The sequence below is a fragment of the Haloferax gibbonsii ATCC 33959 genome (assembly GCF_000336775.1).
Classification (GTDB): domain Archaea; phylum Halobacteriota; class Halobacteria; order Halobacteriales; family Haloferacaceae; genus Haloferax; species Haloferax gibbonsii.
Map to the genome: position 1 here is coordinate 229849 of NZ_AOLJ01000018.1, position 56780 is coordinate 286628.

Sequence of the window (56780 nt, forward strand, 5' to 3'; positions counted from 1 at the left end):
TCGGCGCGACCCACGGGACCGTCCGCGCGGCCCACGTCACGCTCGCCGTCTTCGGCGTCGTCGTGACGACCGTCGTCGGCGCGCTCTACCAACTCGCGACGATGTTCACCCAGACGAAACTCCGCGGCGTCGACGTGTGGCTCCGCCGCGTCGAGGAGGTCGGCTACCCGCTGGGCGTCGTCGCGCTCGCCGGCGGGCGACTCGTCTCCGAGCCGACGCTCGCGCGGGTCGGCGGCGCGCTCGTCGCCCTCTCGCTTCTCGGCGTCGCGGCGATTCTCGCCCGCCGCCTCGTCGAGTCGTCGGTCGACTGGACGCCCATGCTCACCCGGTACGCCGTCGCGGCCGTCGCGCTCGCCGCCTGGGCCGTCCTGACGGTCCCCGCGTGGGTCGCGGCCCCGCTGGCCGGCGACCGCCTGTTCGGCACGCCGGGGGTCGACTCGCTGTTCCTCCTCGGGTTCGTCGGCTTCGTCGTGCTCGGGACGCTCTACCACGTCGTCCCCTTCATCGTCTGGGTCCACCGCTACAGCGACCGCCTCGGCCTCGAACCCGTACCGATGCTCGACGACCTCTACAGCGACCGCCTCGCCCGCCTCGACTTCGCCCTCGTCCTCTCGGGGGTCGCCGTCGTCGTCACGAACGACCTCGCCGGACTCTCTCCGGCCGCCGAGACGGCGGGCTGGACGCTCGTGTTCGTCGGCGTCGCGGCGTTCGCCGCGAACCTTTTGCGGGTCATCTGGCTCCACAGCCCGCAGTCGCTGGTCGGCGGCGCAGTCGCGTCGGCCGCCGATGCGGACGACGGCGCGGACTGAGTCGATTCGTCAGCGACGCGTCTCGGACTCCTTCATTCCATGAGCAGTTCGGGCGCGAGGAAGAGCATCGCGAGCAGACACGTCAGGACGAGAACCGCCGCGAGACGCAGGACCCCGGCTTCTCGCCGTCGATCGTTCGGAAGCGACTCGGCGACGCCGGACAGCGCGGTCCCCGCTATCATGAACAGGAGCCACCCGCCAGACAGGGACTGGTCCACGACGGCGTACTGCCAGTACAGACCCGACATGACGAGCGCGCCGCAGAGCTGGACGACCGGGAAGACGCCGCCAGAGGGCTCGCTGAACACGGTTTCGTCGACGATGGAGGGCATCGAACAGGCCATCGCCCGCGGAGAACAAAATAGCACCTGCTGTCGCTCACCTCGCCGGCCGTGCGCTCGTTCGCTCCCGGTCGTGTCTCCCCCGAACGCGTTCGGCCGCAGGCTTACCGACCGCGCGGCCGACAGTCCAGCCGTGATGCCAGAACACGCCGCGCTCGCCGACCTCCCGCCGCAGATGCACGCGCCCGTCTTCGAGACCGACCGTCCGAAAACCGTCAGGCTCCGCCTCGAAGCCGGCGACGAGGTGCCGGCGCACTCTCACCCCGGCTTCGACATCGTCTTCCACGTCGTCGACGGCCGGATGGAACTCGCGCTCGACGGCGAGACCCACGAGGTCGCGGCGGGGGAGCTGCTGCGGTTCGGCGGCGACCGCGACATCTCGCCGCGCGCGCCAGTCGATAGTACCGCAGTGCTCGTGTTCGCGCCGGCCGGTGACGACTGAGCTGCGGGGTCACGACGGACGAAAAACGGACGCCTACTGCTTTTCGCCCGACAGCCGGTTCAGCGCCGCCTCGAACTCCTCGGACAGCGAAACCGCTCCCGGTTCGGCCTCGTCGTCGCGCTCGCCCGCTGGCGCTCCAGCGACGCGGGTCGAGTCGTTCGTCTCCGCCTGCGCCTGGGCGTCGCCCGCGTCCATCGCGTCGAGCTCCGCGTTGATGGCGTCGGCCTGCTGGTGCATCGGCGCGACGCGGACCCGGACGCGGTCGTAGTCGTGGCGGTCGGCGAGGCCGTTCCACGCCCGAAACGCGCCGACGGTGAGCGTCTTCGACTGCGGGCAAAACGGCGTCGTCGGCGTGAACTCCGCGCGGAGAATCGACGGGTCGTCGCGGTCCTCCGCGTAGCGAAAGCCCGCCTCGGGGTGTCGCCGGTCGAGGTTCAGCCGCGCGAGGTTGTAGCCGAACGTCACGTCGTAGACGCCGCGGTCTTCGAACAGGTCGCGCGCGACCCGGTGGACGGCGACGTGGTCGTCGCCGTCGAGGACGCGGTGACCGTCGAGAAAGGCGTCCGGGCCGGGCAGGTGTTCCGGGACGAACTGGTCGATATCGTCGAAGCGGTCGGCTCGCGACCCGCCGAACAGGGATGGGATGTCTGGCATGGTCCGAAATGGGGTCGCCACGGGCGTAGGCCCACCCCCGAACACGTTCAACGCACCGTTCGGTGCCGGCGCCCGTCGCGGTCGTGGCACGAGTCGATGGTGCTCGGTGCTGTCAAAATTCGTCGTCGCGGGACGGGAGCTACGTATGGACGGGCCAAAGAGTGGCACAGACGGACCGGACACGGCTCGGAGCGTAGGTTACCGAAATATCGCCACGACAGAGACGGCTTCGGACGCACTCATCTCCGATTTATCAATCGCTGAATCCGGTCGCGAACCTCGTCCGCGGAGTCGTATAGCTCGTTGTCAACCGGAGCGAGCACCTCGTCGACGGGTTTCAACCCTCCTTGCGTTTCGACCTCGTAGTCGCCGTAGTTCTCGACGAGTTGCTCCGTCGTGGTCGGGTAGTCCTGAATCTCAAGCGCATCGTCGAGGTCCCCAAGCTGCTCCCCGGGGGCGGGTTCGTCGGCGCGGTCACGCGCCTCTTGGAGCGCTCGTTCGCGCTGGCGCTGTTCTTCGTTGGCCGCTTGCTTGTTTCGGCCCTGTTTGTCGTCTGGCATCCTTGGCACTTCGAAAGCGAACGGGATAATGCTGTGGCCGATTCTCGGTAGTCACTTCCGACATGCGGGTTCTGTCAGGTCCGGCGGGGGTCAACAGCGTCAGGTAGAAAACCGGTCAGTCCGGGGACGACCGGTTGGTGCCGGCGCTCCGTTGCGGTCGGAACGGTCGAGGTACACGATGAATGCCAACCGGCCTCAGAGTGGCTTTATTTTCGGCCCGCATATACGGTACACCACTTGCGGAACGATGCGTGCTCACCAATCGCTCGAAATCCTCGCCGTGGCTATCCTCTACATCTGCGTGTTTGTGATAGTCGTCGGATCTGCGCTTGATTCGATAGCCGGCTTGGAAACGCTCTCGATGGATGCTACGAGGGGTGTTGAACGCACATGGGACTTAGTCTCGAAGCCACAGGGCTGGATTCTCTGTCTCGGCTACGTCCCAGTTCATTTCGCGTACCTGTTCGTCCGCGCACGACTCGCCGGTGAATCGGTTGATTCCTACTGGGACTGACAACCGCCACGATGTGTAATACGCCTCGCTGAACACAGAGTGCGAGTCGGCCACTAGCGACTCGCTGGCGAAATATATTACACGTCCAATCAGTACTCGTTCACGTATGCGTTGCAACCAGCATCGGCCCTCTATCGATGACTGACATCAACGACGAGTTCGGTGGTGTGTGGGGTGGCGTGAGTACGCTGCTAGTCGCAGTACTCGCCATCGGCGTCTTCGTATTCTTGACGAACCCGATCAATACTGGTGGAGTTATCGCCGGAATCGTTTTGGCCCTTATTGGTCTTGTACAGGTTCTTGCCCCTCGCATCTCGCCGTGGTTCAAACGCCTTAGCCGTCACTGGATTGGCCTGTGTTGGATACTCATCGGTGGCGGGATAGCGACTCTCGGGCTTGTTGCCTCGTCAACAACCGGAACGCTCGTTGGTGGAGTTGTACTCGGGGCACTGTTCATACTCTTTGGAAGTGCTGTTGTATTCGGTCGTTGACATCGCCCTCTAAGCGTTGCACGCGTGTTCTCTCAACACCGAGAGGTTTCGACAGAGACGGGCGAAAAACAGCGATCAATGGTTGCCAGTCGGTGCGACGGCGCTACTGCGGGTCAGGGTCGGAGTCGAATATCTCGGGGTCCTCCGGCCCCTCGGCGCGGATGACCGCCATACAACCCTTGCGGGCGACGCGGGACAGCGAGTGGTCGACGAGTTTGAAGTCGCCGGGGACGGGCGAGCTCATCGTCGCGATAGTCGTGCTCCCCGGCGGGACGAGCCGCGTCTGGATGTGGCTCTGGGGCTCCGTCGTCAAAGAGCCGTCCGGGTAGAGCGTCTCCCAGACGCTCCCGATGGGGTGGAAGCTACTGGAGAGGTTCGGCCCCCCGTCGACGAAGTACACCCGGACCGTCTCGCCCGTGCCGACGGTCGCGGCCGGTCCCCGGCCGTTGGGCGTCCACGCGTACTTCTCGCCGTTCATGAGGACGTACGTTGGGTCCTCGTCCCGCATCGACGCGTAGTCGAAGTTGTGCTGGCCCTCCTCGCCGGCGGCCTTGTCGGTGTAGAGTTCGTGCTGGCCGATGTAGACCTCGTGGTCGACCTCGGGAAGACCCTCCGGTGGCTCGACGAGGATGAGCCCGAACATCCCGGCGCTGATGTGCATGTCCATGTTCGGCACGGCGCAGTGGTAGATGTACGCGCCGGGGTAGGTCGCCTTGAACCGCAGGTGCGCCGTCTCGCCGGGGTTCGTCATCGTCGCCTCCGCGCCGCCGCCGGGACCGGCGACCGCGTGGAAGTCGACGTTGTGCGGCATCGCGTTCTCCTCGGGGTTCTCGAACGTCAGGTTCACCGTGTCGCCCTGCCGGACGCGGATGAACGGACCGGGGACCTGCCCGTTGTAGGTCATGTAGGTGAACGTCACGCCGTCTTCGACCTCGGCGGTCACCTCCTCCGGCCGGAGCGTCACGTCGACCTCGGCGGGCTCGCTTCGGTCGATTGGTCCGGGGATATCAGTGGGGTCGGCCGCGACTTGGTCGACCAGATTCGTCGAACGCTGTTGTGTCGGTTCCTCCGTCCCGTCGAGCGACTGCGCGGCGGTCGGCGCTTTCGTCGCACAGCCGGCGAGCGATGCGGCGCCGCCGAGTCCGAGCCACTGGAGCGTCCGTCGCCGAGTCGTAGATAGCATCTGTGTCTCCCTCCGGTTGAATCGAGTGCCCGAACACGGGTATAAACGAACAATGGTTGTACGGTTGGGAGACGCGCTCCGAACATCTTCGCGAGTCGTACCACACCGCGAGACGCGAGCGGGCGCGGTCGCTCCCGAGTGCGCGAGTCCCGAGAAGACGAACGAGGGTTCAGTCGTCGCCGACGAACCGGTCGCGGCGGTACCGACACTGCTCGCAGAAGAACTGCGCGAGTCCCGCTGGCTGCGTGCCGGTGAAGGCCATCTCGGAGCCGCAGTCAGGGCACCATTCGGAGTGGGTGGTATTCGTGTGGTCTGAACTCATACCACGTACAAACGCGTGAGGAGTTATTACATTAACGATTATGCCAAATTAGGCTCGATTGATACGTTTCGGGACGCTAAGGGTGTCGACGACGACGTTAGCGAGGGGCACGCTGGAGGTGAGTCGGTGGTGGCGACGACTCAGGGGTCCCAAATCGCGGTGACGACGCCGTCCTCACGCTCGGCCGAGCAGTAGGCGAACCCCCGGTCGTCGAGCTTCGGGTAGAGGAACTTCGGCTCGCGGTCGTTGAGCTGGACGAACACGGTTTCGCCGTCGAGTGCGGCGAGGCGGTTCATCGTCTCCGTGAGCGGTTCCGGCGGCGGCAGCTCCCGCACGTCGAGGAAGCTCACCGCTCGTTCGCTCGGTGCGTCGAGTCCGTCGAGGTACGCTTCGTGCTCCATACCGGTGTCGTGGGGCCGCCGGAGCAGGAAGTTCACCCCGAACGTGTTCGTCCCGTCGCCGCCGGTCTTGCGGCCGAACGCGTTCGGGGTGTGGCTCACCTTTCACGCCCTCGAACCACCCGACCAGAGCCATGTCTCGACCGCCACACCTCGACACCGACACGGGAACGGGGAGCGACGCGGACGCGCCGCCGACGGCGACCGCCCCGCCTGACCCGTCGAGCATCGACACCTCGCGGCGGCCGTTCGTCCTCATCTGGGAGGTCACCCAGGCGTGCGGCCTCGCGTGCGACCACTGCCGGGCGGACGCGACGCCCGCACGGCACCCCGACGAACTGACGACGGCGGAGGGAACGCGCCTGCTCGGCCAGGCCCGCGAGTTCGGCCCCGGGCAGCTCGTCGTCCTCTCCGGCGGCGACCCGCTCGCCCGTTCGGACCTCGTGGACCTCGTCGAGTACGGGACCGACTTGGGCCTCCGGATGACGCTCACCCCGAGCGGGACGTCGTCGCTGACGCCCGAGACGGTCGCCGACCTCGCCGACGCGGGCGTCAAGCGCATGGCGCTCAGCCTCGACGGCGCGACCGCGGCGTCGCACGACGCCTTCCGAGGCGAAGACGGGAGTTTCGAGCAGACCGTCGCGGCCGCCCGCGCGGCCCGCGAGGCCGGCCTCCCGCTCCAGATAAACACGACCGTCTGCGCCGAAACGGTCGACGAACTCCCCGCGCTCTGCGACCTCGTGGCCGACCTCGGGGCGGTTCTCTGGTCCGTGTTCTTCCTCGTCCCCGTCGGGCGCGGGCGCGTCCTCGACCCGATTTCCCCCGAGCGGGCCGAGCGCGTCATGGAGTGGCTGGCCGAGGTGAGCGCAGAAGCGCCCTTCGGCGTCAAGACGACCGAAGCGCCCCACTACCGCCGAGTCGCCATCCAGCGCCGGCGGGACGCGAGCGACGCGCCCCCGACCGACGGCATCGGCCGCCGACTCGGCATCACCGCGGGCGACGGCTTCGCCTTCGTCAGCCACACCGGCGAGCTGTTCCCGTCGGGCTTTCTCCCCGCGTCCGCCGGCTCGGTCCGCGACGGCGGACTCGTCGAGCGGTACCGCGAGAGCGACCTCTTTCGGGCGCTCCGGGACCGCGACGCCCTCCGCGGGAAGTGCGGCGCGTGCGAGTTCCGCCACGTCTGCGGCGGCAGTCGGTCGCGGGCGTACGCCCACACCGGCGACCCGCTGGCAAGCGACCCGCTCTGTGGGTACGTACCCGCCGACTACGACGGACCGATGCCCGGGACTCGGTCGGCGGGCGACTGACGCCTCGGGAGTGGCGGCGCACGGGAAGAACCCCGAACACGTTCGGGATAACCGCTTGCATCCGTCGCCGCCGAGGTGTAGCTGATGACGCGCGACACAACCTTCACGAGACGGCGCTTTACGGCACTGACTGCGACGGCGGCGCTGTCGACGGCGCTCGCCGGCTGTTCCGGCTCCGGCGACGACGCCGCGAACGCGGCCGAAGCGGACGGGGGCGACGCGACGACCGCCGAATCGACCGCGGAGCCGACGACCGACTCCGGCGGCACGACCGGCGGCGACGACGGTTCCGGCGGCGGGAGCGCCCCGCAGTTCGACGGCTGGTTCGACAACGTCGACAACTACGACGGCGTCTCGGACGAGACCGGGAGTTCGACGGTGACGGTGACAGTGGGTTCGCAGGCGAACGGCGGGGCGTTCGGGTTCGGCCCGGCCGCCGTGCGGGTCTCGACGGGAACCACGGTCGTCTGGGAGTGGAACGGAAAAGGCGGGTCGCACAACGTCGCCGCCGCGGACGGCGGGTTCGAATCGGAGTTGGCGGGCAATAGCGGTCACACGTTCGAACACACCTTCGAGGAGGCCGGGACGTACAGATACGCCTGCACGCCGCACGAGACGCTCGGGATGAAGGGCGCGGTCGTCGTTGAGTAGCGTCCGGCCACGTCGTTTTTCGGTCTGTTTCCGCCCGCAGTCGGTCGGTTCTCGACTGCCGCGAACTTCTTCTTCCGGTGCGACGAATCTCTCGCATGGGCCGTCCACCACTCCTCGCCGCCGCGCGCCGCCGCCCCTCGATGACGTTCGCTCTCGCGGGCGGCGCGTTCGCGCTCTGGTACGTTCTCGCCGACCCGGTCGTCGCGTTGTTGACCGGCGGCGACCCGGCCGCCCCCGCCGCGCCGATGGCGGTGCTCATCGCCGGGGGGTTCCTCGGCGGCGGTCTGCTCGCCAGCCTGCTCTGGCGGCGACTCGGCGGGGCGAACTCCCGAGTCCGCGGCGCGCTCGTCGGTGGGCTCGTGGGATTGCTCGCGCTCCCGGTCCCGATGTATCTGCTCGAACTCGCGGTGGTCGTGATGGAGGGCAATCCGTTCGAAGCGCCGGTCGGGATGGGGGCGGTGGCGGCGCTTGTGAGGGGTGTCGTCCTGTTTCTCGTCGTCCCGCTGTTGCTCGGGGCGCTGGGCGTGATTGCGACGCTCGGCGGGACGGTCGTCGTCGGGGCCGTGACCGGGGTGGTGCTCGCGTGGGAGTGAGTCGGGAGTCCACCGGCGGCATAAATCGGAACACGTGACTCCGTCGAACTCCTCGGAACCCGACAGGAGTGGCGTGCTGAATATAGAGGGCGTATTCAGCGACCTGTAACCGAGGGCATCGGCACTGAACGTTATCGCTGTCCGTCGTGCTGCAAAAAGAGACTCAAAAGGCCCCGACTCTATTTCTGTACAAATAATATTTCAGCAGCATGTTGGTGTGGTTCATCTCCGGAATCGTCGTCGAAGACGACATTTTCTGACTGAAGGACCTCCCAATCTTCGTAATAGCTCAGGAGTTCACCCTGCGCATAGAAATATTCGTTCTCCGTCCAGTCAGGTGGTGTCGGCACGTCTGGATGATCGATGAACGCAAAGATTGCGTGTACCCCGCCCACCGCCGTGTTCTGTTTGAAGTGGTCGAACTGCTGCGAGCGATTCGTTGGATGAATGTACTGGACGGCCCCTGCCGAATACACTACATCGACCGGTTCCGGGAGAGAGACGTCATTTGCATCGGCCCGAATCGTCTGGAGAGGGACACCTCTCTGGTTAGCGAGTCGCTCGGCCTTCTGCAACCCTTTCGGGGAGACGTCCATCGCATAGACGTTCCACCCTTGTTGGGCGAAGAAGACAGCATCTCGCCCTTCGCCGGCACCAATATCGATCGCTGTTAGTTCGTTAGCATTCCCAGAGGTGAGTTCTACAACCGTTTCTGCCATTTGATTCGGTTCTGTTCCCCAGTAGTAGTCGTCTCGTCCGTAGACCTGTTCTCTGTCTTCGAAGTTCATGATATGACTGTGTTTTCAGACGCTAGATAAGATATACTCGGTTTCCTAGTCGACTTGATACCTGACCTCTACAGAATATCGCGAGATATGCGCGCTCTATTCAGCACGGCCTCAACAGGCGAGCACAAAAAAGCGGGTCGACAGAACCTCCCCCGTTAGTCGTCGCCCAGGATGCCCTCGGCGACCGCCATGTCCTCGACGCTCGGGTCGTCGGCGGACTGCCGGAGGACGAACCGCTTTCTGACGAGGTCGGCCGCGTAGATGACCGTCCCGAGGATGATGAGGGAGTCGCCGGGGAGCCGCGCCCAGAACAGCGTCTGAATCAGCGGCTGGTCGTAGAAGGCGACGCTCCGGGCGGCGGCGTAGCTCCCGGTAAACGCCGTCTCCAACTGGAGGAAGCCGACCGGGAGGACGGAGACGAACACCATCAACACGAGGCCGACGTTCCAACACCAGAAGGCGGCGTGCAGCCACGAGCCGTCCCAGCGCTCGGCGTCGATGGAGAGCTGGAGCATGTAGGTGACCATGCCGAGCGCGAGGAAGCCGAACGCGCCGAACATCGCGGCGTGGGCGTGACCGACCGTCAGGTACGTCCCGTGCTCGTAGTAGTTGATGAGCGGGAGGTTGATGAAGAAGCCGAGCACGCCCGCGCCGACGAAGTTCCAGACGCCGCTGGCGACGATGAACATGAACGGCAGGCGGTACGGGAACGACTCGCCCGACATCGCGCGGTACTGCCCGAGCGCCTCGTAGAGGATGAACACCAGCGGGATGAGTTCGAGCGTCGAGAAGACGCTCCCGATGGGCACCCACATGTCGGGCATGCCGACCCACCAGTAGTGGTGCGAGACGCCGATGATGCCCGTCCCCATGACGAGCAGCGCTTGGAGCATGACCGCCTTCTCGGCGCTCCGGCGCGACAGGAGGTTCATCGACACCAGCGTCAGGCCGACGATGGCGACGATGAAGAACTCGAAGGCCCCCTCGACCCACATGTGGACGACCCACCAGCGCCAGAACTCCGTGACGGCGATGTTCGTCTCGGGGGTAAAGAGGAAGCCCGCGGTGAACAGGAGGGCGATGGAGCCGCCGGCGTACAGAATCATGTGCGCCAGCCCGTACGGCGGTTCCTTATCGAGAAGCGGCTTCAGGCCGCGGACGGCCAGCCCCGCCCAGATGAGGAAGCCGGCGAGGATGCCGAACTGCCAGAGCTTCCCGACTTCGAGGTATTCGAGCCCCTCGTTGCCGAGAATCCACCACAGCGAGCCGTCGATGTAGCCGTTCGCGCCCAGCCAGATGCCCGACAGGCCGCCGACCACGACGACGACGATCGCGCCGAGGAGGACGTTGATGTACGTCGACTGCTTCGGCGGTTCGTAGCCGGTCAAAAGCGGCGGGAGGAACAGCCCCGCGCCGAGCCACGTCGCGGCGATCCAGAGGATGCCGAGGTCGATGTGCCACGTCTTGGCGATGGCGAACGGGAGCAGTTGCAGGATGGGCACGCCGAATATCGACTCGATGCCGAAGAACCCGGCGCGCTCGATGTAGAAGTGCGCGAGTAGGCCGCCCAACAGCACCTGCGCCAAGAACAATCCCGCGGCCACCGGGATGAACCGAAGCGCCGCCCGCTGGCTCGGGAAGACGCTCACGTCGCCCGGCTCGGGCACCGTGATGTCTTCGGCCGACGGCTCGGGGAGTTCGACCGACTTGTACAGCCAGATGCCGAGGCCCGCGCCCGCGACGAGAAGCACCATGGCGATGACGCTCCACGTCATCGAGGCGGCGGTGGCGTCGTTGCCCGCGCCGGGCTGGTACGGCCAGTCGTTCGTGTACGAGTGAGTGCCGTCAGGGCGGTCGGTGTGGGAGAACCAGGCCGTCCACATGGCGAAGTCCGCGAACGCCCGCGCCTCCTCCTCGGAGTCGATCATGTTCGCGGGGACGCCGCGCTCGTGGTCGCCTTCGTGGTAGCGCTCGACGTACTCCTGACGAACCTGCTCGTGGGCGTAGACTTCGGCCGCGGTGTACTGAATCGCGCCGCCCTCGTAGCTGTCGTCGAGGTCTGATTTCACCACGTCGGCGACGGCGGCCTGGTCGGCGGAGTCGAGTTCGTCGTAGGATTCACCGTACCGCTCTTGGGCGTAGTAGTTCCGCATGAACTGGACTTTCAAATCCAGCGCGTCGGCGGTGTAGTCCGCGCCGTAGTACGCGCCGTTGCCCAGTATCGACCCGTGGTTCATCAGGCCGTCTTTCTGGAACACCGTCTTGCCCTCTCGAATCACGTCGCCGCTGACGACGACGTCGCCGTCGGGTCCGACCACCTCGTCGGGGATGGGCGGAGCCTCCTGGTAGGCGAACCAGGCGCCCGCGCCCATCACGACGAGGTTGAAGACGAACACGACGACGATTGCCTTCGCGATGGTCTTGCGTTGAAGCTCCATACACGTCGTGGTTCACACGCCTGCTATAGGCTACACGCGGCGCTTCCCGGCCTCGCACAGCCCGGACGAACATGTTCGGATAGCCGCTCTTTGAGTCGGAAGCCCTCTCTCGAAGTGTGATGACGACCGACTCGCGACCCGCGGACCACGACCGCGAAACGCCCGACTCTGCGACCGACCGCGTCCACGACACGTCGTGGTCGGCGAACCTCGAACACCCGCGGCACGCCGCCGACCGCGACCTCGTGGTCTCGGAGGCGGTCGCCGCGGTCGAACACACGACCGCCGGCCACCACGTCAACCTCGTCACCCACGGCGACCACGGCCACCCGGAGACGTACCTCTACGACGCGCTGGCGGAGCGGTTCGACGGCGTGGCGTACGAGTACGTCGAGCAGTGCGGCTGCGGCGGGCACGTGACGCGGGTGTACGTGGAGTAGGCTCGACTCGGTCTCGAACAGTAGCCGCATCTCGGTCTCGAACGTCCAGACCGGTGCCTGCACTCGCGGCGAGCCGGTGTCTAGCTACCCCGACGAACTCGGGGTTCCAGCGGTTTCACCGTCGGCGTCCGGTTCGGCGAAGAAGTCGAATTCCAACTCCCCGTCGAGGACGTGCGTGTGCTCGAAAACCCCCGTCTCGACGAGTTCCACGGTACTGTCGACGGCGAGCCTGCGGGCCGATTCCGGCCATTCGGTGACCGCGAGGTTGAGAAACGCGGTCTCGTCGGCGAGCTCGCCGAACCGGTGAACTTCGACGACCGCGGCCGCCCCGTCTCGGAACAGCGACACGGACGGGTGAGGTCTGCGGCCACCCTCGAACGGCCCCCGTAGCGAGAGTCGTGGCGGGGACCCGTCACCGTCGGGTGCCGTAAAGCGCTGTGTGAGCGACCGCAGTTCGGTGTCGCGAGAGTGCGAAATCGAGACGGCGAGCGGTCTCGGGAGGGGCCCGGACGTGGGGTCGACGCCCACGGTGGCGAGGTCTCCGTCGTCTCCATCCCCGTCGAACTGGAGGTATTTTCCCCTGTCTCGGGGGTTGTCGTCGGGCTCGACCACCGGGTCCGTGTGTTCGGTCGGCGACCGGATGGAACCACATCCGGCGGTCAGGGTGGAGGCGGCGGTCAGGGCGGACGCGAGGAACGCGCGGCGGCGCATAGTTGTCAACACGTTGGCGGCAGTAACAATGTTCTGGACCGACGACAGCGCCGGGAGCCGTCGACACCGCCGCGATGGGTTGTCGCCGTCGTCTCGTGACGACCGCGTCGCAGTCGCCCAGTCTTCGAAAGCGCTGCCGGGCCGTGGGCGACTACTCCGACTTCTCTTTCGGATACGTCTCGCCCGCCGACTCGCCACCCTCGCCTTTGAGCCACATGAACGCGCCGAACAGCGCGGGCGACGCCAGCATCGCGCCGAACGTCCCGGCCAGCGCGATGCCGCCGAGGCGCTCCGTCTCGGGGTCGCCGAACGGTTCGGCGACCTGCTCGTTCGACCCGCCCTCGTCGTCGGTGACGACGACCGCGCCCTTCATCCCGAGCGTCTCGTGCGGCGTGCAGGCGTAGGTGTACGTCCCGGCCTCCTCGAAGGTGTGCTCGAATGTGTGGTCGCCGGCGCTGACGAGGTCGGACTCGAAGCTCCCGTCCTCGGCGACGACGTTGTGCGACCCGCCCTCGCCGGACCACGTCCACGCCACGGTCGTCCCCTTCGAGACGCGAATCGCCGCGGGACCGAACCCGAACGCCCCGCCGTTGGCCTGCGAACCGACCTCGACCGTCACGCGCCGGAGACCGGTCTGTCCCTCCACGCCGTCGAAGTTCGAGGTGTTCTCGAACCACGCGTCGAGGTCAACGTCGCCCTCACCGGCGCTCTCGGCAGACGCCTCTGAATCGCCCTCACCGGCCGAGTCGGCCGCCTCGGTCGCGGTCGCGCCGCCGGCGTCGCCGACGACGACTGCGCCCTTCATGCCGAGCGTCTCGTGCGGCGTACAGACGTAGGTGTAGACGCCCTCCGTGTCGAAGGTGTGCTCGAACGTGTGGCCGCTGTCGCCGACGAGGTCGGACTCGAAACTCCCGTCGCTGGCGGCGACGTTGTGCGAGCCGCCTTTCCCGTTCCACTCCCAGACGACGGTCGTTCCGGGGTCGACGCGAACCGCGGCCGGGCCAAAGCCGAACGCGCCGCCGTTTGCCTGCGACCCCACCGTCACCGTCACCGTCGAACTCCCCGTCTCGTCCACCACCCCCTCGTAGTTCGAGGTCTGTGCGAACCACGAGTCGAGGTCGGTCCCCGACTGCGCTCGCGCGGAGTCGGCGACGCCGCCCAGCGCGGTCGTGGAGACGGCCGCGCCGCCGAGGAGTCGAAGTACGGTTCGCCGGCCGAGCGTCGGAGATGTGGAATCGTTCGAACTCATGATTGAGGCGGCGAGGCGGTTGACCCGCCCCGCTCGACACTCGACGGTCGGGGTTCCGGTGAAAAGCCCGTCTCGGTGGTTCCCGAACCGCGGTCGATGGCCGAACATGTTCGGAACTATCTTTGTGCGGCGGGGACGAGTTCGTTTCACTACCGATGCCCCGGGCAACACTCTCCATCACGCTCCCCGAGCAGGTCTGGGTTTCCGACCTCTCGGGCCGCTATCCGGACGCCGAGTTCACCGTCCTCGCGGCGATGCCGGCCGACGAGACGGGCGTCGGCCTCGTCGAGATACGGGCGGCCGACATCGAGCCGGTCGTCACCACCATCGACGAGTACGAGTCGGTCGTCTCGGTGACGATTCTCGAAGCGCAGCCGGAGCGCGCGCTGGTGCAGTTCGAGACGACCGAGCCGCTGTTGATTCTCACGCTCAGCGAGGTGGGCATCCCGCTGGAACTGCCCATCACCATCGTCGACGGCGAGGTGACCGTCGAGGTGACCGCGCCGCGCGAGAACCTCTCGGAGCTGGGCGAACAGCTCACCCAGTTCGGTATCCCGTTCGACCTCGTCTCCATCCACCAGTCGATAGACACGGAGTCGCTTCTCACCGACGACCAGTACGCGCTCCTCGAGACGGCGGTCGCCGAGGGCTACTACGACACGCCACGGACGTGCACGCTCACCGGGCTCGCCGAGGCCGTCGGGCTGGCGAAGTCGACGACGAGCGAGAAGCTCCACCGGGCGGAAGGGAAAGTCATGAAGGCGTTTCTCGCGCGAGACGACGCGACGGTCTAACTCTCAGTCGTCGGTCTGGTCGCTGACGGCCGACCACAGCGTCGAGAGCTGGTCCGCGGCGGACCGCGACGGCGACGACACGGAAATCGAGAGGTCGCCCGGTTCGCGCGTGACGACCACCTCTTCGAAGCCGAGCGCGTAGCGGGCGGCCTCGCGGCCGCGGTCGCGTTTCTCCAACAGCCCCGCCTCGACCATCTGTTCGAGCTTTCGGTACACCGTCGAGCGCGGGAGGTCGCACGCGGCGGCGATGTCCGAGGCGGTCATCGGGCCGTCGAGCCGCTTGAGGACGGCGCGACACTGCGTGCTGGTGAGGGCGTCGAACACCGTCTCGAAGTCCGGTTCGAGCGCGTCTGAGAGTGGATTCGTCGACATCTGCGTAGGCTTGGGTTGCTCGGCGCGGCGCGCGCCGTCAGTTCGGGTTCCGATACGCCACCGGGTCGTATGAAAGGTGTGGGCACCAGCGTCGAGTCGGTCGAATCGATGGCCGTCGATTCGCACTGGGACGCCCGACTCGACCGTTGCCCCGCCCGGTACGTATCGACCGCGCCGAACATGTTCGGACACGTACTGAGAGACGGGAACCGGCGAGACGGTATTCCACTCCCCCGGGCCAACGACCGACTGTAATGAGCAACTACGTCGGTGCACCCGGTTCGACGGTGTCGCGTCGCGAATTCCTCGCCGCAACGGGGAGCGTCGGAGCGCTCGGCCTCGCGGGGTGCGCAGCGCCCACGAACGGCGACGGCAACGCCGCCGTCGGCGCGGACGAGACGACGGTCGCCCAGACGAGCGAGTCGGCGCTGCCGTACACCAGCCCGCCGGAGGTCGTGCAGGTCGACGAGCAAGGCGGGAAGGTCACCCTCAAGAGCGCGCCGGCGCGCCACGCGGCGCACCCCCTCGAAACGATGGGGGGGCCGGTCGAACTCCCGCAGGTGTGGGCGTTCAGCGCCGACGACGGTGCGCCGAGCGTCCCCGGGCCGATTCTCCGGACGACCGAGGGCAACGACATGGAGGTCACGCTGGACAACACCGACGGGATGCGCCCGCACACGGTCCACTTCCACGGCGTGCGCAAGGCCTGGAAGGACGACGGCGTGCCGACGACGACGGGCATCCGCGTCGACCCCGGCGAGAAACACACCTACACCATCCCGGCGAACGTCCCCGGGACGCACCTCTACCACTGTCACTACCAGACCCATCGGCACATCGAGATGGGGATGTACGGCATCCTCCGCGTCGACCCGAAGGGGTACGAACCGGCCGACAGGGAGTACTTCATGACCGTCCGCGACTGGGACTCGCGGCTCCCCCGGCAGATGGCCGGCGAGAACGTGGCTTACGACCCCCGGAACCGGAAGCCGGACGTGTTCACCGTCAACGGCAAGAGCGCGCCGCGGACGCTCCACCCCGAAGACGGCTCGCCCATCATCGTCGAACGGGGCGACACCGTCCGCATCCACTACGTCAACGCGGGCTACATGAGCCACCCGATGCACATCCACAACCACCGCTTCCAGGTCGTCGAAAAGGACGGCGGCGTCGTCCCCGAAGCCGCCCGCCACGACATGGACGTGACGAACATCGCGCCCGCGGAGCGCCACACCATCGAGTTCACGGCCGACGCCCAACCCGGCATCTACCTCATGCACTGCCACAAGGTCAACCACGTCATGAACGGGAACTTCTACCCCGGCGGCATGCTCGGCGGCGTCGTCTACAAGGAGGCGATGGACACCGACATCTTCGCGAAGCTGATGGAGTACGCCGGCTACGAGGGGTGAGCTGACGAGTCGGTAGCGCGGTTCACGCGCGCTTCCGGCGACGTTTCGGCGACTGTTTCTGTGTCAGTGACCCACGGCTGAAGCCGTTGGCTTCCCCCTTGCATCTCTGTGAATCGGTCACGGGCTCAGTCCCCAGTATGAGAGAATCGAATCGTTCAGAAGTGATAACATACTTACTAATGTCGGATGTAGTCGGACGTGTGCAACGCCGCCACGTCCTCCTCGGTGCGGCCACCACGTTGTTCGGGTTCTCCGGCTGTATCGCCCCGTTCACGTCCGACGGATCCCTTCAAGAGGTGAACGTCGAACTCCGGAATACGGACGACGGAGCGCAGACGTTCCACCTCGCGCTCGAAACCGAATCTGGCATGCTAGACTGGGAGTCGCATCGTGTCAACGCGGGCGCTGACGAGCCAGTAACGATAGCCCCAGACAAAGATGTCACCCCGGTCGCAGTACACGGAGTCGTCAAGGACTTCGCCGAGAGAGTCGACATCTTAGGTGTCGATGAGCTTGATGAGAACTACTGTCTCCAATTCCATTTCTGGGACTCCCATCCAATCGACGAACGACCGCAGTTGGCGCAGGTTGCCGACATCGAATGCTAACCGTGGACCCGTTCTGCCGATAGGTCCACAGGCGCTACTCGGCAGTTAGTTCAGCGTCGGTGGGGTGGAACAAACGGACCTGCGTGCCGGCATCTCTGCCCGCCCCGTATATACACCAGTCATAATCGAGGTCCGGTTTCTTTTGAACGGCGACGTGAGGCGTTACAGATGGAATTCGCTGAGATGGACTCGGCTGTGTTGTTCGGCCTGGTTACAATGGTGACGTGGGGGATTTGGATACTCTTAGGCAACGCCGCGTCGGAGTCCATGGACCCGCGGACTGCCGCCGCCATCTCGTATCTCGTCGCCGCGCTTCTCGCGTTCGGCTTCATCATCGTTTCAGACGCATCGCTTGCAGTCACCGCGAGAGGCGGACTACTTGCTGGCGTTGCCGGGTTGTTCACCGGAATCGGTCTCATCTCGATGTATATCGGGTTCACGCGTGGGTCGACGACAGTCGTCTCCACGCTCGGTGCGATGTACTTCGTCGTCGCGGCCGTCCTCGGAATACTCGTTCTCGGAGAGAACGTCACACTGACGAAAGTCACGGGTATCGCGTTCGCGGTCGTCGGCATCGTTTTGGTCACCCAGTAAGTCAGAGAACTGTCTCTCGGCGGAGTCGTGCGACCCGCGGCTGTCACAACTGTTATTACCTAGTTGTATCACTAGGTAATCAATGGCGTCAACGCAACTCCAACGCGCCCGAGAGGGACGCGTCACCCCTGCGATGGAACGCGTCGCGGAGCGCGAGAACCGCGACCCCGAGTTCGTCAGGAAGCAGGTCGCCGAGGGGCAGGCGGTCGTCCCCGCGAACCGCAACCACGACTCGCTCGACCCGATGATTATCGGCCGCGAGTTCGCCACGAAGGTCAACGCGAACATCGGCAACAGCGAGACGACGAGCGATCTCACCGAGGAGTTGGAGAAGCTCCACACCGCGGTCCACTACGGCGCGGACACGGTGATGGACCTCTCGACGGGGTCGAACCTCGACGAGATTCGCGAGGCGAACGTGGCGTACTCGCCGGTCCCCATCGGCACCGTCCCCATCTACGAGGCGGTCAAGCGCGTCGACAGCCCCGAGGACATCACCCGCGACCTGCTCCTCGAAATCATCGAGAAACAGGCCGAACAGGGCGTCGATTACATGACGATTCACGCGGGCGTGCTGATGGAGCACCTCCCCCTGACCGACGGCCGGAAGACGGGCATCGTCTCCCGCGGCGGCTCCATCCTCGCCCAGTGGATGGAGGAAAACGGCGAGCAGAACCCGCTTTTCGTCGCGTTCGAGGACATCTGCGACATCTTCGCCGAGCACGACGTGACGTTCTCGCTCGGCGACGGCCTCCGACCCGGCTGTCTGGCCGACGCCGGCGACGACGCGCAGTTCGCCGAACTCGACACACTGGGCGAACTCACGCAGACCGCGTGGGACTACGGCGTGCAGGTGATGGTCGAGGGACCCGGCCACGTTCCGATGGACCAAATCGCCGAGAACGTCGAGCGCCAACAGCAGGTCTGCGACGGCGCGCCGTTCTACGTCCTCGGCCCGCTCGTCACCGACGTGGCTCCGGGCTACGACCACATCACGAGCGCCATCGGCGCGACCGAGGCGGGCCGCGCCGGCGCGGCGATGCTGTGTTACGTCACGCCGAAAGAACACCTCGGGCTTCCCGACCGCGAGGACGTGCGCGAGGGGCTCGCGGCCTACCGAATCGCCGCCCACGCGGCCGACGTTGCGAACGACCTTCCCGGCGCACGCGACTGGGACGACGCGCTCTCGGAGGCCCGCTACGAGTTCGACTGGACGCGGCAGTTCGACCTCGCGCTCGACCCCGAGCGGGCGCGGTCGTACCACGACCAGACGCTCCCCGGCGACAACTACAAGGAGGCGCGCTTCTGCTCGATGTGCGGCGTCGAGTTCTGTTCGATGCGCATCGACCAGGACGCCCGCGAGGCCGACGGTGAGATGGAGACCATCGCGTCCGCCACCGACCTCGACGCGTCGCCCGCGGCCGACGCGAACCTCCCCCCGGTCGGCGCGCACGACACCGACCGCGTCCCCGACGAAATCGAAATCGGCGGCGTCACGTTCACGCCCGAATCGGCCCACGGCGACGACTGACGGCCGTCTGAGTCCGCGAACCATCGACCGAGTCCGCGAGCCACCCGCCGACCGGGCCCCCACCGCCGACCACCCCGTGTCGGTGGGTTCTTTTTCCGCGTCGCTGAAAGGGAGTACCAATGGTCCTCGGCAGTCTCGTCCCGTCGTCGCCGCTCGCGAACGTCGTCGTGATTCTCCTGACGACCGGCCTCATCTGGGTCGGCAGCGGGTGGCTCGAAGAGTCCGCCGACCACCTCGCGGCGTACTACGGCCTCCCCGCGGTCGTCCAGGGCTCCATCATCGTCGCCCTCGGGTCGAGCTTTCCCGAGTTCGCCAGCGTCGCCATCGCCGCCACCGCGGGCGTCTTCGACATGGGCGTCGGCGCAATCGTCGGCTCGGCCATCTTCAACATCCTCGTGATTCCGGCGCTATCGGGGCTCGCCACCGACGGCGACCTCGAAACGAGCCGGCTGGTCGTCTACAAGGAGGCGCAGTTCTACATGGTCGCCGTCGCCACGCTCGTCGTCACGTTCTCGCTGGCGGTCATCTACTTCCCCGTGCCCGACGGCCCGGCGCTGACCGGACAGCTCACCCGTCCGGTGGCGCTCATTCCGCTTTTCCTCTACGGCCTCTACCTGTTCATCCAGTGGCAGGACGTCTCGGAGTACGAAGCCGAGAACGCGGGCGTCGCCGACGGCATCGGTCGCGAGTGGGCGCGCCTCCTCGGCGGCCTCCTCGTCATCCTCGTCGGCGTCGAGCAACTGGTCGGGAGCGTCGAGTCGCTCAGCGGGACGTTCGGCGTCCCGACGTTCCTCGCGGGGGTCACCGTCGTCGCCGCCGCGACGAGCCTCCCCGACACGCTCGTCAGCGTCCGCTCGGCCGCCGACGGCAACAGCGCGACGAGCCTCGGCAACGTCCTCGGGTCGAACACGTTCGACCTGCTCGTCGCCATCCCCGTGGGCGTCCTCATCGTCGGGAGCGTCCCGGTCGACTTCGCCGTCGCCGTCCCCATGCTGGGCGTGCTGACGCTGGCGACCGTCCTGCTGTTCGGCCTGCTCCGGACGGACCTGTCGCTCTCGCGGGTGGAGTGCTACGCGCTCGGCGCGGCGTATCTCGTCTTCGTCGGGTGGGTCATCGCCGAGACCGCGGGCGTCACGAGCCTGCTTCGGAGCTGACGGGCGAAAGCGACCGGCGTCCGCCGACCGCGGGCCGACGCCCGACGACCCGACCTACTCGCCTCGCGGCTCTCTGACCGTCACCACCGGCACCGGCGAGGTTCGGACCAGTTTCTCTGCGACGCTCCCGAGCATGTAGCGGTCGAAGCCCGTGTGGCCGTGGGTTCCCATCACCACGAGGTCCACGTCGTGTTCGTCGATGTACGCGAGGATGCCGTGGTGAATCGACACGTCGCGGCCGACGGACTCCCTGACCGTCTCGACGCCCGCGGCGGCCGCCACGTCGCCCGCCTGTTCGACCGCGTCGCTCGCCCGCTCTTCGAGTTCGTCGATGAGGAGCGGCCCGCGGATGTCCGCGCCGAAGGCGGCGACGTTGACGACCGAGACCGCGTGGAGCGCGGCGTCGGTCGCCGCCGCCAACTCGCTGCCGAACGTGACCGCCGCGGTCGCGCAGGCGCTCCCGTCGGTGGGCGTCAGCACGTCTGCGTAGGGGTACGCGAGGTCGGTCGCCGCGTCCGGTCGGACGGTGAGCACGGGCACGTCGGACCGTCGGACGACGCGCTCGGTGGTGCTCCCGAGGAGCAGGCGGCTCAGCCCCGTCCGCCCGTGGGTCGGCATGACGACGAGGTCGACGTCCTGTTCGGCGGCGTACTCGGTGATGACCCGATACGGCTCGCCGCGCTCGATGCTCGTCACGACCGGCGCGTCGGACTGGGACGCCCGGGCCGCGGCGTCGCTCACGAATCGCTCGCCGTCGGTTCGGCGGCGCTCGCCCGCCGCTCCGTCGCCTTCGTCGCGCAGGTTCGGGCGTCGCTCGGGCTCCGGCGGGGCGACGTGCAGCAGGTGGAGGGTCGCGTCGTGGGCGGCGGCGATGTCGATGACGTGGTCGAGGACGGCGTCCGCGCCGTCGCTCCCGTCCGTCGGAAAGAGGAGTCGGTCGAACATAGTTCGATGTTCTCAACGAGTCCACATAACCGCTGAGGTGCGTTCGCTCGCGGTGGGAACGAGGCGGGGGGTTCGCGACTGACGCGGTGGCGGCGATTCCGCGGCACACAGCCTCGTTCGCGTGTGGTTTCGCACCCACGCAGAGGGGAACCACTATTACGGCGGTGTCGTATCGTCTACCATGGACGGGGTCGTGGACGAACTTCGGAGTCTCATCACCTCACCGAACCGGTTAGCGGCGCTCCGGGCGCTCGACGAGGGACCGGCGACCGCGAGCGAGTTGCAGGCGACGCTCGACACGTCACGGTCGACAGCCTGGCGGGTGATGAAGTCGCTCACCGAGCGGGAGTGGGTTTCGAAAACGGGCGAACACTACGAGATTACGCCGCTCGGTGTGGTCGTGGTCGAACAGCTCCAGACCGCCGTCTCGACCGTCGAGGCGGCGACGACGTTCGCGGAGGCCGACCTCTTGCAGTGGCTCCCGCTGGACGACCCCGGCTTCCGTCTCGGCGCGCTCGCGTCTGCGACCGTCGTGACGCCGACGCCGAGCGACCCGCAGGCCCCGCTTCGGCTCGCGGTGTCGCACGTCGAGTCGGCCGACCGAATTCGCATCCTGACGCACGCCGCCTCGCCCGACGTGTTGGCGACGGTTCATCGCCGCCGGAACGACGACGTCGACGTCGAAGTCATCATGACCGACGGGGCCTACGAGGCGATGGCGCGAAGCGAGAAGACCGCGGGGCAGTTGGCCGACCTCTTCGACGCCCCCAACGTCTCTCTGTACCGCTACGAGCGCGTGCCGTACGTCCTCTCGATTCTCGACGCCGACCGCGTCGGCATGGGCGTCGTCGACGACCACGGCCGCCCGCGCGCGGTGTTGGACGCCGAGGCCGACGCCGTGGTCGACTGGGCCCACTCGACGTACACGCGGTATCGCACCGAATCGACGCCGGCCGAACGCGACGCGTTCCTCTGAGGCGACGGACTCGCCGCCGCGGTCGAACAGCCGACAGCGGCGCGGCTCGGCGACCCACGATTCGCGGTTCGAAACGTCGTTTCAGGCCCTGAAACACCGCTGTATGGCCAGTAACACAGAATTATAGCCTCGCCATGATGACACACGATATCGTTCCGGATTTCGTGGCTATCGCGGGTTTCGGAGAGACGAAGGTGGGGCATGACAACACGTTATCGACACCAGGTAGGGGCAGCATCGCTCACGATTATCGTCCTCGTCTCGCTGGCGAGTCCGTTCGTCGCGCTCTCGGGGGCGGCCGCCGGGCAGTCGCTCGCGGGGTCGGTCGACCGCGCGACGGGCGCGCCCGCCGCAAGCGACGTCGTCTTCGCCGCGACCGACGGAAGTGAACCGAGCTACGACGAACTCTCGGCGCAGGGGGCGTACAACCTCACGGGCCTCCAATCGAACGCCACGTACGACGTGAGTTACCTCGCGGCCAACGGGTCGCAACCCGGCGCTCCCGGCGCGTTCCCCCGAGACGGGTCGCCCGACGTGTTCGCGCTTCGGCGGGCGTCGCCCGGCGCGACCGCCGACCTCGGGAACGCGGCGCTTCCGGGTGCGCACGTGGTGAACCTCTCGGTCGTCAACGAGACCGGCGCGCCCGTCTCGGGGGCGGCCGTGGCCTTCCAGCACACGAACGCGAACGGCGCGACGGTGAACACCTCGCAGTTCGGCGAGTGGTTCCTCACCGAGGCCGACGGCGACGTCCACCTCTCGAACGGGACGGCCGGAATCGAACTCACGGGCAACGTGACCGTCGCCGTCGCCCCGCCGAGACAACTCAGCTACGACGGCGGACTCGAAGGCGAGCCCGTCTCGTCGTCGAGCGGCTACGTCCAGCGCGTCTACACGACACAGCTCGACGTGACGGGCGACGAGACGGTGACGGTGACGCTCGAATCGGCCGAACAGCCGGGCGCGACGATGACGGCGAACGAGACGGCCCCGGCGCTCGGCGAGCCTGTCAACGTCTCGCTGTCGAACATCACGGGCGAGACGCCCTCGTTCTACACGTGGACGGTCGACGGCTCTTACGCGGGGTACACGACGCATCCGAACGCGAGCCTCGTCCTCCCCGGGTTCTCCGCCCCCGGCCCGCACACCGTCGCCGTCACGGCGCGGAGCGGGAGCGAGCAGTTCCTCTTCGAGGAGTCGCTCACGCTCGACGCGGTGACGGCCGGAGACGGCACGCTCACCGCCGCACCGACGCCCGCCCGCGCCAATCTCGATACGGTTCGGTTCGCCCTCGTGAACGTCTCCGGCGTCGGCGACGGCGACTTCTACACGTGGACGTTCGGCGACGGCGACCGCGCGTACACGAGACACCCGAACGCGACGGCGAATCACACCTACGCCGAGCCGGGCGCGTACAACGCGACCGTGCGGGTCCGCGACAACAGCACGGAGGCGCTCCTGGTCGAAGACACGCTCCGACTCGACGTGACGGCCGCCGGAAACGGCACGCTCGTCGCCACGCCCGACAGCCTCACCGAGGGCGAATCTGTCGCGTTCGAGGTTCGGAACGTCTCGCTCGCGGCCGGCCAGTCGGTCGGCGAGTACCGGTGGGACTTCGACGGCGACGGGACCGCCGACGCGACGACCGCGGCCAACGAGACCAGCCACGCCTACGCCGACCCCGGTACCTACGACGCCGCCGTGACCGTGGCGAACGCGAACGGAACGCCGCTGTTCACGGCGTCTGCGGCGGTCGAGGTCGCCGCCGAGGAGTTCGCCGCGCCGACCGACGGCTGGCCGCAGTTCGGCTACGACGACGCCAACACCGGCGCGAACGTCGCCGGCGTCGGCCCGGCGGGACCCGTCGAGGTCCGCTGGAACGAGACCACGTCCACGCTCTACTCGCGGCCGCCGACGTTCGCTGACGGGCGGGTGTTCGTCGCCAGCGGCTACGGAATCGTCGCCTACGACGCCGCGAACGGCTCGACGCTGTGGTCCGCCAGCGCCTACCCCGACGAGGTGACCGCGCCCCCGACCGTCGAGGGCGACTCGGTGTTCGTGAGCAGTCACAACGACGCCGCGAACAACGAGCGCGACACGCTCACCGTGTTCGACGCGGCCGACGGCTCCGAACGCTGGTCGGTGTCGGTGCCGGCCGACAGCGACGGTCTGTTCACCGACGGCGAGTGGCTCTCCGCGCCCACGGTGACGAGCGACGCGGTCTACGTCGTCTCGGAGGCCGAAGACGCGCTCTACGCCATCGACCGGGGGTCGCACTCGCTCCGCTGGCGGAAGAACCTGACCGAACTCGAAACGACCGGTGACGCGCAGGCCGTGCCCGCGGTGGCGAACGGCACCGTCTACGTGACGCAGGGGTGGGACGGCTCGCGCTTCACCGGCTTCGGCTCGCACCTCTACGCCTTCGACGCCGACACGGGCACCGAGCGGTGGAACCGGAGCCTCTCGAACCACCGCGGCGCGGCACCCACCGTCTCGGACGGCGTCCTCTACGTCTCGACGTACGGCTCGCTCGTCGCCTTCGACGCCGACACGGGCGCGCAACTGTGGTCCGTGGCCGCCGGCGAGACCGAGAGCCGCTCGTCGCCGGCCGTCGCCGACGGCATCGTCGTCGACACCCGCGGCGGCTTCTACGACGACGAGAAGGGCGTCGTCGCGGTCGCCACGAACGGCTCGCGCGCGTGGAGCTACGACACCGACAGCGCCGTCCTCGGCGCGCCGGCCGTCCTCGGCGACACGGTCTACGTCGCCGAGTTCGACGGCACCGTCCACGCGCTCGACCTGCAGACGGGCGCGCCGGTGTGGAACGACTCGCTTGACGCCCCCGGATTCGACACCACCGTCGCGAGCGCGGTCGTCGGCGGCGACGGCTGGCTCTACGTCCAGACCGGGTCGTCGTCGGACATCAACCTGTCTCTTATACACATCTCTNTCGGGGTCGCTCTCGGCGACGCCCGCGGACCCGCGGCGTACCGTCGAGAACGTCACCTTCGAGACGACCGTCTCGGGCGACGCCGACAGCGTCGAGACCTACCGCTGGTCGTTCGGCGACGGCGCGACCGCCGAGACGACGGCGCGGAACGTCTCGCACGCGTACGACCGGACCGGAACGTACACGGCCCGCGTCTCCGGCTTCGACAGCTACGACCGCAAGCTCTACACCGCGACGACGGCCGTGACCGTCCGCGACATCGGCTCTGCGGACCTCCGCGTCGCCCCGACGCCGGCCGACGTGAACGTGACGAACGTCTCCTTCGCCGTCACCAACCGCTCGCTCCCGGCGTCCGTGACGGACGTTCGCTACGGTTGGTCGTTCGGTGACGGCGAGACCGTCTTCACGAGCGCGAACCGGACGAACCACACCTACGCGGCGCTCGGGGACGCGCCCGTCTCGGTCGAGGTGCTCGACGGGACGACCGAACAGACGCTGGTGACGCTTTCGGCGACCGTTCCGGTGGTCGACCGCGTGCCGCCGACGGTCTCGGCGAGCGCGCCGTCGCCAGTCAGGACCGGCGGGAACTTCAGCGTCGCCGCGAGCGCGACCGACAACCACCGCGTCGCGAACTACACCTTCGAGACCGACGAGGGGCAGTCGGTGACGACGGCCGCGAACCGGACGAACCTCTCGTTGGCGACGGCGGGCGCACACACCGTCACCGTCACCGCGACCGACGCGTCCGGGAACAGCAACGCGACGACGCTCGTCGTGAACGCCTCGGCCGCGCCCGACCTCGAACCGCGCATCTCGGTCGAACCCGCCCAGACGCTCGGCAATGACCGCGTGACCGCGAACGTCACCGTCGTCAACGACGGCACCGCCGAGGCGACCGACGTCGACGTGCGACTGGTCGCGCGGTCCCGCGTCGGCTACTACGACGACGCCTCGACGACGTACACCCGCGCCGTCGGCACCGTCGCCGCCGGCGCGAACGAGACGGTGACGGTCGACCTCACCGACTGGCTCCGCGGCAACCTGAGTTCGGCGTATCCGGACGTGGAACTCGTCGCCGTCTCGGACCCCGACGGCGCGGTCGCCGAGGGCGACGAGACCGACAATCGAACCACGGCGACGACCGAGGTCAGCTACGCCGACCTCCGACTCACCGTCAACGCGCCGTGGCGGGTCATCCCGACCGAGGCCGCCGAGACGCGCGTCTACGTCAGGAACTACGGGAACGCCCCGAGCGACGCCCGCACCGCCGAGCTCGACTTCGGCGACGGGTCGTCGAACGAGACCCTCGCCGTGCCGGCGCTCGACCCACGCGAGACGGCCGTCTTCACGCGGAATCACACGTTCGCGACCGGGCGGCACACGCTCGTCGCCTCCGTCGCGGACCCCGACGCCCCGCGCGGCAACGCCGACCGCGACGTGACGACGAGCCAGCCGTACGAACTCCGCGGACGGCTGTCCGCCGCCGACCCGGTGCAGGTCGGCCGGAACGTCACCGTCTACGGCCGCGGCTACAGCAACTACGAGAGCAACGTGACCGCGAACCTGTCGCTCCCGGCGGGCCTCGAATTCGCGCCCGGCGAGACCGCGACCAAGTACGACACCGACGACCGAACGTACTTCGAGTGGACCGTGGTCGCCACCGCGAACCGCGACGCGACCTACGACCTCGAACTGAACCTCAGCGCCCGCGGTGAGAACGAGACGGCGACCGAACGCCTCACCGTCGAGCGCCCGAAGACCCGCGTGGTCGACACGGCGGCGGTGAACTTCACCGGCACGGGGAGCGACTCCGCGACGCTCACCCTCCGCAACGAGACGACCTACGAACACGGGGTGACCATCTCCACGCACCTCGGGACCGACGGGCGGACGCTCGCCGGGCTCGACTACCTCGTGGAGTACCCCCACGCCTGCGTCGAGCAGACGACCTCGCCGATGCTCGGAGCGCTGTACACCGGCCAGTACTACCGGCGCAACCCCGCACCCGGCGGATACGACACCGGCCAAATCAACGCCAGCGTGGACGCGGGCGTCGCCCGTCTGACGACCGGACAGGACGCGCAACACGAGAACGGTTCGTGGAGCATGTACGGCAACGACCCCGACGGCGACGTGTTCTACACGGCCTACGCGCTGTTCGGCACGAGCGCGGTCGGAAACGACCCCGTGCAGAGCGCTCGCGCGCCGGTCCGCGCCGACCTCGACCGGATAGACGCTAACGCGACCGTCGCGTGGCTCGCGGACGAACAGGCCGCCGACGGCCGCATCCGCAACGACAAGTTCTACTTCGACGATGACGCCGCCATGACCGGGTTCACCCTCGTCGCCCTCGACCAGGCCGGCCCGTACAACGCGACCGCCGCAGCGACCGCAGACCAACTCCGGGGCGACGCCGCGAGCTACCTCGTGACCGCCCAGCGCGCCGACGGCGCGTGGGGCGACGGTTCCACCCCGAACACGATGTCCACCGCGCTCGCCGTCTGGGGCCTCGAAGCCTCGGGCGTCGAGACGGCTCCCGTCCGGACGGCCATCGACGACGGCCGGGCGTGGCTGCTCGACAACCAAGCCGACAGCGGGGCGTGGTCGCAACGCCGCTCCGCCTCGTGGAGCGACGTCGGCACCACCTCCGAGACGACCGCGTACGCGCTCATGGCGCTCAACGCGACCGGACTGGAGAACACGAACGCCTCCGTGCAGGCCGGCCAGACCTACCTCGTCACCGTCTACGACGACCGCGGGTCGTGGGGCTACACCCGCGCGACCGCCCTCGCAATCAACACGCTGTTGACGCTCGGACAGGGCGGCTCGAACCCGACCCACGACGTGACCGTCACCTTCGGCACGGAGTCGACCCCGGCGCTCGTGACGAAGACCATCGACGTGGACTCGACCGACGCGCTCGACTCGGTCGAACTCACCGACAGCGAACTCCAGACGCTCCGGGACAACGCCGACGGGCCGATAACCGTGCAGGTCGATACGACCGGGACGGGCGTGCTCGTCGTCGGTCTCGAAAACGACCAACTCGTCGCCCGCGACGAGTACGCCGCGAACGAGGGAGGTGCCTGAGATGTCCGTCGCACGCGCCGTGACGGGACTCCTGCTCGTCGCGGTCGTCGTCGCCGGCGTCTCCGCGCCCACCGCGGCCGCGGCCGGCTACGGCGTCTCAATCGACGCGCCGGCCGACTTCCACGTCGGCGACAACCGACTCGAAGTGACCGTCGACAACACGGCGAGCGGCACGGACCTGTTCAGCCCCATCGTCGAGGTCCCCCTCGAAGCCGGGCTGTCGGCCCCGGCGGACCCGAATCCAGTGGTGAAATCGACCGACGGAACCCGGACGTGGGCCGTCCAGAACAGCACGATTACGAGCGGGGACTCGCTGTTCGTCTACGGCCGGAACGTCCCGGCGGGCGAGTCGCGGACCTACGTCTTCACCGTCACCGTCGAGTCGGCGGGCGAGCGCACCGTTCGGGCTGACGTGCGCCCCCTGTACAACGAGTCGAACAACGTCCGCGCGCAGACGACCGCGACCGCTGTCGCCACCGGCGCGCTCTCCGTGGACGTGCTCGACGAGGCGGGCGACCCGGCGTCGGGCGCGACCGTCACCGTCGACGGCACCGACCGCGCGGGGGCCACCGTCCGCGACGACGTGACCGCGGGCGACCACACCGTCTCCGTCAGCGTCGGCGGCGCGACCTACCCGGCGCTGAACGTCTCGGTCGTCGCCGGCGGCGAGACCAACGTGACCTACCGCCACGGCTCGCTGGACGACCCCGCGGTCGTCGTCGCCACCGACGCACAGTCGGCCGTCGCGAACGGCAGCGCCGAGAGCGCCGTCACCGAGGCCGGCAACGCCACCGCCCGCGCGCGGTTCGAAGTCGCGTTCCTCGCGGACGTGCCCGACGGCCGGGCGGTCGTCGGCGTCGCCGACCCCGCTGCCTTCCCGTCGGGCTACCACGACGTGACGGCCACCGTGGACGGCCAGCAGGTCGCGCCCGGCCGCAATGGTGGAACCACGACCGTCGCCCTCGACTCGCCCGGCCTGCTCGACGTGGCCATCGAGTTCGTCGGCTTCCCGGTCGGCGACGCGACCCGCGACGGGACCGTCGACGACGGCGACGCCGCGGATATCGCGGCCGCGGTCGCCGCGGTCGACGACGGCGACCCCTACGGCGACGTGGACGGCGACGGCGAGGTGACGGCGGTCGATGCGATGCTCGTCGCCCAGTACGACGCCGGCAACCGCACCGCCGACTACGGAGGTGCGCGATGAGCCGTCTCGCGTTCGCGCGGCGCGTCGTCGTCGCGGCGGTCGTCTGCGCGGTCGTCCTCGCGGGCGTCGCACCGTTCGCTGCGGTCTCCGCGGCCGGCGCGGCATCTTCGGCGACCGTCTCCGTCGCGGGCGTCGATTCGGTCGGCTTGGAGGAGACGGCGACGGCGACCCTGCGGGCCGCGGACGTTCCCGCCGGCGCGGGCGTCGGCGCGTTCGCAGTCAACGTCACCTACGACCCCTCGGTCGTCTCGGTGCGCGTCGCCGACAGCGACTTCGCGGTCGAGACGGCCGCGCCCGAATCGGGCGTCCTCAGAATCGTCGGCTACACCGACGCCCGGTCCGGCCCGACCGGCGACGTCGCGCTCGCGGCGCTCGACGTGACGGGCGAGTCGGCCGGCGACGCGACGCTCGGCGTCGAGGTCGACACCCTCGCCGACGCGGACGGGTCGGCGATTACGCGCACGACGGCCGACGCGTCCGTCGAGGTGACCGGCGGCTCCGACGGCGGCGAGACCGACGGCGGCGACACGACGGACAGCCCGGACGACCCGGGCGGCGAGAGCGACGACGACACCGGCGGCTCGTCGGGCGGTTCCAACTCCGGCGGCGCGCGGACGTCGGTTCGCACGTCGGCCAGTAACGGCGGCCTCGCGGTCGACATCCGAAACGCGAAGCCCGGCGCGCCGGTCGAGGTCGACCTCTCCGGCGTCGAGCGCGGCGGCGTCCGGGTCGACGGCCTCTCGCTCACGCTCGGCGCGAAGTCGGACGCGAAACTCACGGTGCGGGCGCTCGATTCCGTGCCGGACGGGACGCCGGCGCTCGACGGGGGGCCGCTTTCGTACCTCGACGTGGCCCACGACGTGGACGACAGCGCCATCTCCGGCGTGAACTTCACCGTCTCCGTCTCGAAGGCGACGCTGACGGACCGCGGCCTCGACCCGGCCGACCTCCGGCTCTACCGCTACAGCGACGGCGAGTGGCGGGCGCTCTCGACGAGCGTCGCCGGCGAGACCGACGACGAGGTCCGATTCACCGCCGTCTCGCCCGGCCTCTCGGTGTTCGCGCTCGCCCCCGCACCCGCCGGGGCGGCCTTCGCGGTGACGACCGGCTCCCTGCCGTCCTCGGTGGTCGTTGGCGACTCGGTCACCGTGACCGCGACGGTCGAAAACACCGGCCAGACCCGCGGCGAGACGACGGTCGACCTGACGGTCGACGGCGCGGTCAGCGAGTCGCGAACGCTCGACCTCGCCCCCGGCGAGACGCGGTCCGTCGAGTTCGTGGTCACAGCCGACGCCGTCGGGCGCTACGACGTCGCGGTGGACGGCGTCTCGGCCGGAACGCTCCGGGTCGACGCCGAGTCGACGCCGACGCCGACCGCGACGACCGAGTCGGAACCGGCGACGACCGGGACCAGTACCCCCGGCTTCGGTGCGGTGACCGCAGCGCTCGCGGCGGCGTTGGCGGCGCTCGTCGCACTCGCTCGGCGACGGACGTAGGTGCGGGGCGTCGCGAGCAGCGACTCGCAGGCGCGCGGTCTCGTCGACCCGCGTTCTCGGTTTACGCTCGTTCGAGAGTCTGCAGTACCCGGAGCGATAGCTCGTCCGCGCTGATGTCGCCGCGGTCGTAGGCGTCGAACCACGTGGACTCGGCGCGCCAGCGGGCGACGACCGCGCCCGAGTCGGCGGCGGCCGCGACGATGGTCGCTTCGAGCCGCGACGCGGTCCACCCCGCGGCGACCTCCCTGAAGAACCCGCCGGCGACGGTCCCGATTTCGTTGCTGAGGCGGTCCGTGCTGCGCGCGTCGCTCTCGTAAGTGAGCGAGACGACAGACGCCCGTTCGTCGGCGGTCAGTTCCGCGAGCGCCACCGACTCCGAGTCGAGGAACCGTCCGAACGAGGCGAGATGGGACTCGTAGGGGTCAGGGGACGACGTCGCCGTCGGCGACTCCGGCTCCGCTCGCGTCGTCGGCGAATCGGGCGTCGTCGGCGGCGACGGCGACGCGCTACAGCCGGCGAAAAGCGAGGCGAACGACCCGAGAACGAGGCGACGTGATGGCACGCGCGAACGTTCGAACGACGTCGATATAGCTGTTCTCCGCCCGCCGTCAGCGTCGGAGCAGCCAGACGGCCAGTCCGATGACCTCCCGAAGCGTCACGCCCGCCGCGAACACGTACACCGTCTGCAACGGCAGTTCGAGGAAATCGATGGCCGCCACCGCGAGCGACATCACGATGGCCATCCCGACCCACCCGAGTGCGAACCGGCGCTCCGACGCCGACGTGTGTGTACCCAACTCGACCATACACCCTGACTCGGCTGAACGTATTTAATTTCTCGTGCTGACACGACGGAGTGGCCGCCGCGGCCGGCCGAGGTGGCTCGACGCCGCTCGGAGCGCGTTACTCCTCTTGGGCGTCCACCACGGCGACACCGGCCAAGTTGACGATATCTTTCACTTCGTCGCCGCGCTGGAGGACGTGGACCGGCTTGTCCATGCCGACGAGCATCGGGCCGATAGCTTCCGCGCCGCCGAGACGCTGGAGCAGTTTGTAGCCGATGTTGCCCGCTTCGAGGTTCGGGAACACGAGGACGTTCGCGGGGTCGTCGAGCTCCGCGAAGTCGTAGGTATCGGTCAGCATCTCCTCGACGAGGGCGGTGTCGGCCTGCATCTCGCCGTCGACCGGGAAGTCAACGGCGGGGTCGGCGTGCAGTTGTTCGACCGCGTCGCGGGGCTTGCGCGTCCCCTCGTTCGTGACGCTCCCGAAGTCGGAGTACGAGAGCAGGGCCGCGCGGGGGTCGACGTTGAACCGCCGGGCGAGTTCGGCGGTGTGTTTCGTCACCTCGGCGAGCACGTTCTCGTCGGGGTCGAGGTTGACCGTCGCGTCGGCGCAGAAGATGACGCGGTTCCGGAAGGTCAACATGTAGACGCCGGCGGCGTAGTCGGCGTCGTCGGCCGTGCCGATAATCTGCAGCGGCGGGCGGAGCGCCGAGGGGTAGTGATGCGTGAGGCCGGTCAGCATCGCGTCCGCGTCGTCCATGGCGACCATCACGCTGGCGAAGTAGTTCGAATCGCTCCGCACGAGTTCGGCAGCCTCCGTCCGGGTGAGGCCCTTGCGCTGGCGGCGCTCGTAGAGGTGGTCCACGTAGTGGTTCCACTCGCCGCTTTCGGGGTCGGCGATGGTCGGGTCGAAATCGAGACCGAGGTCCTCGGCGGTGCGGAGAATCTCCTTCGTCCGGCCGACGAGGATGGGTTCGGCGATGCCCTCTTCGACCAACTGGCTCGCGGCGCGAATCATCTTCTCGTCTTCGCCCTCGGCGAGGACGACCCGCTTGGGGTTCGTCGCCGCCTTGTTGAGAACGACGCGCATCATCTCGCGGGACTTCCCGAGGCGGGCCTCCAACTCCTCGCGGTAGTCGTCGAGGTCGCGCTCGCGGCGGGCCGCGCCGCTCTCCATGGCCGCCTCGGCGACGGCGGGCGTCACCTCGTAGAGGACGCGCTGGTCGAGGGGCTTGGGGATGAGGTAGTCGGGGCCGAACTGCAGCGGGCCGTCACCGTAGGCTTTGACGACCGCGTCGGGCACGTCCTGTCGGGCGAGGTTCGCCAGCGCCTCGGCGGCCGCGCGCTTCATCTCCTCGTTGATTTCGGTCGCACGCACGTCGAGCGCGCCGCGGAAGATGAACGGGAACCCGAGGACGTTGTTCACCTGATTCGGGTAGTCGGAGCGCCCGGTCGCCATGATGACGGTGTCGTCGCGGGCGTCCTTCGCGTCCTCGTAGGCGATTTCGGGGTCCGGGTTGGCCATCGCGAAGATGATTGGGTTGTCGGCCATCGACCGCACCATCTCCTGGCTGACGATGCCGCCGACCGAGAGGCCGACGAGCACGTCAGCGCCCTCGATTGCGTCTTCGAGGTCGCCGTCGTCGACGCCGCGGGCGAACGGTTCGGCGTACTCGTCGAGTTCGCCGGCCTCGGCCCGCGACTCCGAGAGAACGCCGTCGATGTCGCACAGCGTGATGTTCTCGTGGGGGATGCCCAGCGAGACGTAGAACCGCGCCGTCGCGGTCGCGGCCGCGCCCGCCCCCGAGAAGGTGACGTTCAGCGACGACAGCTCCTTGTCCGCGATGTCGGCGGCGTTGAGTAGCGCCGCACCGGAGATGATGGCCGTGCCGTGCTGGTCGTCGTGGAACACGGGGATGTCCATCCGGTCGCGCAGGGACTCCTCGATTTCGAAGCACTCGGGCGCGCGGATGTCCTCCAAGTTGATGCCGCCGAACGTCGGCTCCATCGCGGCGACCGACTCCACGAACGCCTGGGGGTCGTCGTGGTCGAACTCGACGTCGAACACGTCGATGTCGGCGAAGCGCTTGAACAGCACGCCCTTGCCCTCCATCACCGGTTTCGACGCCTGCGCTCCGATATCGCCGAGGCCGAGCACCGCAGAACCGTTCGAGACGACGCCGACGAGGTTGCCCTTCGCCGTGTACTCGTAGGCCGCCGTCTCGTCCTCCGCGATGTCGAGACACGGCGCGGCCACGCCCGGCGAGTACGCCAGGCTCAGGTCGCGCTGCGTGTTCGTCGGCTTCGTCGTCGCTATCTCCACTTTTCCCGCGGGCGGCCGTCGATGGTAGTCCCGAGCGTCGTCTTCGAGCGTCATTGCTCGTGATGGGAACGCTGAGGTAGGTAGAGTCTTCGCTCCGACAGAGACGCGCGTAGAAATAATGATGTAGAATACGGAGATACAGAACCGGGATTTCACGACGAGGAGGCGAACGAGCGGAGCGAGGCGGGTCGCGGTCGACGCGGAGGCCGACTCGCGCGCCGCGCAGTCAGCGGAGCGACTCGTGCGGCATCGTGTACAACTGCACGTTCTCCGCGATGGTCACCTCCTCGAAGTGGCTCTCCGTCGCGAACAGGTCCGAAACGTCTTCGACCTGCTCGACCGGATAGATGTGCTTCGCGCTTCCGTAGCCGTGGTAGACCTCAACCGGAACGGCGAACGCAACCTCTCCCTCGTCGACTTCGACTGTCGCCCCGAACGTCAGGCCGTCTTCGTCGTCGGCGATTGTACAGATGGTCGACGGTACGGTTTCCCCTGCATCGTATCTCTCTTTGGCCATGCGTTGACAACCCACACGATTTTTCGATACTATAAGCAGTATCGCTCCCTACCCATACACCGGAAGGCGTACTGCTCAAGTTTCAGCCATATGTCCAACGAGAACCGTGATAATTATTACTCAACTCGCATAACTAACTGATAGATTGATACGTTTGACACGGGAGTTCTCCGACTGTCGACTCACCGTGCCACAGTCTGGGCACGGTCTCCGAGTTCTGACCACGGCCACTTGACGCGCCGCGTGAGCCGTCTGTACGCGAACGGTTCGGCATCGACACCCCACGACCGGTCCGAACCGATGCGGCCGTCGTCGCGCGGTCGCGCATAGCTGTCGCAGGTTTGTCTGGTCGGTTCGGTGGTACGTCCGCGAGTCTCTGACCGTTCGGTACATAGTCAGCTCTCGGATATTTCGGCCCCTGCGGACGGTCGTCGAACGCGACTCGGGTTCGCGACTCGGGCAGGACGCGGAGGCGAGCGAGCGTGCGACCACGACCCACTCAGCGGAGCGCGTCGTGGGGAATCGTGTAGAGCCGAACTTCGTCTTCGACCACCACCTCGTCGGTTTCGGTGTTCGTGACGAACAGGTCCCAGACGCGTTCGACTTGCTCTGTCGGATAGACGTGCTTGGCGCTCCCGTATCCGTCGTAGACGTCGACGGAGACGGCGAACGTTATCTCTTCTTCCTCGGCGGGGACCGAGCAGATGTCCGCAGGTACTGTTTCACCCACTTCGTAGTGTGTAGCCACCATATTGTATGGAACGTTCTTGTCAGCACCTACGAATCCGCACGTTCACGGGTACTGAAGGCACTCATTCGGTTGGAAGTCCATGTGACAGCCAATAATTGTTTCTCCGAGTGACAGTCGATGTGTTCATCAGCGTCGACGAGTCGGAGAGGGAGAGTATCGTTACCAAGACGCACAGTAGTGTGACAATGTTAAGGTCATTATACCTATCGACTCCGCTCTGAGAGACCTCGAGAACGGTTCTCGAAAGGGGTCAGTAGAAAGCCGCGGAGTCCGTCGAAAACGCGGGACAGTCAATTGTTTCCAACGAACCATACAATTATACTATTTCGATAAACACTTGCGAGCGATGCGAGCACGGATAGCAGTTACACTAGGGGCAGTGCTGTTCGTCTGCTCGGTCGCATTGGTTGGGGTTAGTGCGGCAGAGGAGATACAGCAGCAACCGGATACAGAGGTACAACCGATAAACGAAAGCGGGGTCCTCGAGGTGGTGTTCATCGACACGGGCTCGGGGGCAGACTACCACTTCGAAGGGGGTGACGTGGACACGTCGTCGCTCCCGCGCGGGGAGTATCTCGTCGTCACCTACACGCGGACCGACGACGGCATCCAGAAGCAGACCGAACGCGTCGAGCTCTCGGACGATTCGACGGTCACGGCGACCGACGCCGAGTCGTCCGACGAACTCCTCAGTTCGTTCAGTCACGACTCGGAACCGGAGATCGACGTAGGGGCAAGTGTCGCCTACGAGTACGGCGAACCGTCGTACGACAGCGACGGGACTGTCGACATCCGCGTGAGCGCGGTGAACGTGACGACCGAGGAGTACGTGCCGGCGAACACGTCGCTCACGGTCGAAGTCGAGACGCCGAACGGCACGGACACGTTCAACGCGACGACCGGTGAGGACGGGACGGCGGTGGTCAGCTACGACCTCGCCGGACGCGACGACGGCGAGTACCGAGTGTTAGTCACGTCGGACACGAGCGGGTACTCCGGCTACGCGAGCTTTACCGCGGGCGCGCGAGCCCAGCTCGTTCCGCAGTACTACCGCCAGACGACGCCGCAGAACAGCACCGTGGGCGTCGCCGTCCACACGAGCGTCGACGGGGAACCCACCACCGGTGACCCGGTTCACGTCGAGATTCGGTCACCCGACGGGAGCGTCACTGAACAGAACGTGACGACGGGGACCGACAGTTTCGCTCGGCTCAATCTCACGACGACACAGACGGGGTCGTACGTCGTTCGTGCGACCGGACCGAACGGCGAAACCGAGCGCGCAACCATCGATTCGGCGGAGTATATCAGTAGCGTCAACATCCCGAACTGGTGGGAGCTTCGCCCGGGCGAGCGCGCGTCGATTTCCGGGACGGTTCTCACCGAGACGGGCGAGCCGCTGGCGAACGAGGAGCTAACGCTGCGCGTCGAAAACGAGAGCGACGTGGTCCTCGATACTCAGACGCTCACGACGACCGCCGCCGGCCAGTTCGTGACGTCGTGGGACGTGCCGGCGAACCAGACGGAGTACCGCGTCCACTACGACGTCACCCTCGAGACGAACGGCGTCCGAATCGCCGAGGACGCCGAGCTCGAAGTCGAGAACCGAACGAGCGGAGACGACGAACCGGTGCCAGACGAACCGGCGGCCGAGGTTGCGGTCGAGCCGGACGTCCGCGAGGTCAGTCCGAGCGGGACCGTGACGGCGACCGTCTCCGTCGAGCGAAACGACACGCTGGTGAGCGGTCAGAACGTCAGTGTGCTCTCGGGAGTCGACGCGACGGTTCTCGATTACCGGACCGTAACGACGAACAGCACCGGCGCGGCAACGGTCTCGTTCGACCTGCCGCAGTCGCTCGCAGACTACCACAACAGAAACATCCAGATTCGCGCGGTGACGACCGTCGACGACAGCACAGTCGTTGGCTACGGCTCCACCGACATCTCGCAGGGCGAAACCGAACTTGACGGGGAGTTCGGAACCGAAGCCGGCCAGTCGGCGAACGGTTCGATAGCGTTCATCGACGCGGATGGCTCGCCCGTCTCGAACGCGCCCGTCGCGTACGTCGGTGCACGCAACGGCCTGCGAGCCGGCGTGTTCGCGACCGGGTTGGTGACGACGAACGCGAGCGGGCAGGCGTCGTTCACCTACGACGTGCCCGCGGACGCGCAGCTCTCGGTCGCCCTCGCGGCCGACAGCCGAACGCGGGACTTCAACTACTGGACGTCGCCGTCGCTGAGCCAGTACGTCGTGGACGTCAACGTCACTGACAGCGGGAACGGCTACACCGAAGTCGCGCCCGGCGAGACGGTGACAATTAACTACGACGTCCCCGACGAGACCGTCGAGGGCGGCGTGCTCACCGTCTATTCGTGGGATGAAGAGGCCGAAGAACGCGTGCTCACGACCCGGACGTTCGCGCCGGGCGAGAACGCGTCGGTCAGGATTCCGGCGACGACCGAAGCCGGTAGCTACTCGGCGATGGTCCAGACCGTCACCGCAGACGGTCGGCTCTCGTCGGCAGAGGGCTACATCAGCATCGACCAGGACGCAGAGCCGATCCGCGAGACCACGTCCGTCTCCGGTCACGTAACCACGGCCAACGGGACGCCGCTGGTCAACGACACGGTCGCGTTCTTCGACGAGTCGTTCGATAGCCCGTCAGCCGCCGCAACGACGAACGGTTCCGGGTTCTACAACACGACGCAGGACATCGCCGAATTCGACCAGTCGGTGCTCCAAGACACCGAGTACCAGGTCGGGTTCTACCAGTTCAACGCGAGCGAGTCGGCCTCCAGAGCCGACGCGTGGCCCCGCGATGGCGTCGCGGACATCTACGCGGTCGACCGAATCAACACGTCACAGACGACGACCGTCGATGCCGAGATTCCCGAGGGCCACGTCCTCAACGTCTCCGTGACGGCCGAAAACGAAAGTGCGGTCGAAGACGCACGGCTGCGAATCACGCACGCGAACGGCTCCGCGAGAGTGGTGTTCGGAGGCCGGACGAATGCGAACGGACGGCTCATCATCAACGACGCGCCTCGGCCCGGCGTGGAAGTCACCGGCAACGTGACCGTGGAGGTCGCACCGCCGGTTGAGTCCGACGCGTACGAGGACACGATTCAACGGCAGCGCGTCACCGTGACGAACGACACGGACCTCTCGTTCACGCTCGCCACGAACGAGACGGACGGGTCGCCGGCGAATCTGACCGGCTTCGTTGAAGCCGCCGACGGGACCGTCCCGCCCGGTGAGGTCGTCCTCGACACTCGTCTCGGCGCACCCGACGGCGACGTGTCGTCGCTCGGGCCGAACGGCGAATACGACCTGACGGCCGCCCGCGGAACGTATCAGGTTTCGTTCGTCCAGCCGAGTAGCCAAGTCGACGGGGTGCCGGACCTCTACCCGCTCCACCGCGTCTACGCCGACGACTCGACGCACCTCGGAAGCGATGAACTACCGAATGCCAACCGCCTCAACGTGACCGTACTCGACCGGCAGGGCGACCCGGCCGACGACGCGACGGTCGTCGTCGCGTACGGCGGGAACCGCGTGTTCGATTCCGTCAGCGGGCAGACCGCTAGTGACGGCCAGTTCATCTTCGGCCAGACCCAGGGTGTCGAAGTCGCCGGCCCGGAGGCGGTCCCCAACGATTACGGCGGCAACGTGCAGGTCCAAGTCTACGGCCCGAACGAGACCTTCGTCGGGACGCGGCTGAACGTCACGTCGGACACGAACCTCACGGTTCAGTTGACCGACCGAGTGAACGTCACCGGTCGGTTCGTCCGGCCGGACGGCGAACCGGCGGTCAACCGGACCGCGGTCGTCCTCGGCGATACGAACGGCACGTCCGGCGGCGGCTTCGCCCGCACGGCCGACGACGGGGCGTTCGGCGTGTCCGTCGCGGAAAACGGGACCTACAACGTGAAGTTCCGACAGGAACGGTACGCCGAGGAGGGAACGAGCTTCCCGCGCGACGGCGTCCCGGACGTCTACGCGGCGACGTCGATTGACGTGGGGGCCGCCCCGCACGACGTCGGAACAGTCGCGCTCCCCGAGGCCCACCAGCTCAACGTCTCCGTCGTCGACGCCGGCGGCGACGCGGTCGAGAACGCGCGCGTCACCGTCGACCACCGCAACAACGGTTCGGTCGGCTTCGTCTCCGGAAGCACGCTTCCGAACGGCACGATGGTGCTGGACGCGACCGGTCGCCCCGGCGTCGAACTCGTCGGCGACCTTCGGCTGACCGTCGAAGCGCCGCCGAACGCGACCGACCTCGAAGGTATCGAGACCACCGAGACGCTCTCGCTCGACGACGACCGAACCGTGACGGTCCAGTTGGACGGTGACGAGGACGACGAGAGCAACACGACGCCGGATGCGGTCGACGTTCGCGCGCTCGCGACGCCGACGACCGCGAGCGTGAACGAGACGGTGACCGTCGACCTCGTCGCGACGAACGTCACCGACGGCGTCGGCGCGTTCGAAACGACGCTCAACCTGACGAACGGCACGGCGGGAACGATTACCGACGTGACCGTTCTCGGGTCGCCGAACGGGACAGACGTCGAGTACGGCCCGGAGAACGACTCGGTCGCAATCGACGCGTTCGGCATGGACACGGCGCAGAACGGGACCGTCACCTTCGCCCGCGTGAACGTCACACTCACGTCGGCGGGAACGTCCGAACTGGCGGTCTCGGAGACGGTACTGGGAAGCGAGCCGGGTACCGAATACGACGTCGGCTCCGAGAGCGGCGCGACCCTCACCGCGGTCGCGCTCGAGCCGGTCGGTGCATCGGACGCCGTGCCGACTGACCCGGACGGCGACGGAACGTTCGAAGACATCAACGGCGACGGAAACGTGACCGTCTCCGACGTGCAGGCCATGTTCGCGAACCGGAACAGTCCGGGCATCACCGACAACGCCGACGCGTTCGACTTCTCCGGAAACGGCGAGGTCAACATCGTCGACGTGCAGCGGCTGTTCGTCGAGATTCGGGACTAACACCCCCGTCAGGGGAACGTCCCGACAGGGGTTCTTTTTCGAACGCGCGGTAGTGGCAGCCTCAGCGTCGTCTCACCGTCCGCCGCTTCCGAACTCGCTCGACAGGATTCCGGGGAGGTCGGTCAGCCAACTGACCGCCGCACAGACGACCATCACGCCGACCGCAGCCATGTATCCCCAGACCGTGACCGTGTCGAGTACGAAGTCGATAGCGACGAATCCCGAGAGGATGATAGCACCGCTGACCGCCGCCGCGACGACGACGAACAGCGCACCATACGCCCGGACCGGACTGTCTACCATACGGAGAAAATGTGTATTCAAAAACATAAATGTGAAGATTACTTTGCATCATGGCAACGGGACTGTACGCAGCGCAGGCGGCGACGGCGCTCGGCGGGAGAGACGACAGCGGGATAAACACGACCAACCGCCTGCCCGTGAGAAAATGGTCAGTCGGCCTCGGCAGTGGTGGTGGGTCTGTGGAAGGAACACCGAGGCTCAGTTTTCCTGACCAGATTCATATCCATTAGGCGTGCCTAAATACATATCGACGCGGGAGAATATCCAGCGCTCGCGTCGTCTCTCGGCGACTATCGCGCGGTACGCGTCTGGACCGGAACGTCTCGTACCCCTCGATGCCCCTCGGGACCGAACCGCCCGCATCGACCGAGGTATTTTTTATTGACACGTTCGATGGCGTAGGTATGGTCCCCCAGTCACCGACGGGCATCGAACCGATTCCGAGCATCGAAGGCCGCCCCGTGTACACCGCCTCGGGGAACCGGTTGGGCGAGGCAGTCGACCTCTGTGTCGACCTCGACGACGACCGCGTGACCGCGCTTCTCGTCTCGGTCGAAGACCCTCCCGAGGGAATGGAAGTCGGTCCGCGGGGGATTCGGGTCCCGTTCAGGTCCGTGCGGGGGATGGCCGACATCATCGTCCTGACGGGCGACCCCGGTATCGAGGCCGCCGACTGAGCTCGAACATCGGTTTTCGACTGTCCACGCAGCCGACGGGCACATACGTTGATATACTCCCGACGACGACCGTATAGCGGGCAGTCGTGTTGGTCAGGATGTGGACAGCGCGATTGCCCAGTCACGGCGGCCCGTCCCGCCTGCACGCCTCTGACAGACGGTCGGGCCCCGACCGTTCAGGCCGCGAGTCGCGAGGTTCGCGACCCGCGCTGACGGTCGAGAGACGCCGAAAACTGTTGTAGATACGTTGATAGGAGTAGGTCGAGTAGGCGACGTATGAGCCTCTACGAGTCGATTCACCAGTTCGTCGGTGAACACGAGACGCTCCGGTCGGTCAGCCACTACGAGGAGATGACGGTGCTTCTGACCGAGACGCGACTCGTGCAGATTCGACACGACGGCGAGCAGGCGACCCCCGAGGAAGTCCGAGAGGTGCGGACGATACAGCTCAACCGCCCCGTCTTCGCCGGCTGTTCGGTCGAACTCGAATCGGACCGGACCGTCGTCGGCTTCCACGACAGCGCCGGCGAGACGGTTCGGCTGGTCACGCTCCCCGTCCGTGACTTCGAGTTCGCGGCGACGTTCTCGGCCGTCGTCGGCGACGCGGAGGCCGGCGCGCCCTTCATCGAGCGGTAATCAGAGCAGCCGACTGAGGTGGCGACGAAGGTGAAATCGGACGTTCGCGACATCGTGACAACCTATTTACGTGATAACGACGAACGGTCGAGCGACGTGGAACGCCCCGCTCGCTGTGCTTACAAGCACGTCTTCGACGCCGACGACGAGACGGGTGCCGACGAATCGCCATCCGTGTGGCGGTGTCCGCACCCCGCGAGCGGTGCGGCCGACCGCTGTCTCTTTCACCGCCCCGTCGGCGAAACGCGACCCGCGGCCGTCACCGAGGCGCTCCGCGAGACGATTGCCGACCCCGAACGGCCGTCGGCGTTCGTCGGCGGGTCGTTCGAACGCATCGACCTCGCAGGGCTGACGCTCGCCGACGACGCGCCGCTCGACTTCCGCGGCGCGATGGTGAAAGGAGATATCGACCTGCGCGACGCGGCGCTCGAGGGCCCGCTGCGGCTCGACCGCGTCTCGGTGGGCGGCGCGGTGTGCATGCAGCGGCTCGACGCGCTCGCGACAGTCACCTGTCGCAGTCTCCAGGTCGGGGACCGCTGGGTGCTCTGCGAGTCGCGCTTCGGCGAGCGCTTCGACGCGACCGGCTTCAGCGCAGGGGCGGTCGTCGCGACCGAGGCGCGCTTCGAGGGCGGGGCGACGTTCCGGAAGGGCGTCGTCGACGACGACGTGTCCGTCGCGGAGGCGCAGTTCGGCGGGCCGGCGTGGTTCTCCCACACCCGACTGGGCGGTCGCCTCGACCTCGGGAACGTCGCGTGCGACCGTCGGCTCTCCCTCGCGCACTGCCGCGTCCGTGAGAACATCGTCGCCGCGTCGGCGACCGTCGACGACGGCCTCTCGCTCGAACACCTGACGGTCGACGGCGAACTCGACGCGACGCGGCTCACGGTGGACGGCGGCATCGACGCGACGAGCGCCGGCTTCGGCGGCCGGGTCGACTGCACGGGGCTCACCGCCCGCGACGGGACCGTCGACTTCACGCACAGCGCGTTCGACGGCCCGGTCTCCTTCGACAACGCGACCGTCGAGGGGCGGGCGCTCCGCTTCCGGAGCGCGCGATTCGAGTCGGGGGCGGCGTCGTTCGTCCGCGCGACCGTGACCGGCGGCCTCGACCTCTCCGACGCGGTCTGTTCCGCCGACTCGCCGGTTCGAGTGGTCGAAACCACGGTCGGCGGGAGCGTCGTCTGCGACCACGCGCGCTTCGGCGACGAGGTGTTCTGTTCGGGCGTCCGCGTCGCGCGCGACGTGGACTTCTCCGACTGCACCGTGGGTTCGCTCGTTTTCGGGGTGGAAATCGAGGGCCGACTGGACTTCGCGTACACGCACGTGACGGACGCCGCGGCCTTCGGCGACACCGTCGTCCGCGGGCCCGCTCGGTTCACCAGCGCGCGGTTCGACGCGGACCCCACGCTCACCGAGGCGACCCTCGGCGACACGGTCGCGGCCTACGACATGTCCGTCGAGCACGCCGGTGGACAGTAGCGACTCGGCGGACAGTAGCGGTGCGCCGGCGGGTCGTGACGGGGCGTCGGTTCGGACGCCGGCGGCGGTACGAACCCCGAACCCAGCGAACATTATATGTCGCACCGGAGAGTGGTCTGAGGCATGTCGAGTGACGGGCAGAACACCCTCATCGCCCTCTACCGGCGGTACGTCGACGCCGACCCCGACGAGACGACCGTCTACGCGGGCTTCGCGCTGTTCTTTACGGCTATCGGACTGCTCGCCGTCGCGCTCGCGGCGGTGGTGTGGAGCGGCGGCATCCCGCCCGAGAACATCTTCAAGTACGAACTCCGCGAGGTCGCGGGCGTCACCGGCGCGCTCGGGATTCCCCTCCTCTTGGTCTCCGTCGTGGTCCTGCTTCCCTCCCAGTACCGGTTCCCGACGGTCCTCGCGGGCGCGGGCCTCCTCGTCTGCGCGGTCGCCGTCGTCCAGTTCGTCGGCGCGTACCCCCACAACTGGAACGTCTCCGCGAGCGCCGACCAGAGCGGCCGCATCGTCGGCATCTACTCGCTCGGCGCGGTGGCGGTCGTCGCCGCGAGCGGCACGTCGCTCGTCGGCTTCCAACTCGCCCGCGCGAGGACGAGCGGCCCCGCCGCGGGCGGGGGCGATGCGGAGACCGACGCGACCGACGACGGCGAGGACGAGGAAGCCGTCTCCGCGCAGGTCCGCCGCGACATGGACGAGGCGATGTCGAACACCGAACTGTCGTGGGGCGGCGTCCGCAAGACCGAGACCACCCGCCTGAAGCTCGATACCTCCGCCGTCGACGACGTGGACCGGGCGAGCTTCGAGAACGCCAAGGTGACCGAGACGCGCGGCGGCGGGGTCGACGACGCGGTCGCCGGGCTACAGGGGCTCCGCGGCGGGAAGAAGGACACGGCGGTCGGCGACAGCACGGACGACCAGGCCGCCGCGCTGGCCGAACTCCGGAAGCAACAGCAGGCCGACGCCGAACGCGAGGACTCGGACGGCGTGGTCGACCGGATTCGCGGACTGTTCTCCTGAGTCGTCGCGGGACGCCGGGCTATCGGTTCGGCGTTGGATTCATCGGCAGAAGTGAATGTCAAAAGCGCATACAGATTTATGCGACAGCCCTACGACGCGTGAGGTATGGCGAAAGGCCTTGACGTAGGTACCATGAACATCCTGTCCGCGAGCCAGGATGGAAGTGAGACCGTATTTGTCCAGCAGCGAAACTCGTTCGTCGAAATCGACTACAGCGACATGGCGGAGCAGATGCTCTCGCGGAGCGACGTGCTCCACATCCGCAAGGACGACAAGGTGTACGTCGTCGGCGACGACGCGCTCAACTTCGCGAACATCTTCGGCAAGGAGACGCGCCGGCCGATGCAACACGGCATCCTCTCCAGCGAGGAGTCCTCCGCGATTCCGATGATCAAGCTCATCATCGAGCAGGTCGTCGGCTCGCCCTCCCGGCCGAACGAGCGCCTCTTCTATTCGAGTCCGGCGGACCCCATCGACTCGGACCTCTCGACGCTGTATCACGACAAGACGCTCGAATCGATGCTCGGCGACATGGGCTACGACCCCGAACCTATCAACGAGGGGATGGCGGTCATCTACAGCGAACTCGCCGACAACAACTTCACCGGTCTCGGCGTCTCCTTCGGCGCGGGCATGACGAACATCTGTCTGGCGTACTACGCGGTGCCGGTCATGCAGTTCTCCATCGCCCGCGGCGGCGACTGGATCGACCAGCAGACCGCACAGGCCACCGGCACGGCCGTCGACAAGGTCACGTCCATCAAGGAAGACGACTTCCAGCTCGACTTCCGGACGGACGTCGGCGGCGTCGAGGGCGCGCTGTCGATTTACTACGAGAACCTCCTCGACTACGTCATCGAGAACATCGAGCGCGAGGTCGACGAGGAAGACATCGAAGAAGGCCTCGACGTGCCCGTCGTCGTCACCGGCGGCACCTCCAGCCCGAAAGGCTTCGAAGAGCTGTTCGAACACCACCTCGAAGACTCGACGATTCCGTTCTCGGTCAACGAGGTTCGGAGCATCGACCGCCCGCTGTACAGCGTCGCCCGCGGGTCGCTCGTCGCCGCCCGCTCCGAAGAGGAGTCCGACGGGAGCGCCTCGGAACCAGAGCCCGAACCGGAACCCGAAGCAGAAGCCGCACCGGAATCGAACTGAGCGCCGACCCGAACTGACGCACCCGACCGGACAGTACGTCACGACCGAGGTCGACGCGCCGCCGGGAGCGCGCGAGCGAGCGCGTTACTCGTCTCCCGTGCGGTCCCCGCGGTCGCCGTCCTCCCCGTTTTTGCGCTGGTAGTCGCTGGACTCGCGGTCAGCGGTGTCGCTGTCACCCGTCTCGTCGGCCTCGACGGCTCCGGACTCGGCGACGCCTTCAGTCGCGTCGCTCTCGTCGGTGACGGCGTCGCTCTCGCTGTTGTCGGCGTCAGCTTCGTCGCCCTCGGCTCCGGACTCGTCGTCGCCGTCAGCAGACTCGCTGTCGCCGCCAGCGGACTCGTCGTCGCCGCCTTCGTCTTCAGCCGCCACGCCCTCGTCGCGCTCGCGCGCCCCGCGGACCGCCCGGGCGTGAAAGCGGGCTATCGCGTCGTCCCACGACTCTCGGTTCGGCGCGTCGCGCTCGTGGACCGTCTCGACGCCGACGAAGCCGCACCGCTCGCAGTAGCGCGCCGCGCGGCCGTCGAGCGAGAGCGTCGAGAGGGGCTGTGAACACCGCGGACAGGTCATGCAGTTTGCCGGTGGTTCTCGCCCGGGTCGTATAGAACTACCCCGTTGGCGGGGCCGAGGACCCACGTGTGACAGTCCGCTAACAGAAGATTCACCATTAATGGCGTGCCACAGAGAGACGATGAAGGTCCTTTGCTTCGGAGTTGGACAAGCGGGTGGGAACGTCCTCGACGCCCTCCTTCGGTACGAACAGCGCACGAACGCCGACTACGTCGTCGACGCGGTGGCGTACAACACCGCGTCGGCGGACCTCCGCGGCCTCGACCTCGTCCCCGAGGAGAACCGCATCCTCTTCGGCGCGGACGAGGTGAGCGGTCACGGCGTCGGCGCGGACAACGAACTCGCCGCCGAACTCGCCGAGCGCGACAGCCGACAGCTCCTTCGCGGCACCGACGACTCCCCGACCTCCACGGCCGACGCGTTTCTCATCTTCGCCGGACTCGGCGGTGGCACGGGCAGCGGCGCGGCCCCCGTGCTCGCAAAGCACCTCCAGCGCATCTACGAACAGCCCATCTACGGCGTCGGCATCCTCCCCGCCGCAGACGAGGGCGCGCTCTACTCGCGCAACGCCGCGCGGTCGCTCAAGACGTTTGTGGACGTGACCGACCACGTGTTCGCGTTCGACAACGGGGCGTGGGCGAAAAGCGGCGAGGACGTCGCGCAGGCCCACGACTCGATGAACGAAGAGCTGGTGCGACGCCTCGGCATCCTCTTCGCCTCGGGCGAGGTGAGCGAGTCAGGGACGGTCGGCGAGAGCGTCGTCGACTCCTCGGAGGTCATCAACACCCTCCGCGGCGGCGGTATCTCGACTATCGGCTACGCGGCGAGCGAACTCCCCGAGAGCGACGACGGCGGCGGGTTCAGCATCAAGGGACTGCTGGGCGGGGGGTCGTCGTCGGTGGACGAACTCGACTCCATCAACCGCATCACGACCCAGACGCGGAAGGCGGTGCTCGGTCGGCTCACCCTCCCGTGTGACGTGGACTCCGCGTCCCGCGGGTTGGTCGTCGTCAGCGGCCCGCCCGAGTGGCTCAACCGGAAGGCCATCGAGCGGAGTCGGACGTGGGTCGAAGAGCAGACCGGGAGCATGGAGGTCCGCGGCGGCGACTACCCGCTCCCCGAGTCGAACCACGTCGGCGTGCTCGTCCTCCTCGGCGACGTGTCGCGGAGCGACCGCGTGGCCGAGGTCCGGTCGACCGCCGTCGAGGCCGAGCGGGACCGCCGCGACCGCGAGGCCGACGACACGAGCGCCGACGCCGACGACGATGCGGAGGGCGTCGTCGACGAGCGCCTCGATACGTTGTTTTAATCCGGTCGCGTCGCAGACCGCCGCCGAAGCGGGGGTGCGGCCGGCGGCGGTTCGTTCCGGAGAAACTGTCAAATACTCTCTCGGCGAACAGCTAGGTGCGTGTCTGAGACCAGCATAGCGGCGACGCCGCGCATCCTCGCGTACGGCCCGCAACCCGCGGGTTCGGCGATAGCACAGTCCGACGTGGACGTGGAGTTCGTGGAGTCGAGCAGAGAGTTGTTCGAACGGTTGACCGAGGCACCGGCCCATCTCATCATCTGCCTCCACGCCCCGCCGGTGTTCGACGGCGTCGAGGCGGTCAAGGGTATCCGGCGGTTCGACGCGACGGTCCCGGTGGTGCTGGCGTCGCGAATCCAGAACACGATGCTCAACCTCCAAGCGGTACAGTCGCAGGTCACCTGGAGCGTGAACCTCGCGGGCGAGGGCCCCATCGAGGAGGCGCTGTTAGACCTCGTCACCGACGCGAGAGAGTGGTTAGAACGGCAGGCGGAGTAGTCACCGAACCCGGTCGAGACCGGTCAGTCGTCGGTCGACGGGAAGTCGAAAGGGCCCAGCGTCTGCTCCGCCTCGTCGGCCGCGTCGGCGGCCGGGAACGAGACCCGTCCGAGTTCGTTCTGTACGGCCCACAACCGCTCGAAGAGTCGGTCGAACTCGTCGTCCGCGTCGTCCGGGAGGTCGCGAGCGCACTCCCACAGGAGTTCCTCGGCGCGGTCGACGTGAGCCGTCGCCCGTTCGAATGCGTCGCTGGGCCGTCGTGCCGGTGTGTGTTCCGCCATTGTTTGACTTAGGTCAGCAAATGGCATAGTCGTTTCAGTGTGTCTAATAATGTTATGTCTGTTATAGCTAGCCACAAGATTGTTTACCGAGCTGACAATCAGAATGATTTATATATTCGAAGTGGTTACGCCTACGTGGATGCAGCACCGTACAGAGTAACCCCTCGGACGCATCCACATGACCGAACTCATCCCCCCTTCCCCCCTTCCCCTTTAGGTTCGGTCACCCCTTTACGGGGCGAAACTGTTCTCAAGAGTGACGTCCGTCGGACGAGAAGCGCGGCCGGCCGAACCGCCGACAGTCGGTGTGTACAAGGCGCTCCACGTCCTACTGACGAGTAGGCTCTGGAGACCGTCGCATGAATCAGAATCTCTGGTACGCCGGCGTCCTCATCGTGGTGCTCGGCGTCACCCTCGCCGCGGTTCCGACGGGCAGTTTTAGTTCGGTCTCCGGACAGCGGCCGGTCGACGTCTCGGTCGTCGACGACGACCGAGCCCTCGTCGCGCTGGAACCGACCGGCGAGGTCGTGACGAGTCCAAGCCGCGGCAACGCCGTGGCGGTCGGGTCAATCGTAAACAACCTCGGCACCGACGTGACCGTCGACTACACCGCCAGCATCGACGTGAACGCGCTTTCGCTCGCGCAGTCGGGCGGCTCTCCGACGCTCAGCCGGGGCGGCGAGCACCAGGTGACGGCCTACTGCCGGCGACCGAACGCGGAGAGCGGCGTGGCGACACTCGTCGTCGAAGTCGATTCCGCGCAGGCGGACGGCGTCTCTATCTCCGGTGCGACGCTCGAAGCGCGAGTCGAGTATGATTGCACGAGCGGGAACGGCGGCGGTAACCCCGGGAACGGCGACGACAACCCCGGGAACGGCGGCGGCAACGACGGCGGAGATAGCGGCGACGGGAGCGATGGCGGCGACGGCAACCCCTCGGGGCCGTCGAACGGCGTCGCCTACGTCGACAGCGACGAAGACATCGCCTACGATGACGGCGAGCGCGTCCTGACCGAACAGGAGGTCGCGACGTTCGACGACGACGACGCGGTGCTCGTCGTCGGGACCGACAACGGCACCATCGACAACAGTTGGCGCGCTATCGACATCTCAGCCAAGCGCGTCGTCGTCACGCACACGACGTTCACGAGCGGCGACTCGGTCGACATCGAGGCGGAGACGGGCATCGAGTTCACCGACGTGACGGTCAACTCCGACTGGGGCGAGGTTACGCTCTCGGGCGAGTCGATAACGCTCCGTCGGTCGACGATAGACGCGAAAAACGGGAAGATAGAACTCGCGGCCGACGGCGGGACGCTCGACGTGCGCGAGAGCGCGGTCCGGGGGAAGAACGACAAGGTCGAACTGACCGGCGAGACGGTTCAGGCCGGTGGCGCGACCATCCGGAACACGAACGACGAAATCGAACTGGCGGCCGACGACGGCCCCGTGAACGTCACGGGAGCGACGCTCGACAACCAGAACGGCAAGGTCACGCTCTCGGGCGAGTCGGTTCAGGCTCGCGGCGCGAGCATCAGCACGCGAAACGGGAAAATCGACCTCACAGCCGACGACGGCCCCGTGGACATCCGCGACGCGAGTCTCCAGAACCGGAACCGCGACATCGAGGTGAGCGGGGAGACGGTGTCGGCGCGGAACGCCTCGATTACGGTCGTCAACGGGCGGATTTCGCTCGACGCCGACGACGGCCTCCTCGACATCGAGAACGCGACGGTCCACGGCGAAAAGCAGATTGACCTCACCGGCGAGCGCATCGGTGCCGCGGGCGCGTCTATCGAGACGAAAAACGCCCAAATCGACCTCCGGTCGGGGTCCAGCGACGTGACGCTCGACGGCGCGACGGTCAAGACGAAGAACGCCCAAATTACCGTCGAGTCCGCGGGCGACCTCCGCGCGAACGAGAGCGTCTTCGAGACGACGAACGCGGACGTGTCGCTTTCGGCCGACGGCGACGTGTTCCTCCGCGGCGCCGACCTGCGCACCACGAACGCCGAACTCACCGTCGAACTCGGCGACGCGTCGGCGACGCTCTCGGTCGACGGCCTCGAAGTCGAGGACCGAGACGACACCCTCGACTACGACCCCGGCGGCGCGGGAGTGACCGGAACGCCGAGCGCCGGGCAGGTTCGCGGGTAGTCGAAGTCGGGAGCGCGCGGACGCAGCAGACCCCGGCGTCCAGCGCACTCACAGATACTTGCGTCTGAACTGCTCGACGAGCGAGACGTTCCGGTCGGTCGAGCGCAACCGAATCGGGCCGAGACCGAGCGCGAGGACGCTCACGAGGAGCGTCGCGAACGCCAACACGGCGTCGATAGCCGCGATTGCGAGGAACGGATGAACCTCGTGTAAGCCGAGGATGACCGTCTGCGGGAGCACGGGAACGTACAGCTGTTCGCGTATCTCGCGGTCGTACGCGCCGGTTCGGTCCGGCGCTTCGATAGTGAGCGTCGTGTTTTTCGACCCCTTCCCGGGGACCACAAACACGGACTGGCCGAACGAGACGCCCGGGTCGCGGGATTCGAGGACGGTGATAATCGGGACGTAGCCGTTGTTCGTCAGCGTGTAGTCGATGACCGTCGTCTCGCCGACGCCGACGACGAGCGGGTTCTCGTTCGGCGACTCGGAGCTCACGATGGTCAGTTCCGTCGGTCCCGACCCGAGAACCATGCTCAGCGTCGCGGGCGTGACGACGATGACGACGAGCAGGAGGAGGACGACGCCGCTCGTGTAGTAGTCCGGACGGCGACGGCTGTGCGAGCTCTGTTTTCGCCCGCCCCCGGAGCCGTCGAACACGAGGCTCAACGCGATGAGAATCCCGCCGATAGCGACGAGGAACATGGGCGAGGGCTCCCCGTCAGCGGCGCTCTCGAACCCCGGCAGGTTCCCGAGGAGGTCGAACGCGCCGGTCGCGAGACCGTTCACCGCCCCGACGACGGCACCGAGCTGCGGGATGACGACGACGTTCCCGTTTATCTGGAGCGCCTCGGCGACGATTTGGGACCGCTTGACCGGCGGCTCGACGCTCTCTTGGTCGGTGAAGGGGTTGGCGTCGCCGCGCGTGATGTACCCCTCTTCGGTCCACCTGACCACCCGGTGGGTCGTCAGTCCGCCCCCGTGGAGTTCGCGCGCGTTGAACACGACCACGTCGCCGGATTCGGGGTCTTCGAGCAGGACCGAAGGGACCGCGATGAACCCGTCGCCGGGCTCCATCGTCGGCGACATGCTCCCCGTCTCGACGTAGCCGAGGAGCACCGGCTGGCCGAGCGCCTGCCCGAACAGCAGCGCGACGACGGCGACGACGAGGAGGCCGAGCACCGCGTATTCGAGGACGTCGCTGAGTTTCACGGCGTGTATGAGACACTACGTGTGAACCCGTAATTACCTATCGCCGTCTCGACAGCGCTCGTGAACCCGGCGGGGTCGTCACGCGTCTCGGCTTGGGGGCGCTCACGTTCAATGTGCTAGTATGTCGTGTTCTGTGGTAGCTCAGTTCGAGACACGTGTTGCCAATCATCATGGAACGGTGCACCACAGACATCGGTTCCGAACAGAAATCGACAGACTGCGAGTCAGTTGCACCGTCCTAAATCCTCGATTGAACGCCGAAACCGACCCGCGAAAGGTGGGCTTGAACCCGACTCGACGGGGAGAAAGCCGGGCTTGTCGAATCGAACGGTGACCGAGGAATCGTTCAAGCACCGGAATACAAAGTGGGTAGGACCTGATGGGAGAGACAACGACGCAGTCACCTGTGTCAGGGAGAACACAACCATGGCAATCAACAGACGCAACATCTTGATCGGACTCGGAGCACTCGTCGGCGGCGGCGGCGCACTCGTCGGAACGGGGGCGTTTACAACTGTGAGCGCGGCGCGTGAAGTGAGTGTGAGCACTGCTGGTGACGCGAGCGCATTCCTCACTATCGAGGGTGATCAGGAGTATGTTACTGATAATTCAGGTAGTGGGACATTGACCATCGACCTCGGCGGTCCGAGTGGAGGGTTCAATCAGGAAGCTGTCACCACCATTCAGGATGTCGTTACAGTAACGAACAACTCTGCGGATGGAAACGACACAATGGTTGGAGTCTCAACAGACGACCCAAGTAGCTCCCCAACTGCGAACTCAGAAGCTTCGCTCATCGTTGGTGACGGTTCTGGACCGATCGCAAAAGTCACCTTCTACATGAGTGCAAGTGGGACGAACGAAGTCGAAAATGGTGGGTCCACACCTACGTTATCACCAGGTGACAGTCCCGCAGGAATCGACGTCGTAGTTGACACAACCAGCGATGCGCTGAGTGGCGAAAGTGTTGGTGATCAATCGCTTACTATCGTCGCGGTTGAGCCACCGTCGTGAACTGCTTAGAACGCCCTATAGTGAACCATTCGACAACTAACACACTCCAATCATAGAACACGACAGAATGAAACGACGCAACGTCATCACCGCGATTGGAACGCTCGCAGTCGGAACCGGGACGGTCCTCGGGACGGGCGCGACCGAAGTGCTCTCGTCGAACGAAGACGGGAGTTTCCGCGTTGTCTCGCCGGGGGCGAACATCTCGATTACGGTGCCGGACGACCCAGGGGCGAACGTCTCCGTATTCCAAGACGGGAACAGCGACGCCGACGGCGACGCGGCCGCCGGCGGTATCGACTTCGGGAGCCTCGAACAGATGGACCTCCCCGCGGTCCACGTCATCGATAACTCGAACACCGGTGGCGGAATGATTGAGATTCAGGTCGCCATCGAGAAGGAAAGCGGCGGACAGGGCTTGGGGAAGATATTCGATATCGTCAACAACAACTCCGATGCCGCGTACGACGTCGGCTTCGAGTTCACCACGTTCGGGAACGCAGTCAACACGAACGGCGGTACTGTCTCCCCGTCAACCGCGAAAGAGGCGTTCCAATTCGTCGACTCGAACAGCAACGTCGTCTCGTCGGACCCGGACGATTCCGACCACAATCCCCAGAATTTCGTCACTGTGGAGGCGTCGGGGGACGCGGGAAGCAGAGTTCCGGTGTCGCTGAAGACAGACGCGACGCTCGGAAACATCTCCAGCGAGTTCGACGCGAGCGGGACGTTCGGAGACGTGAGCGAGAACATCACCCTCATCGAGGAAGTCACGGCAGTCGCAGAACCGACGCAGTAACGACGAGCCCACGAGACTAACACCCGGACGCGTCTCCCATCCCATGCCAACACGCCGCCAGACCCTCTTCGCCCTCAGCAATTTCTTCATCGTCGGCGGCGTTCTCGGCGTCAGCGCCACGACGACGACCCAATCGACGTCGGGAGCGAGCTTTCGCATCGTCGCGCCCGACTACCTCTCTCTCACGGCGACGAACGACCCGCCGATTCACGTCGAGACGGACTCGTCCGGGTACGTGACGCGGCTCACTCCCGGCGGCGACAAGAACGGCGTCAACAAGCGCGCCATCACGCGCTTCGAGGATATCGTCAGCCTCACCAACGTCAGCGAGGTCGATATCGACGGCGTCTACTTCGAGTTCGACGTGACGAGCGACTCGCTTTCGGACTCGACGCTCGAAGACGTCGAGGCGGCGCTCCAAATCACCGCCGGGGACGAGGCGCTCGCCCCGGGCACGGACGGAGACGACCTGCTCGACGTAAGCACGGCGGTGTCGGGTCCGGAAGGAGTCCTCGGACCGGGCGAGTCGGTCCCGTTCGGCCTCCAACTCAACCTCATCCCGTGGACCGGACCGAGCACGCTGGAGGACCTTCCGGACCCCGAGGCGTACAGCGCCACGCTACGGATTCACGTCGAGCGAGAGTCGTCGGACTCCGGCGACTAATCGGGCTGGTGCCGTCGGTACGCCGCGCGAGGCGGTATCTGTGCGGCCGCTGACAGCAGAGGAACTATGTGCGGCGGGGCAGTATCGACGGTCGATAGATGAGTCCCAGCGGTGCCGGCGGGTTGCTCGGCCGCACGTCAGCCTCGACGCCGGACGGCGGCGGCGAGGACGGCGACGCGCTGACGCGCGACGAGATTTTCGACCTGATGAGCAACCACCGCCGGCGGTACACCCTCCACTACTGCAAGCGGGCCGACGGCGCGGTCGAACTCGGAGACCTCGCAGAGCAGGTCGCGGCGTGGGAACAGGACAAGGAGATTTCGGACCTGACCTCCGCCGAGCGAAAGACCGTCTACACGTCGCTCCAGCAGACGCACCTGCCGCGGCTCGAACAGGCCGGCGTCCTCCGATACGACCGGGGCGAAGTCGAACTCACGGAGCGCATGGAGCGCCTCGACATCTACATGGACATCGTCCCCGAGAACTCGGTTCCGTGGGGGGTGTACTACCTCGGCCTCTCGGTCCTGTCGAGTCTCGTCGTGGCGGCCCTGTGGGCCGACGTGCTGCCGACGGGGACGGTCCCGCTTCTCGCCTACCCGACCGTCATCGTCGCGGCGTTCGGCCTCTCGGCGGCGTACCACGCCGTGACGAACCGTCGCTACCAGTTCGAAAACCTCGAACGGCCGCCGTAGGACGGGTCACGCCCGAGGGGCCGGCTCAGAGATTGAGCCACGCGTGCGTGTTGGTCTCGTCGAGCGAGTAGTAGTAGATCTCGCTGCTGTCGATGACGGCGTACGTCTCGATTTCGGGGTCGAAGATGACGCGACGGTTCGTGTCAATGGCCACGTCGACGAGGTCTTCGAGGGTGAGAATCGAGATGTACGGCTTGTTCGCGTCCGTCGGGAACTCGCCGCGAGAAATCCACTCCTCGTGGCGACTGTGCGAGATTCTCGTGCGGAGTTCCTCGGGGTCGCTTCGGTACTCGGTGCGGATGACGAGGCCGGCGAGTCCGAACAGCACCAACGCGGCCGCGGCGAGTCCGCCGTACTCGACGGGGTTCGGCGGTCGCGTCACGGTCCGCGCGACGGTCGTCGAGTGTCGCCGGTCGTCGGCCAGCGACCGTTCGAGGTAGTAGGCCCGCCCGGAGAACGCGAGCGGCGTGCTCGCTTCGAGCGTGCCGCTGTACGACCCCGTCTGGTACGTGACCGTGAGGTTGAGGCTCGTCCTGAACTGACCGACTCCGCCGGTTTCGGTCCGCTTTTGCTGGAGGTCGCGGTCGAGCGTGGAGACGTTGAGCGAGGGCGCGTCGACGGCGGTTCCGTCGGTGACGAGCGTCTGTTCGTCGAGGAGGACGGTCTCGTTCTCGTAGAACGGCGTGCCGTCGCGAACGCCGACGGTGCGCAGAACCAACCGCTGTGTGACGTTGACCGACTGGTTCGCGGGGACGTCGGTGTGGACGCGGAACGACACGTCGGGCGAAATCGTCATGAAGTAGACAGAGCGGTTCTCCAGCGTCGACCCGCGCTCGTAGAGCGTCGTGTTCTGGGTGACGACCGCCCGCGTGTCGACGCCGGTCTCGACCGACTGCACGTTCGTCTCTTCGGTCACCGTCTGCGTCGTCGGCGTGAGAAAGACGTAGCCGGCGGCGACCAGACACGCGACGCCCGCGATGGCGAGGACGGCGACCAGCACCCGAGCCTGCTGCGTGACGAAGAGTTCGAGGCGGTCGTCAAATCCCATTATCGAGAGGGGAGCGCGGCACTCGCGGGATGTACATACGGGCAGATAGTTCGAGGCGCAAGAAAACTTTTGTCCTAGCGACCGATAGGTTTTGCGAGGCAGTACAGTACATGGTCTCCGACCCCGTCGACAACGACCGAGCAGACGACATCCCGTCGTCGTTCGAAGCCTGGCTGGACCAGCGAATGAGCGAGACCGGTAAATCGCGCGACCAGTTGTGCCAGGAGTTGCTCGCGTCGCACTGGCAACTCAACGAGATCACGGAACTTCTGGGTCGCGACAGCCACGCCTCGGACGAGAGACCCAGCGAGGCGAAGAGCGCGACGCGCTCGCCGTCCAGAGATGATACGGAACCGAACAAGCCCGTGAGCGACGACGAACTAGCCGAGGTCCTCGAACTCATCGAGGGACTTCAATCGGAGGTCGATACGGAAGCACAGCGGCGCGCGCGCCTCGAACAGTCGGTTCAGACGCTTACGACGCGACTGGACGAGGTCGAAGACGCGCTCGACGAGGTCGAAGACCTACCGGCCGAACTCGACGCTGTCGAGTCCACGTTCCGCGAGCGACACCAAGCGCTCGACACGCGGTTCGACGACGAGTTCGACAACCTCCAGACGATTCTCGAGTACCTCGTCGAGACCGACGACCGCGTCGAGACGAAACTCAAGGAGATAGAGACGCAGTACGGGGCCGAGATACGGGAGATTCGGGCCGAACGCGAGCAGTTGCGTCGGGTGAAACAGGCCGCAAAGGAGGCCGATACCCACGAGGGAGACTGCGAACACTGCGGGGAGACCATCGACCTCGCGCTTCTCACCAGTCCCGAGTGTCCGAACTGTCAGCGCCCGCTGCACGGCGTCGAAAAA

At 66.9% G+C, this 56780-nt stretch carries 54 protein-coding genes and 2 pseudogenes (2 of these 56 only partly in view); 34 read left to right on the top strand and 22 right to left on the bottom strand.

The window, feature by feature from the left end; all coding sequences use genetic code 11:
- Positions 1 to 809, top strand: partial view of a hypothetical protein gene (locus tag C454_RS12165; RefSeq protein ID WP_004976063.1) — the 3' portion only. The gene continues 532 nt to the left of window position 1, outside the view; only the last 809 of its 1341 coding nucleotides appear in the window; the start codon falls outside the window, past its left edge; its stop codon occupies positions 807 to 809.
- Between the two features lie 32 nt (positions 810 to 841).
- Here the strand turns inward: C454_RS12165 and C454_RS12170 are convergent, their stop codons facing one another.
- Complete coding sequence (locus tag C454_RS12170) at positions 842 to 1141, bottom strand: hypothetical protein (RefSeq protein ID WP_004976065.1); 300 nt, start codon at positions 1139 to 1141, stop codon at positions 842 to 844.
- 145 nt (positions 1142 to 1286) lie between these two features.
- Between C454_RS12170 and C454_RS12175 the strand changes: the two genes are divergently transcribed.
- Entirely contained in the window at positions 1287 to 1592 is a 306-nt protein-coding gene (locus C454_RS12175; protein WP_004976066.1) for a cupin domain-containing protein, read from the top strand.
- A gap of 33 nt (positions 1593 to 1625) precedes the next feature.
- Here the strand turns inward: C454_RS12175 and C454_RS12180 are convergent, their stop codons facing one another.
- Positions 1626 to 2246, bottom strand: coding sequence for a hypothetical protein (locus C454_RS12180; protein WP_004976067.1), 621 nt, complete (start codon positions 2244 to 2246; stop codon positions 1626 to 1628).
- Between the two features lie 239 nt (positions 2247 to 2485).
- Positions 2486 to 2806 (bottom strand): DUF5789 family protein, encoded by a 321-nt coding sequence (locus C454_RS12185; protein WP_004976068.1) that lies wholly within the window; start codon positions 2804 to 2806, stop codon positions 2486 to 2488.
- Between the two features lie 247 nt (positions 2807 to 3053).
- Between C454_RS12185 and C454_RS12190 the strand changes: the two genes are divergently transcribed.
- Both C454_RS12190 and C454_RS20385 read left to right on the top strand, forming a co-directional pair.
- Positions 3054 to 3320, top strand: a complete 267-nt coding sequence (locus C454_RS12190) for a hypothetical protein (protein ID WP_049905144.1) — start codon at positions 3054 to 3056, stop codon at positions 3318 to 3320.
- Positions 3321 to 3457: 137 nt separating this feature from the next.
- Entirely contained in the window at positions 3458 to 3811 is a 354-nt protein-coding gene (locus C454_RS20385) for a hypothetical protein (RefSeq protein ID WP_147299499.1), read from the top strand.
- Positions 3812 to 3914: 103 nt separating this feature from the next.
- Here the strand turns inward: C454_RS20385 and nirK are convergent, their stop codons facing one another.
- The 3 genes from nirK to C454_RS12200 all read right to left on the bottom strand — a co-directional run bounded on the left by nirK (position 3915) and on the right by C454_RS12200 (position 5816).
- Complete coding sequence (nirK, locus tag C454_RS12195; RefSeq protein WP_004976083.1) at positions 3915 to 4994, bottom strand: copper-containing nitrite reductase; 1080 nt, start codon at positions 4992 to 4994, stop codon at positions 3915 to 3917.
- Positions 4995 to 5163: 169 nt separating this feature from the next.
- Positions 5164 to 5316: an HVO_2142 family zinc finger protein gene (locus C454_RS20555; protein WP_008096193.1), complete on the bottom strand. Its 153-nt coding sequence runs from the start codon at positions 5314 to 5316 to the stop codon at positions 5164 to 5166.
- A gap of 140 nt (positions 5317 to 5456) precedes the next feature.
- Entirely contained in the window at positions 5457 to 5816 is a 360-nt protein-coding gene (locus tag C454_RS12200) for a DUF2249 domain-containing protein (RefSeq protein WP_004976086.1), read from the bottom strand.
- A gap of 32 nt (positions 5817 to 5848) precedes the next feature.
- On the opposite strand from C454_RS12200, the gene C454_RS12205 reads away from it, so the two are divergent.
- The 3 genes from C454_RS12205 (at position 5849) to C454_RS12215 (ending at position 8265) form a co-directional block, all read left to right on the top strand.
- Complete coding sequence (locus C454_RS12205; RefSeq protein ID WP_004976088.1) at positions 5849 to 7021, top strand: TIGR04053 family radical SAM/SPASM domain-containing protein; 1173 nt, start codon at positions 5849 to 5851, stop codon at positions 7019 to 7021.
- Positions 7022 to 7105: 84 nt separating this feature from the next.
- Positions 7106 to 7672, top strand: a complete 567-nt coding sequence (locus tag C454_RS12210) for a halocyanin domain-containing protein (RefSeq protein ID WP_004976090.1) — start codon at positions 7106 to 7108, stop codon at positions 7670 to 7672.
- Between the two features lie 95 nt (positions 7673 to 7767).
- A complete protein-coding gene (locus C454_RS12215) occupies positions 7768 to 8265 on the top strand; it encodes a hypothetical protein (RefSeq protein WP_004976093.1) in 498 nt (165 codons plus the stop codon).
- Between the two features lie 179 nt (positions 8266 to 8444).
- On the opposite strand, the gene C454_RS12220 is transcribed toward C454_RS12215, so the two are convergent.
- A complete protein-coding gene (locus C454_RS12220; protein ID WP_049905145.1) occupies positions 8445 to 9053 on the bottom strand; it encodes a methyltransferase domain-containing protein in 609 nt (202 codons plus the stop codon).
- 155 nt (positions 9054 to 9208) lie between these two features.
- Positions 9209 to 11491 carry a nitric-oxide reductase large subunit gene (locus C454_RS12225; protein ID WP_004976097.1) on the bottom strand — a complete coding sequence of 761 codons (2283 nt, stop codon included), beginning with the start codon at positions 11489 to 11491 and terminating at the stop codon, positions 9209 to 9211.
- 119 nt (positions 11492 to 11610) lie between these two features.
- Here C454_RS12225 and C454_RS12230 point away from each other — a divergent pair, with 119 nt between their 5' ends.
- A complete protein-coding gene (locus C454_RS12230; RefSeq protein ID WP_004976099.1) occupies positions 11611 to 11931 on the top strand; it encodes a CGCGG family putative rSAM-modified RiPP protein in 321 nt (106 codons plus the stop codon).
- 84 nt (positions 11932 to 12015) lie between these two features.
- Here C454_RS12230 and C454_RS12235 read toward each other — a convergent pair whose 3' ends face one another.
- Together C454_RS12235 and C454_RS12240 are read right to left on the bottom strand one after the other, a co-directional pair.
- Positions 12016 to 12642: a hypothetical protein gene (locus C454_RS12235; protein WP_004976102.1), complete on the bottom strand. Its 627-nt coding sequence runs from the start codon at positions 12640 to 12642 to the stop codon at positions 12016 to 12018.
- Between the two features lie 151 nt (positions 12643 to 12793).
- Entirely contained in the window at positions 12794 to 13891 is a 1098-nt protein-coding gene (locus C454_RS12240) for a halocyanin domain-containing protein (protein ID WP_049905160.1), read from the bottom strand.
- Positions 13892 to 14046: 155 nt separating this feature from the next.
- Here C454_RS12240 and C454_RS12245 point away from each other — a divergent pair, with 155 nt between their 5' ends.
- On the top strand, positions 14047 to 14685 hold the full coding sequence (locus C454_RS12245; protein ID WP_004976105.1) for a helix-turn-helix domain-containing protein: 639 nt from the start codon (positions 14047 to 14049) through the stop codon (positions 14683 to 14685).
- A 3-nt stretch (positions 14686 to 14688) separates the two neighbouring features.
- On the opposite strand, the gene C454_RS12250 is transcribed toward C454_RS12245, so the two are convergent.
- Entirely contained in the window at positions 14689 to 15057 is a 369-nt protein-coding gene (locus C454_RS12250; RefSeq protein ID WP_004976107.1) for a winged helix-turn-helix domain-containing protein, read from the bottom strand.
- A gap of 254 nt (positions 15058 to 15311) precedes the next feature.
- On the opposite strand from C454_RS12250, the gene C454_RS12255 reads away from it, so the two are divergent.
- The 5 genes from C454_RS12255 to C454_RS12275 all read left to right on the top strand — a co-directional run bounded on the left by C454_RS12255 (position 15312) and on the right by C454_RS12275 (position 20356).
- Complete coding sequence (locus C454_RS12255; protein ID WP_004976108.1) at positions 15312 to 16469, top strand: multicopper oxidase domain-containing protein; 1158 nt, start codon at positions 15312 to 15314, stop codon at positions 16467 to 16469.
- A 200-nt stretch (positions 16470 to 16669) separates the two neighbouring features.
- Entirely contained in the window at positions 16670 to 17077 is a 408-nt protein-coding gene (locus tag C454_RS12260; protein WP_169330636.1) for a hypothetical protein, read from the top strand.
- A gap of 168 nt (positions 17078 to 17245) precedes the next feature.
- Positions 17246 to 17671, top strand: coding sequence for an EamA family transporter (locus tag C454_RS12265; RefSeq protein WP_004976113.1), 426 nt, complete (start codon positions 17246 to 17248; stop codon positions 17669 to 17671).
- Between the two features lie 82 nt (positions 17672 to 17753).
- Positions 17754 to 19202 (top strand): phosphomethylpyrimidine synthase ThiC, encoded by a 1449-nt coding sequence (gene thiC / locus C454_RS12270; RefSeq protein WP_049905147.1) that lies wholly within the window; start codon positions 17754 to 17756, stop codon positions 19200 to 19202.
- A gap of 119 nt (positions 19203 to 19321) precedes the next feature.
- Positions 19322 to 20356: a sodium:calcium antiporter gene (locus C454_RS12275; RefSeq protein ID WP_004976121.1), complete on the top strand. Its 1035-nt coding sequence runs from the start codon at positions 19322 to 19324 to the stop codon at positions 20354 to 20356.
- Between the two features lie 54 nt (positions 20357 to 20410).
- Here the strand turns inward: C454_RS12275 and C454_RS12280 are convergent, their stop codons facing one another.
- Positions 20411 to 21301: a universal stress protein gene (locus C454_RS12280; RefSeq protein ID WP_004976122.1), complete on the bottom strand. Its 891-nt coding sequence runs from the start codon at positions 21299 to 21301 to the stop codon at positions 20411 to 20413.
- A 181-nt stretch (positions 21302 to 21482) separates the two neighbouring features.
- Here C454_RS12280 and C454_RS12285 point away from each other — a divergent pair, with 181 nt between their 5' ends.
- From C454_RS12285 to C454_RS12300, 6 genes and pseudogenes are all read left to right on the top strand, one after another.
- Complete coding sequence (locus C454_RS12285; RefSeq protein ID WP_004976123.1) at positions 21483 to 22277, top strand: helix-turn-helix transcriptional regulator; 795 nt, start codon at positions 21483 to 21485, stop codon at positions 22275 to 22277.
- A 966-nt stretch (positions 22278 to 23243) separates the two neighbouring features.
- A pseudogene (locus tag C454_RS21025) lies at positions 23244 to 25061 on the top strand (outer membrane protein assembly factor BamB family protein); the annotation flags it as partial.
- A gap of 46 nt (positions 25062 to 25107) precedes the next feature.
- Positions 25108 to 25416, top strand: a pseudogene (locus C454_RS21030) (PKD domain-containing protein); the annotation flags it as partial.
- A 51-nt stretch (positions 25417 to 25467) separates the two neighbouring features.
- Complete coding sequence (locus C454_RS21035; protein ID WP_004976128.1) at positions 25468 to 28314, top strand: CARDB domain-containing protein; 2847 nt, start codon at positions 25468 to 25470, stop codon at positions 28312 to 28314.
- Position 28315: 1 nt separating this feature from the next.
- A complete protein-coding gene (locus tag C454_RS12295) occupies positions 28316 to 29521 on the top strand; it encodes a hypothetical protein (RefSeq protein ID WP_004976131.1) in 1206 nt (401 codons plus the stop codon).
- On the top strand, positions 29518 to 31017 hold the full coding sequence (locus tag C454_RS12300) for a PGF-pre-PGF domain-containing protein (protein ID WP_004976135.1): 1500 nt from the start codon (positions 29518 to 29520) through the stop codon (positions 31015 to 31017). The genes C454_RS12295 and C454_RS12300 overlap by 4 nt, the downstream gene beginning before the upstream one ends.
- A 61-nt stretch (positions 31018 to 31078) precedes the next feature.
- Here the strand turns inward: C454_RS12300 and C454_RS12305 are convergent, their stop codons facing one another.
- The 5 genes from C454_RS12305 to C454_RS12325 all read right to left on the bottom strand — a co-directional run bounded on the left by C454_RS12305 (position 31079) and on the right by C454_RS12325 (position 35390).
- The gene (locus C454_RS12305; protein ID WP_004976136.1) at positions 31079 to 31579 is read right to left on the bottom strand and encodes a hypothetical protein; all 501 of its coding nucleotides are present in this window, start codon (positions 31577 to 31579) and stop codon (positions 31079 to 31081) included.
- Positions 31580 to 31625: 46 nt separating this feature from the next.
- The gene (locus tag C454_RS12310) at positions 31626 to 31823 is read right to left on the bottom strand and encodes a hypothetical protein (protein ID WP_004976138.1); all 198 of its coding nucleotides are present in this window, start codon (positions 31821 to 31823) and stop codon (positions 31626 to 31628) included.
- Between the two features lie 97 nt (positions 31824 to 31920).
- Positions 31921 to 34176 (bottom strand): NADP-dependent malic enzyme, encoded by a 2256-nt coding sequence (locus C454_RS12315; protein WP_004976143.1) that lies wholly within the window; start codon positions 34174 to 34176, stop codon positions 31921 to 31923.
- 172 nt (positions 34177 to 34348) lie between these two features.
- The gene (locus C454_RS12320; protein WP_004976145.1) at positions 34349 to 34639 is read right to left on the bottom strand and encodes a hypothetical protein; all 291 of its coding nucleotides are present in this window, start codon (positions 34637 to 34639) and stop codon (positions 34349 to 34351) included.
- 499 nt (positions 34640 to 35138) lie between these two features.
- Positions 35139 to 35390: a hypothetical protein gene (locus C454_RS12325; RefSeq protein WP_004976149.1), complete on the bottom strand. Its 252-nt coding sequence runs from the start codon at positions 35388 to 35390 to the stop codon at positions 35139 to 35141.
- 490 nt (positions 35391 to 35880) lie between these two features.
- On the opposite strand from C454_RS12325, the gene C454_RS12330 reads away from it, so the two are divergent.
- The gene (locus tag C454_RS12330; RefSeq protein WP_239639940.1) at positions 35881 to 40401 is read left to right on the top strand and encodes a dockerin type I domain-containing protein; all 4521 of its coding nucleotides are present in this window, start codon (positions 35881 to 35883) and stop codon (positions 40399 to 40401) included.
- 72 nt (positions 40402 to 40473) lie between these two features.
- Here the strand turns inward: C454_RS12330 and C454_RS12335 are convergent, their stop codons facing one another.
- A complete protein-coding gene (locus C454_RS12335) occupies positions 40474 to 40704 on the bottom strand; it encodes a hypothetical protein (RefSeq protein ID WP_004976153.1) in 231 nt (76 codons plus the stop codon).
- 404 nt (positions 40705 to 41108) lie between these two features.
- Between C454_RS12335 and C454_RS12340 the strand changes: the two genes are divergently transcribed.
- The 5 genes from C454_RS12340 (at position 41109) to C454_RS12360 (ending at position 45677) form a co-directional block, all read left to right on the top strand.
- On the top strand, positions 41109 to 41381 hold the full coding sequence (locus C454_RS12340) for a PRC-barrel domain-containing protein (protein WP_004976157.1): 273 nt from the start codon (positions 41109 to 41111) through the stop codon (positions 41379 to 41381).
- Positions 41382 to 41657: 276 nt separating this feature from the next.
- Complete coding sequence (locus C454_RS12345) at positions 41658 to 42017, top strand: hypothetical protein (RefSeq protein ID WP_004976160.1); 360 nt, start codon at positions 41658 to 41660, stop codon at positions 42015 to 42017.
- A 96-nt stretch (positions 42018 to 42113) separates the two neighbouring features.
- The gene (locus C454_RS12350; RefSeq protein WP_049905161.1) at positions 42114 to 43496 is read left to right on the top strand and encodes a pentapeptide repeat-containing protein; all 1383 of its coding nucleotides are present in this window, start codon (positions 42114 to 42116) and stop codon (positions 43494 to 43496) included.
- A 123-nt stretch (positions 43497 to 43619) separates the two neighbouring features.
- Complete coding sequence (locus C454_RS12355) at positions 43620 to 44522, top strand: DUF7139 domain-containing protein (protein ID WP_004976165.1); 903 nt, start codon at positions 43620 to 43622, stop codon at positions 44520 to 44522.
- Positions 44523 to 44627: 105 nt separating this feature from the next.
- Entirely contained in the window at positions 44628 to 45677 is a 1050-nt protein-coding gene (locus tag C454_RS12360) for a disk-shape morphogenesis protein volactin (protein WP_455428727.1), read from the top strand.
- Positions 45678 to 45761: 84 nt separating this feature from the next.
- Here C454_RS12360 and C454_RS12365 read toward each other — a convergent pair whose 3' ends face one another.
- Positions 45762 to 46244, bottom strand: coding sequence for a zinc finger domain-containing protein (locus tag C454_RS12365; RefSeq protein WP_004976168.1), 483 nt, complete (start codon positions 46242 to 46244; stop codon positions 45762 to 45764).
- A gap of 121 nt (positions 46245 to 46365) precedes the next feature.
- On the opposite strand from C454_RS12365, the gene C454_RS12370 reads away from it, so the two are divergent.
- Together C454_RS12370 and C454_RS12375 are read left to right on the top strand one after the other, a co-directional pair.
- Positions 46366 to 47553, top strand: a complete 1188-nt coding sequence (locus C454_RS12370) for a tubulin/FtsZ family protein (protein WP_004976170.1) — start codon at positions 46366 to 46368, stop codon at positions 47551 to 47553.
- A gap of 99 nt (positions 47554 to 47652) precedes the next feature.
- Complete coding sequence (locus C454_RS12375) at positions 47653 to 48048, top strand: response regulator (protein ID WP_004976171.1); 396 nt, start codon at positions 47653 to 47655, stop codon at positions 48046 to 48048.
- A gap of 23 nt (positions 48049 to 48071) precedes the next feature.
- Here the strand turns inward: C454_RS12375 and C454_RS12380 are convergent, their stop codons facing one another.
- Entirely contained in the window at positions 48072 to 48329 is a 258-nt protein-coding gene (locus C454_RS12380; RefSeq protein ID WP_004976173.1) for a hypothetical protein, read from the bottom strand.
- A 359-nt stretch (positions 48330 to 48688) separates the two neighbouring features.
- On the opposite strand from C454_RS12380, the gene C454_RS12385 reads away from it, so the two are divergent.
- Entirely contained in the window at positions 48689 to 50485 is a 1797-nt protein-coding gene (locus tag C454_RS12385) for a DUF4097 family beta strand repeat-containing protein (protein WP_004976174.1), read from the top strand.
- A 48-nt stretch (positions 50486 to 50533) separates the two neighbouring features.
- On the opposite strand, the gene C454_RS12390 is transcribed toward C454_RS12385, so the two are convergent.
- Entirely contained in the window at positions 50534 to 51694 is a 1161-nt protein-coding gene (locus C454_RS12390; protein ID WP_004976175.1) for a signal peptidase I, read from the bottom strand.
- A 330-nt stretch (positions 51695 to 52024) separates the two neighbouring features.
- On the opposite strand from C454_RS12390, the gene C454_RS19940 reads away from it, so the two are divergent.
- The 4 genes from C454_RS19940 to C454_RS12405 all read left to right on the top strand — a co-directional run bounded on the left by C454_RS19940 (position 52025) and on the right by C454_RS12405 (position 54863).
- Positions 52025 to 52708, top strand: coding sequence for a hypothetical protein (locus tag C454_RS19940; protein ID WP_152421544.1), 684 nt, complete (start codon positions 52025 to 52027; stop codon positions 52706 to 52708).
- 67 nt (positions 52709 to 52775) lie between these two features.
- Positions 52776 to 53507, top strand: a complete 732-nt coding sequence (locus C454_RS12395; RefSeq protein WP_004976177.1) for a hypothetical protein — start codon at positions 52776 to 52778, stop codon at positions 53505 to 53507.
- 43 nt (positions 53508 to 53550) lie between these two features.
- The gene (locus tag C454_RS12400; protein ID WP_004976179.1) at positions 53551 to 54171 is read left to right on the top strand and encodes a hypothetical protein; all 621 of its coding nucleotides are present in this window, start codon (positions 53551 to 53553) and stop codon (positions 54169 to 54171) included.
- Between the two features lie 98 nt (positions 54172 to 54269).
- Positions 54270 to 54863 (top strand): DUF7344 domain-containing protein, encoded by a 594-nt coding sequence (locus C454_RS12405; protein WP_004976180.1) that lies wholly within the window; start codon positions 54270 to 54272, stop codon positions 54861 to 54863.
- 25 nt (positions 54864 to 54888) lie between these two features.
- On the opposite strand, the gene C454_RS12410 is transcribed toward C454_RS12405, so the two are convergent.
- Positions 54889 to 55911, bottom strand: coding sequence for a DUF5305 domain-containing protein (locus C454_RS12410; protein ID WP_004976181.1), 1023 nt, complete (start codon positions 55909 to 55911; stop codon positions 54889 to 54891).
- Positions 55912 to 56021: 110 nt separating this feature from the next.
- On the opposite strand from C454_RS12410, the gene C454_RS12415 reads away from it, so the two are divergent.
- On the top strand, positions 56022 to 56780 hold the 5' portion of the coding sequence (locus tag C454_RS12415; protein WP_004976183.1) for an AAA family ATPase. Its footprint extends 360 nt past the window's final position; 759 of the gene's 1119 nt are visible here — the first part of the coding sequence; it begins with the start codon at positions 56022 to 56024; the stop codon falls past the right edge of the window.

Coding starts and splice junctions, on each gene's coding strand:
- C454_RS12180 (WP_004976067.1), bottom strand. CDS start 2,246: ATGCCAGACATCCCATCCCTGTTCGGCGGGTCGCGAGCCGACCGCTTC.
- C454_RS12235 (WP_004976102.1), bottom strand. CDS start 12,642: ATGCGCCGCCGCGCGTTCCTCGCGTCCGCCCTGACCGCCGCCTCCACC.
- C454_RS12320 (WP_004976145.1), bottom strand. CDS start 34,639: ATGGCCAAAGAGAGATACGATGCAGGGGAAACCGTACCGTCGACCATC.
- C454_RS12295 (WP_004976131.1), top strand. CDS start 28,316: ATGTCCGTCGCACGCGCCGTGACGGGACTCCTGCTCGTCGCGGTCGTC.
- C454_RS12405 (WP_004976180.1), top strand. CDS start 54,270: ATGAGTCCCAGCGGTGCCGGCGGGTTGCTCGGCCGCACGTCAGCCTCG.
- C454_RS20555 (WP_008096193.1), bottom strand. CDS start 5,316: ATGAGTTCAGACCACACGAATACCACCCACTCCGAATGGTGCCCTGAC.
- C454_RS12220 (WP_049905145.1), bottom strand. CDS start 9,053: ATGAACTTCGAAGACAGAGAACAGGTCTACGGACGAGACGACTACTAC.
- C454_RS12310 (WP_004976138.1), bottom strand. CDS start 31,823: ATGGTCGAGTTGGGTACACACACGTCGGCGTCGGAGCGCCGGTTCGCA.
- C454_RS12360 (WP_455428727.1), top strand. CDS start 44,628: ATGGCGAAAGGCCTTGACGTAGGTACCATGAACATCCTGTCCGCGAGC.
- C454_RS20385 (WP_147299499.1), top strand. CDS start 3,458: ATGACTGACATCAACGACGAGTTCGGTGGTGTGTGGGGTGGCGTGAGT.
- C454_RS12245 (WP_004976105.1), top strand. CDS start 14,047: ATGCCCCGGGCAACACTCTCCATCACGCTCCCCGAGCAGGTCTGGGTT.
- C454_RS12325 (WP_004976149.1), bottom strand. CDS start 35,390: ATGGTGGCTACACACTACGAAGTGGGTGAAACAGTACCTGCGGACATC.
- C454_RS12345 (WP_004976160.1), top strand. CDS start 41,658: ATGAGCCTCTACGAGTCGATTCACCAGTTCGTCGGTGAACACGAGACG.
- C454_RS12275 (WP_004976121.1), top strand. CDS start 19,322: ATGGTCCTCGGCAGTCTCGTCCCGTCGTCGCCGCTCGCGAACGTCGTC.
- C454_RS12190 (WP_049905144.1), top strand. CDS start 3,054: ATGCGTGCTCACCAATCGCTCGAAATCCTCGCCGTGGCTATCCTCTAC.
- C454_RS12225 (WP_004976097.1), bottom strand. CDS start 11,491: ATGGAGCTTCAACGCAAGACCATCGCGAAGGCAATCGTCGTCGTGTTC.
- C454_RS12250 (WP_004976107.1), bottom strand. CDS start 15,057: ATGTCGACGAATCCACTCTCAGACGCGCTCGAACCGGACTTCGAGACG.
- C454_RS12400 (WP_004976179.1), top strand. CDS start 53,551: ATGCCAACACGCCGCCAGACCCTCTTCGCCCTCAGCAATTTCTTCATC.
- C454_RS12215 (WP_004976093.1), top strand. CDS start 7,768: ATGGGCCGTCCACCACTCCTCGCCGCCGCGCGCCGCCGCCCCTCGATG.
- C454_RS12335 (WP_004976153.1), bottom strand. CDS start 40,704: ATGGTAGACAGTCCGGTCCGGGCGTATGGTGCGCTGTTCGTCGTCGTC.
- C454_RS12205 (WP_004976088.1), top strand. CDS start 5,849: ATGTCTCGACCGCCACACCTCGACACCGACACGGGAACGGGGAGCGAC.
- C454_RS12410 (WP_004976181.1), bottom strand. CDS start 55,911: ATGGGATTTGACGACCGCCTCGAACTCTTCGTCACGCAGCAGGCTCGG.
- nirK (WP_004976083.1), bottom strand. CDS start 4,994: ATGCTATCTACGACTCGGCGACGGACGCTCCAGTGGCTCGGACTCGGC.
- C454_RS12285 (WP_004976123.1), top strand. CDS start 21,483: ATGGACGGGGTCGTGGACGAACTTCGGAGTCTCATCACCTCACCGAAC.
- C454_RS12265 (WP_004976113.1), top strand. CDS start 17,246: ATGGAATTCGCTGAGATGGACTCGGCTGTGTTGTTCGGCCTGGTTACA.
- C454_RS12370 (WP_004976170.1), top strand. CDS start 46,366: ATGAAGGTCCTTTGCTTCGGAGTTGGACAAGCGGGTGGGAACGTCCTC.
- C454_RS12280 (WP_004976122.1), bottom strand. CDS start 21,301: ATGTTCGACCGACTCCTCTTTCCGACGGACGGGAGCGACGGCGCGGAC.
- thiC (WP_049905147.1), top strand. CDS start 17,754: ATGGCGTCAACGCAACTCCAACGCGCCCGAGAGGGACGCGTCACCCCT.
- C454_RS12185 (WP_004976068.1), bottom strand. CDS start 2,806: ATGCCAGACGACAAACAGGGCCGAAACAAGCAAGCGGCCAACGAAGAA.
- C454_RS12365 (WP_004976168.1), bottom strand. CDS start 46,244: ATGACCTGTCCGCGGTGTTCACAGCCCCTCTCGACGCTCTCGCTCGAC.
- C454_RS12380 (WP_004976173.1), bottom strand. CDS start 48,329: ATGGCGGAACACACACCGGCACGACGGCCCAGCGACGCATTCGAACGG.
- C454_RS12315 (WP_004976143.1), bottom strand. CDS start 34,176: ATGACGCTCGAAGACGACGCTCGGGACTACCATCGACGGCCGCCCGCG.
- C454_RS12395 (WP_004976177.1), top strand. CDS start 52,776: ATGAAACGACGCAACGTCATCACCGCGATTGGAACGCTCGCAGTCGGA.
- C454_RS12340 (WP_004976157.1), top strand. CDS start 41,109: ATGGTCCCCCAGTCACCGACGGGCATCGAACCGATTCCGAGCATCGAA.
- C454_RS12210 (WP_004976090.1), top strand. CDS start 7,106: ATGACGCGCGACACAACCTTCACGAGACGGCGCTTTACGGCACTGACT.
- C454_RS12385 (WP_004976174.1), top strand. CDS start 48,689: ATGAATCAGAATCTCTGGTACGCCGGCGTCCTCATCGTGGTGCTCGGC.
- C454_RS12175 (WP_004976066.1), top strand. CDS start 1,287: ATGCCAGAACACGCCGCGCTCGCCGACCTCCCGCCGCAGATGCACGCG.
- C454_RS12300 (WP_004976135.1), top strand. CDS start 29,518: ATGAGCCGTCTCGCGTTCGCGCGGCGCGTCGTCGTCGCGGCGGTCGTC.
- C454_RS12170 (WP_004976065.1), bottom strand. CDS start 1,141: ATGCCCTCCATCGTCGACGAAACCGTGTTCAGCGAGCCCTCTGGCGGC.
- C454_RS12255 (WP_004976108.1), top strand. CDS start 15,312: ATGAGCAACTACGTCGGTGCACCCGGTTCGACGGTGTCGCGTCGCGAA.
- C454_RS12355 (WP_004976165.1), top strand. CDS start 43,620: ATGTCGAGTGACGGGCAGAACACCCTCATCGCCCTCTACCGGCGGTAC.
- C454_RS12240 (WP_049905160.1), bottom strand. CDS start 13,891: ATGAGTTCGAACGATTCCACATCTCCGACGCTCGGCCGGCGAACCGTA.
- C454_RS12230 (WP_004976099.1), top strand. CDS start 11,611: ATGACGACCGACTCGCGACCCGCGGACCACGACCGCGAAACGCCCGAC.